The 57,671-nt window shown below is 30.5% G+C and carries 47 protein-coding genes and 1 other RNA gene (2 of these 48 running past the window's edge); 8 read left to right on the forward strand and 40 right to left on the reverse strand.

Translation table 11 applies throughout. The annotated features are described in order from the left end of the window. Positions 1–597, forward strand: the final stretch of a protein-coding gene (locus tag C4N20_RS02195) for a transglycosylase SLT domain-containing protein (RefSeq protein WP_005981320.1). 1,251 nt of this gene lie to the left of the window's left edge; the window shows 597 of its 1,848 coding nt (coding positions 1,252–1,848); the start codon falls outside the window, past its left edge; the stop codon is at positions 595–597. Between the two features lie 10 nt (positions 598–607). Then, complete coding sequence (recJ, locus tag C4N20_RS02200) at positions 608–3,190, forward strand: single-stranded-DNA-specific exonuclease RecJ (RefSeq protein ID WP_005981318.1); 2,583 nt, start codon at positions 608–610, stop codon at positions 3,188–3,190. 79 nt (positions 3,191–3,269) lie between these two features. Here the strand turns inward: recJ and C4N20_RS02205 are convergent, their stop codons facing one another. From C4N20_RS02205 to C4N20_RS02225, 5 genes are all read right to left on the reverse strand, one after another. Further along, positions 3,270–3,938, reverse strand: coding sequence for an outer membrane beta-barrel protein (locus C4N20_RS02205; protein WP_005981316.1), 669 nt, complete (start codon positions 3,936–3,938; stop codon positions 3,270–3,272). A 479-nt stretch (positions 3,939–4,417) separates the two neighbouring features. After that, positions 4,418–4,663 (reverse strand): hypothetical protein, encoded by a 246-nt coding sequence (locus C4N20_RS02210; RefSeq protein WP_005981314.1) that lies wholly within the window; start codon positions 4,661–4,663, stop codon positions 4,418–4,420. Between the two features lie 24 nt (positions 4,664–4,687). After that, positions 4,688–5,629, reverse strand: coding sequence for an NrtA/SsuA/CpmA family ABC transporter substrate-binding protein (locus tag C4N20_RS02215; protein ID WP_005981312.1), 942 nt, complete (start codon positions 5,627–5,629; stop codon positions 4,688–4,690). 13 nt (positions 5,630–5,642) lie between these two features. Further along, entirely contained in the window at positions 5,643–6,362 is a 720-nt protein-coding gene (locus tag C4N20_RS02220) for an ABC transporter ATP-binding protein (protein ID WP_005981310.1), read from the reverse strand. Then, complete coding sequence (locus C4N20_RS02225; protein WP_005981308.1) at positions 6,346–7,116, reverse strand: ABC transporter permease; 771 nt, start codon at positions 7,114–7,116, stop codon at positions 6,346–6,348. Before C4N20_RS02225 ends, C4N20_RS02220 begins: the two co-directional genes overlap by 17 nt. Before the next feature lie 266 nt (positions 7,117–7,382). Here C4N20_RS02225 and C4N20_RS02230 point away from each other — a divergent pair, with 266 nt between their 5' ends. Next, positions 7,383–8,759: an MATE family efflux transporter gene (locus tag C4N20_RS02230; protein ID WP_005981306.1), complete on the forward strand. Its 1,377-nt coding sequence runs from the start codon at positions 7,383–7,385 to the stop codon at positions 8,757–8,759. Between the two features lie 341 nt (positions 8,760–9,100). Here C4N20_RS02230 and hslU read toward each other — a convergent pair whose 3' ends face one another. From hslU to C4N20_RS02320, 18 genes are all read right to left on the reverse strand, one after another. Continuing rightward, positions 9,101–10,417 (reverse strand): ATP-dependent protease ATPase subunit HslU, encoded by a 1,317-nt coding sequence (gene hslU, locus C4N20_RS02235; RefSeq protein WP_005981304.1) that lies wholly within the window; start codon positions 10,415–10,417, stop codon positions 9,101–9,103. Between the two features lie 82 nt (positions 10,418–10,499). After that, complete coding sequence (locus tag C4N20_RS02240; RefSeq protein WP_005981302.1) at positions 10,500–11,300, reverse strand: response regulator transcription factor; 801 nt, start codon at positions 11,298–11,300, stop codon at positions 10,500–10,502. Positions 11,301–11,304: 4 nt separating this feature from the next. Then, positions 11,305–13,002: a sensor histidine kinase gene (locus C4N20_RS02245; protein WP_005981300.1), complete on the reverse strand. Its 1,698-nt coding sequence runs from the start codon at positions 13,000–13,002 to the stop codon at positions 11,305–11,307. 61 nt (positions 13,003–13,063) lie between these two features. Then, positions 13,064–14,719, reverse strand: a complete 1,656-nt coding sequence (locus tag C4N20_RS02250; protein ID WP_005981298.1) for an ABC transporter permease — start codon at positions 14,717–14,719, stop codon at positions 13,064–13,066. Next, on the reverse strand, positions 14,709–15,830 hold the full coding sequence (locus C4N20_RS02255) for an ABC transporter ATP-binding protein (RefSeq protein WP_106878541.1): 1,122 nt from the start codon (positions 15,828–15,830) through the stop codon (positions 14,709–14,711). The genes C4N20_RS02250 and C4N20_RS02255 overlap by 11 nt, the downstream gene beginning before the upstream one ends. A gap of 130 nt (positions 15,831–15,960) precedes the next feature. Beyond that, positions 15,961–16,983 carry an ABC transporter substrate-binding protein gene (locus tag C4N20_RS02260; RefSeq protein WP_005981293.1) on the reverse strand — a complete coding sequence of 341 codons (1,023 nt, stop codon included), beginning with the start codon at positions 16,981–16,983 and terminating at the stop codon, positions 15,961–15,963. 269 nt (positions 16,984–17,252) lie between these two features. After that, positions 17,253–17,843: an XTP/dITP diphosphatase gene (locus C4N20_RS02265; protein WP_005981291.1), complete on the reverse strand. Its 591-nt coding sequence runs from the start codon at positions 17,841–17,843 to the stop codon at positions 17,253–17,255. Positions 17,844–17,848: 5 nt separating this feature from the next. Next, the gene (gene rph / locus C4N20_RS02270) at positions 17,849–18,613 is read right to left on the reverse strand and encodes a ribonuclease PH (protein ID WP_005981289.1); all 765 of its coding nucleotides are present in this window, start codon (positions 18,611–18,613) and stop codon (positions 17,849–17,851) included. Positions 18,614–18,646: 33 nt separating this feature from the next. After that, complete coding sequence (locus C4N20_RS02275) at positions 18,647–20,428, reverse strand: ABC transporter ATP-binding protein (protein WP_005981287.1); 1,782 nt, start codon at positions 20,426–20,428, stop codon at positions 18,647–18,649. Next, complete coding sequence (lpxB, locus tag C4N20_RS02280) at positions 20,425–21,498, reverse strand: lipid-A-disaccharide synthase (RefSeq protein WP_005981285.1); 1,074 nt, start codon at positions 21,496–21,498, stop codon at positions 20,425–20,427. The genes C4N20_RS02275 and lpxB overlap by 4 nt, the downstream gene beginning before the upstream one ends. A gap of 12 nt (positions 21,499–21,510) precedes the next feature. Next, entirely contained in the window at positions 21,511–22,314 is an 804-nt protein-coding gene (locus C4N20_RS02285; RefSeq protein ID WP_005981283.1) for an LpxI family protein, read from the reverse strand. Continuing rightward, on the reverse strand, positions 22,314–23,087 hold the full coding sequence (gene lpxA, locus C4N20_RS02290) for an acyl-ACP--UDP-N-acetylglucosamine O-acyltransferase (protein ID WP_005981281.1): 774 nt from the start codon (positions 23,085–23,087) through the stop codon (positions 22,314–22,316). Before lpxA ends, C4N20_RS02285 begins: the two co-directional genes overlap by 1 nt. 18 nt (positions 23,088–23,105) lie before the next feature. Continuing rightward, complete coding sequence (gene fabZ, locus C4N20_RS02295; RefSeq protein ID WP_005981279.1) at positions 23,106–23,531, reverse strand: 3-hydroxyacyl-ACP dehydratase FabZ; 426 nt, start codon at positions 23,529–23,531, stop codon at positions 23,106–23,108. Positions 23,532–23,561: 30 nt separating this feature from the next. After that, on the reverse strand, positions 23,562–24,386 hold the full coding sequence (gene lpxC, locus C4N20_RS02300; RefSeq protein WP_005981277.1) for a UDP-3-O-acyl-N-acetylglucosamine deacetylase: 825 nt from the start codon (positions 24,384–24,386) through the stop codon (positions 23,562–23,564). A gap of 13 nt (positions 24,387–24,399) precedes the next feature. Further along, on the reverse strand, positions 24,400–26,577 hold the full coding sequence (locus C4N20_RS02305) for an ATP-dependent helicase (RefSeq protein ID WP_005981276.1): 2,178 nt from the start codon (positions 26,575–26,577) through the stop codon (positions 24,400–24,402). Between the two features lie 177 nt (positions 26,578–26,754). Continuing rightward, positions 26,755–26,854, reverse strand: an RNA gene (ffs, locus tag C4N20_RS02310) — signal recognition particle sRNA small type. 59 nt (positions 26,855–26,913) lie between these two features. Continuing rightward, positions 26,914–28,626, reverse strand: a complete 1,713-nt coding sequence (locus C4N20_RS02315) for a hypothetical protein (protein WP_005981274.1) — start codon at positions 28,624–28,626, stop codon at positions 26,914–26,916. Positions 28,627–28,638: 12 nt separating this feature from the next. Then, positions 28,639–29,409, reverse strand: a complete 771-nt coding sequence (locus C4N20_RS02320; RefSeq protein ID WP_005981273.1) for a YlmH family RNA-binding protein — start codon at positions 29,407–29,409, stop codon at positions 28,639–28,641. A gap of 212 nt (positions 29,410–29,621) precedes the next feature. Here C4N20_RS02320 and pssA point away from each other — a divergent pair, with 212 nt between their 5' ends. Next, on the forward strand, positions 29,622–30,422 hold the full coding sequence (gene pssA / locus C4N20_RS02325) for a CDP-diacylglycerol--serine O-phosphatidyltransferase (RefSeq protein WP_005981271.1): 801 nt from the start codon (positions 29,622–29,624) through the stop codon (positions 30,420–30,422). A 138-nt stretch (positions 30,423–30,560) separates the two neighbouring features. Continuing rightward, complete coding sequence (rpoN, locus tag C4N20_RS02330; RefSeq protein WP_005981270.1) at positions 30,561–31,799, forward strand: RNA polymerase factor sigma-54; 1,239 nt, start codon at positions 30,561–30,563, stop codon at positions 31,797–31,799. A gap of 53 nt (positions 31,800–31,852) precedes the next feature. Here the strand turns inward: rpoN and C4N20_RS02335 are convergent, their stop codons facing one another. The 17 genes from C4N20_RS02335 to C4N20_RS02415 form a co-directional block, all read right to left on the reverse strand. Then, positions 31,853–32,119: an HU family DNA-binding protein gene (locus tag C4N20_RS02335; protein ID WP_005981268.1), complete on the reverse strand. Its 267-nt coding sequence runs from the start codon at positions 32,117–32,119 to the stop codon at positions 31,853–31,855. Then, positions 32,112–32,402, reverse strand: coding sequence for an HU family DNA-binding protein (locus C4N20_RS02340; RefSeq protein ID WP_005981267.1), 291 nt, complete (start codon positions 32,400–32,402; stop codon positions 32,112–32,114). The genes C4N20_RS02335 and C4N20_RS02340 overlap by 8 nt, the downstream gene beginning before the upstream one ends. A gap of 118 nt (positions 32,403–32,520) precedes the next feature. After that, on the reverse strand, positions 32,521–35,670 hold the full coding sequence (locus C4N20_RS02345) for an autotransporter family protein (protein ID WP_005981266.1): 3,150 nt from the start codon (positions 35,668–35,670) through the stop codon (positions 32,521–32,523). Positions 35,671–36,064: 394 nt separating this feature from the next. Then, positions 36,065–36,304 carry a helix-turn-helix domain-containing protein gene (locus C4N20_RS02350; protein WP_106878542.1) on the reverse strand — a complete coding sequence of 80 codons (240 nt, stop codon included), beginning with the start codon at positions 36,302–36,304 and terminating at the stop codon, positions 36,065–36,067. 22 nt (positions 36,305–36,326) lie between these two features. Continuing rightward, positions 36,327–37,133: an ATP-binding protein gene (locus tag C4N20_RS02355; RefSeq protein ID WP_106878543.1), complete on the reverse strand. Its 807-nt coding sequence runs from the start codon at positions 37,131–37,133 to the stop codon at positions 36,327–36,329. Next, the gene (locus C4N20_RS02360; protein ID WP_106878544.1) at positions 37,120–37,950 is read right to left on the reverse strand and encodes a hypothetical protein; all 831 of its coding nucleotides are present in this window, start codon (positions 37,948–37,950) and stop codon (positions 37,120–37,122) included. Before C4N20_RS02360 ends, C4N20_RS02355 begins: the two co-directional genes overlap by 14 nt. Positions 37,951–38,416: 466 nt before the next feature. Continuing rightward, on the reverse strand, positions 38,417–38,716 hold the full coding sequence (locus tag C4N20_RS02365; protein ID WP_005981264.1) for an AtuA-related protein: 300 nt from the start codon (positions 38,714–38,716) through the stop codon (positions 38,417–38,419). Between the two features lies 1 nt (position 38,717). Then, on the reverse strand, positions 38,718–40,070 hold the full coding sequence (locus C4N20_RS02370) for an acyclic terpene utilization AtuA family protein (RefSeq protein ID WP_005981263.1): 1,353 nt from the start codon (positions 40,068–40,070) through the stop codon (positions 38,718–38,720). Positions 40,071–40,090: 20 nt separating this feature from the next. Further along, positions 40,091–41,371, reverse strand: coding sequence for a CitMHS family transporter (locus C4N20_RS02375; protein WP_005981261.1), 1,281 nt, complete (start codon positions 41,369–41,371; stop codon positions 40,091–40,093). 297 nt (positions 41,372–41,668) lie between these two features. Then, the gene (locus C4N20_RS02380; protein WP_005981259.1) at positions 41,669–43,009 is read right to left on the reverse strand and encodes a sigma-54 interaction domain-containing protein; all 1,341 of its coding nucleotides are present in this window, start codon (positions 43,007–43,009) and stop codon (positions 41,669–41,671) included. Position 43,010: 1 nt separating this feature from the next. After that, positions 43,011–43,808 (reverse strand): 5'-nucleotidase, lipoprotein e(P4) family, encoded by a 798-nt coding sequence (locus C4N20_RS02385; protein WP_005981257.1) that lies wholly within the window; start codon positions 43,806–43,808, stop codon positions 43,011–43,013. A gap of 149 nt (positions 43,809–43,957) precedes the next feature. Beyond that, positions 43,958–45,583 carry a Na/Pi cotransporter family protein gene (locus C4N20_RS02390; RefSeq protein ID WP_005981255.1) on the reverse strand — a complete coding sequence of 542 codons (1,626 nt, stop codon included), beginning with the start codon at positions 45,581–45,583 and terminating at the stop codon, positions 43,958–43,960. Between the two features lie 252 nt (positions 45,584–45,835). Then, on the reverse strand, positions 45,836–46,402 hold the full coding sequence (locus tag C4N20_RS02395) for a retron system putative HNH endonuclease (RefSeq protein WP_005981254.1): 567 nt from the start codon (positions 46,400–46,402) through the stop codon (positions 45,836–45,838). A gap of 2 nt (positions 46,403–46,404) precedes the next feature. Next, on the reverse strand, positions 46,405–47,577 hold the full coding sequence (locus tag C4N20_RS02400; protein WP_005981252.1) for an AAA family ATPase: 1,173 nt from the start codon (positions 47,575–47,577) through the stop codon (positions 46,405–46,407). 67 nt (positions 47,578–47,644) lie between these two features. Beyond that, a complete protein-coding gene (locus C4N20_RS02405) occupies positions 47,645–47,914 on the reverse strand; it encodes a type II toxin-antitoxin system RelE family toxin (protein ID WP_005981250.1) in 270 nt (89 codons plus the stop codon). Beyond that, a complete protein-coding gene (locus tag C4N20_RS02410) occupies positions 47,901–48,173 on the reverse strand; it encodes a hypothetical protein (RefSeq protein WP_005981248.1) in 273 nt (90 codons plus the stop codon). Before C4N20_RS02410 ends, C4N20_RS02405 begins: the two co-directional genes overlap by 14 nt. A 107-nt stretch (positions 48,174–48,280) precedes the next feature. Then, positions 48,281–50,263, reverse strand: a complete 1,983-nt coding sequence (locus tag C4N20_RS02415) for an alpha/beta hydrolase family protein (protein ID WP_005981246.1) — start codon at positions 50,261–50,263, stop codon at positions 48,281–48,283. A 387-nt stretch (positions 50,264–50,650) separates the two neighbouring features. Here C4N20_RS02415 and smc point away from each other — a divergent pair, with 387 nt between their 5' ends. The 3 genes from smc to C4N20_RS02430 all read left to right on the forward strand — a co-directional run. Then, positions 50,651–54,169 carry a chromosome segregation protein SMC gene (gene smc, locus C4N20_RS02420; RefSeq protein WP_005981244.1) on the forward strand — a complete coding sequence of 1,173 codons (3,519 nt, stop codon included), beginning with the start codon at positions 50,651–50,653 and terminating at the stop codon, positions 54,167–54,169. 211 nt (positions 54,170–54,380) lie between these two features. After that, a complete protein-coding gene (locus C4N20_RS02425) occupies positions 54,381–55,826 on the forward strand; it encodes an HD domain-containing protein (protein WP_005981242.1) in 1,446 nt (481 codons plus the stop codon). A gap of 766 nt (positions 55,827–56,592) precedes the next feature. Continuing rightward, a protein-coding gene (locus C4N20_RS02430) for a redoxin domain-containing protein (RefSeq protein ID WP_005981239.1) crosses the window boundary here: on the forward strand, positions 56,593–57,671 show its 5' portion. 166 nt of this gene lie beyond the right edge of the window; the window shows 1,079 of its 1,245 coding nt (coding positions 1–1,079); it begins with the start codon at positions 56,593–56,595; the stop codon falls past the right edge of the window.

Consider the following 57,671-nt stretch of genomic DNA (forward strand, 5'->3'; position numbering starts at 1 on the left):
GAGCTTATAAAAATCGAGATAGAAAACAGCAGCTTTGTCAATACACGTTCTATCCAGAATGGTTATGCAATAACTACAATTCTTGAAAAAGGAGAGTTTTATGATCTTGCTTATAGAAATTCTTCTACATACAGAAAAAATTTCTTTGTATATAAAGACTTGATAAAATACAACTATCCTTTATACTATCAAAGTGCAGTAGACATGAATTCAAAAAAATATGATGTTCCTCAAGAACTTATTTACTCTGCAATACTTATTTCCAGTAAATTTAATAAAAGACTTTTGTCTGAAAATTCTAAAATAGGTCTTATGCAGGTACCTTATAATTCTACTGAGGATATTATGCCTCTTTTTGATCCAAATACAAATATAGCAGTAGGGACAGAAAAAATAAAATCTCTTCTTGATACTTATGGAGGAAATAAACTTAAAGCACTTATAGCATATGTCTATGGAGAAGAGCTGGTAAATAAAATTCAATTTGATTATGATGGTGATTTGAACTTAGAATTAGTTGCTGATCCAGAAGAAAGATACGATTTACAAAATTTAATTCTTACATATATGTTCTATAAGAAATTATACAACTTTTAAAGGAGCAAAAATGAGAAATACAAGATGGGTTTATAAAGATAATTCTTTGAAAAATAATAAAGATATTCAAACTCTTAATTTAGATAAGGATATTCTTAACCTTTTATATAATAGAAATATCACAGAAAAAGAGGAGATAAAAAATTTCCTTGATGTAAATATAAAAAATATAGCCGATCCATTTTCTTTAAAGGATGTGGATAAAGCAGTTAAAAGACTCACTCAGGCAAAAGAAAACAATGAAACTGTCTGGGTCTATGGAGATTATGATGTTGATGGAATCACATCTGTCTCACTATGTTATTTAGCCCTAAGCGAATTAGGAATCAATGTAAAATACTATATTCCTTTGAGAGATGAGGGATATGGACTTAACATGGAAGCGATAGATCATATAAAAAGTGAAGGAGGAACCCTTATCATAACTGTCGACTGTGGTATCTCCTCACATAAAGAAATAGCCCATGCTGCATCCTTAGGTATAGATATGATAGTCACTGACCACCACGAGATAAATAATGGTAATCCAGAGGCTCTGGCAGTGATTAATCCTAAAAGAGAAGACAATGATTATGAGTTTAAATATTTGGCTGGGGTAGGAACCGCTTTTATGATGATCTCTGCTTTCTTTAAAACTCTTGGAAAAGAAGAGGAAGTCTACAAATATCTCGACATAGTTGCAATAGGTACTGTAGCTGATATTGTTCCCCTTCTTAAAGAAAATAGAATATTTGTAAAAGAAGGACTGGAGCATCTTAAAAGAAGCAGATGGCTTGGACTGAATATGCTGATTAAAAAAATCTTTGAAGATCATGATATAAGAAAATTCAATACCTATGATATAGGATTTATAATAGCTCCCATATTTAATGCTGTAGGAAGACTGGAAGATGCTAAAAAAGCTGTTGAACTTTTTATAGAAAAAGACCACAGAGTATGTTCTGCATCAATAAAAGATCTTTTAGAAAAAAACAGTGAAAGAAAAGAGATCCAAGAGGAGATATTTCAGAAAGCTATAGAGAAAGTTGAAAATGAAAAACTTTATGAAAATAGTGTCCTCATAGTGGGAGAAGAGGGATTTCACCATGGAGTCATCGGTATAGTTGCCTCTAAAATTCTGGACAGATATTATAAGCCTACTATAATTATGGAAATAAAACCTGATGAAGGAATTGCCACTGCTTCATGCAGAAGTATAGAGGGATTTAATATAATAGAAGCCATTAATAATTTTTCTGACCTTCTTATCAAATATGGAGGGCATAGTGGAGCTGCTGGTTTTTCAATTAAAATAGAGAATATTGAAGAATTCAGCAGAAAACTTAATGAATATGCTGAAAACGCCATGGAAGACAGTACCCTTATAAAGCCGGTTAAAGTGGACAAACCTCTTCCTTTTTATAAAATATCATATGATTTCCTAGATAAGATCTCACTTCTTGAACCATTTGGTTTTGGAAATCCCTCTCCTTTATTCTCACTGGATAACTGCCAGTTTGATGGATTGAGACTTATAGGTAAAGATAAAAAACATCTTATGATGAATATTATAAAAAATGGAAATGAAATAAGAAACTGTGTGTGGTTCAACAGTGATGATGTCTTTGAAGACCTTGTTAATTTAAGAAATATAGATATTGCCTTTAAGCTGAAACTGGAAACATACAAAGACAGATATCAATATAAAATGTATGTTGAAGATATAAGAGAGACTATTCATACTTCAAATGAAGTAGAAAATATTTTTGATCTTTATGATATACAGTTTCCTATAGAGACTGTCATTTATACCAGAAGAAAAATGGAGTCTCCAAAAATAAGGCTCACTTTTTCTGATCAGGGAATAACAGTGGCTAATGATCGTACATATCTTGGAACTTTAGACAGCCAGACTGAGTTTATATTAAGCTCGCTAAAAGAGATGTATAATGTTGAATTTTCTGCTGCTGTGAAAGATGTTATTATGAAAGATGAAAACTATAATGTTCATATTCTTATTGATAAAGACTATACTTTTTCATCTTATGCTATTAAGCAGAGCGAACTATTTAAGGATATAAAGAACTTCCTTATAAAAGATTTTAATTATAACTGTATTCAGAAAAAAACTCTTGCTTCTGTTTTTAAAGATAAAAATAATACAATAACAATCATGGAAAGAGGAAGAGGAATTGAAACTATAATTCAGACTATCGGACTTTATTACAAAAATATAAATGAAAAAGCTCTCCTTGTAACAAAAGAAAATATATCTAAAAAAACTATTTCAAGCATAGGAATAGGAGATAAATTTGTTGAAGGGTATGATTTCTATATTTTCCTTAACCCTGAAAAATCAGAAATAGAAAAATATAAAGATAAAAAAATTCTTATAATAACAGAATATAAATCTTTTAATATAGATGGATTCAGCAATATTGTTGATGATTACGACATTCCACAAAATATAAGATTTGTATCTGAAGAGGAGCTTAAAGATAAAAATATAATTTTCAGTAAAAAGCTTCCTTTAGATAAAAAAATTCAGGTTATTAAAAATTTAAAAACTTACTTAGAGGTGTATTCAACAAAGGATATACTTCCATATCTCTAAAATAAAACTTTTCAATTTATTTTCACTATAGAAAAAGAGCAGTATATTTCACCTGCTCTTTTTTGTTATTGCTTTTTAATTAGAAATTAAATTTGTATCCAACAGAAAGTGTTACTCTTGAATAGTCTAAATCTTTTTTAATTCTATCCCCTTCATCACTAATTTTTATTTCAGCTCTATTTACTTTATACATTAAATCTACTACAAAATTATTATATTCTGCTCCTGCACCTATTCCATAGTACAATCCATTTTCAACTTTTGTAGAACATTTTGTTGATCCTTCTCCTAATACTGATATTTTTACATCTCCTTTATCACTATTAAACGAGTATCCTAAATCAGCTTTAATATATGGTTTAATATTTCCTTCTACAGGAAAGTTATACTTTGCAACTGCATATAAAGGAACTGATTTAAAACCTTTAATTTCAGTTTTTAGATCATATAAATCTCCTGTATTATCTAGTATCCAATCTCCAGTTGTATTTTTTTTAGGATCTCCATGATCCTGATAAGATAATCCAAGTCCTAATTCTAAGTTAGGATAAACTTCTCTCATTACTTCTACTGTTAATTCGTAACCAAAGTCATCCCCTTTGTCTTTGTTTAACTTTTCCCCTTCATATTTTACCTCATCAAATCTTTGAAATACATCTGCTCCTGCTTTCAGATACACATTTGTCCCTTCAGCTGCTAAACTTACACATGATAATGCTGCTAGTCCTAATAATACTTTTTTCATCATAAATATCTCTCCTTCATTTATATTTTATTGAAATATAGCTTGGTTATATAATGTTCAGTTTACCCACAAAAACTTAACTATTAGTAAGTGTTCTCTTTTGTATATAAAAGCGAAGTTTTTATTATTCTATTTAGAGTTTAAAATTTAATTTTTAAGATATTTTTGAAAAAAATTAAGAGAAGATTTGTTAAATTTAGATTGCTTAATTTAAAATTTTGTGTTATAACTTAATTGTTGGAATATAGGAGGTTTTAGTTTATTTTTCTTTATATTTCTGTTCGCTTTTATATACAAACGAGAACTCCTATCTATTCTTTAATTTTTATGGTACTATTAGACTTCCTTTGATCAATTATTTCAAAGGAATTTTTATTTTCCATAAAAATATAAAATTTCCCTTTATTTTATTGAGAAACTATTTTATACACTAAACAAAAAAGAGGATGCAATAATGTATCACACCCTCTTCTTAAACTTAACTATGCTCTTTTCTTTCTTAAAATATCAAAGAAATTATTTCTCATAGCATCTCTTGTTTTCTTTATTGAATCTTTATGATAATGTTCTTTGTATTTCTTTAATTCCCTCATTATTTCAATATACTTGTCTAATGACATTACAATAGTTTTAGAAGAATCTTCCTCTATAATCACATCTTCATAACGAGCTCTCTCTAAATTCTTCTTAAAATTTTTTTCAAATTCCCCTTTTTTAAGTATCAACACACCCAACCACCACCCTTTTCTGTATTATTTTCTTATGATAGCATTGATATCTATTTTCTTTTCTTGAAGACCATTTTCAATTAAGAAATCTTGAGTTTTTACTAAGTCTTCTATATCTGAAGGTTTAATTTCAGTATCAAAATCATATAATGGATAAAGCTCCATTACTTCCTCTTTAGAAAGCCCTGTATCTTCTGCTGTTATTTTCAAAGTAGTTTCAAAATCATCTTTTATAAATTTAACAGCCTCTTCATTTACTTTAAGGAATCTGTCTACAAGCTGTGAATTTTCTTTAAGGAATTTTCCGCTTACAGCTGTAACAACTATTCCCTCTACAAGACCTTCTCCAGTGGTCACTACACTAGCACCATTTTTTATGGCTTTTAATGCAACTGGTCCTGCTAAAAGTGCTGCATCTACATTTCCGCTTTCAAGTGCTGCCATAGCTTCTGGCAATCCCATATTTATAAATTCTATGTCATCAACTTTCAAATTTCCTTTTCCAAGGTAAGTTAAAAGAAGCTGATGAAGTATAGTTCCTTTTGGTCCAGCTACTTTTTTTCCAACTAAATCTTTAGATTCTTTTATATCAGCTGATTTAGATATAAGCATAAATCCTTTTGGTGATCTGCTGTAGATATTAGTTATTTTCAAATCTACTCCATTAGAAGCTGCTATGATAGCTGATGTTCCTCCAAGAGCATGAAGAAAATCCAATTCTCCTGCTGCCAGAGCCTGTGTCTGTTCTGGCCCTGTTGTAAGTTCATGGAATTTTACTGATATTCCATCCTTTGAAAATTCTTTTCCAAACATATCTCTATTTTTTTCTAAAATAGATGGTATATTTAAAGGAGCTTTTACATAAGTTATATTTATCTCCTTTAGTGCAGTGGTTTTTTCTTTTCCGCATCCAGCAACAAGAAGCATAACTCCCATTGCAGCTGCTGCAACAATCTTTTTCAACATCTTTTCCCTCCGTTTAATTATTTATTTTTTTCAAAATTTCTTTCTTTAAATTAATAAGCTCCATATCTGCTACATCTCTTGGAAATTCTTTTGCTATATCATAGCTGTATATCTTTCCTTCATTTATAACTATTATTTTATGAGCAAGCATCAAGGCCTCATCTATATTATGAGTGACAAAAACTATCCCTGTTTCAGTCTTTTCATATACATTTATTATTTCTCTCTGAAGCTGTTCTCTTGTAAAATAATCTAAAGCTGAAAAAGGCTCATCCATTAAAAGGGTATCAGGCTGATATGACAAAGCTCTCGCTATAGCTACTCTTTGAGCCATTCCTCCAGATAATTGTGATGGATAAGCATCTTTAAATTCCTCTAAAGATATCATTTTTAAATATTTATCTGTATCTGTTTTATTTCCATGTATTTCTATATTTTCCTTTACTGTAAGCCAGGGCATTAAACGACTTTCCTGAAATACCATTCCAATTTTAGCCTTTACCTTTTCTCCGCTCTTATTGTAAAAATCTATATTCCCATATGTTATCTCTTCCAAACCGGCTATCATTCTCAAAAGTGTAGTTTTTCCACAGCCGCTTTTTCCAAGTACAATAGTTATTTTATTATTATCTATTTCTAAATTCATGTTTTCGAATATTGTTTTTTTATTTCCAGTTATCTCAAATATTTTTTTAAGATTTAAGAGTCTATATACATTATTCAACGTAATCACCTTGTTTCCTCTTTATATAAGCAGAAACAGCCTTAGAAAATATATTATCTGTTATTATTCCTAAAGTTCCTATGACTATTATCCCCAGCATAACTATATCTGACCTTGATATCTGTTGTGCATCTAATATGAGATATCCTATTCCTGAAGAAGCTGCTATAAGTTCAGCTCCAATTATAGCTCTCCAGCTGTATCCTATTCCTAATTTTAATCCTATCAAAATATCTGGAACAGAGTTAGGAAGTATTATTTTTAAAAATATATCCTTTTGAGACATATCAAAAACTTTTCCCACTTCAATATATTTCTTATCGCAACCCTCTACTCCTTTTAATACATTTAAAAATACCGGAAAAAATGATGCCAATACTATAATTACTATCTTAGAAGTTTCCCCTATCCCAAACCAAAGAATTATCATCGGTATCAGTGCAAGAGGAGGAGTATGACGAAAAAATTCAAAAATTGATTTAAAATAAGCATATATATTTGTAAAAGCACCAAAAAATATTCCTAAGGGGACTGCCAAAAAAACAGTAATAGAAAAACCTATAAATATACGTCTTAAACTTATACCTATGTGTCTTATCAACTTTCCATTTTCCACCAGTTTCACAAAGGAAGTGACTATTTTTGATGGAGCTGGAATTATATAGCTATTCCACAGGTTGTAATGTGACCCTACTGTCCAGACAATCAGAATAACTGCAATTAAATACATACCTTTTAGTTTTTCTCTTTTCAACCTATCCACTTCACCTTATTTTAATTTTAATATCAACTCAAGTTTAACATAAATCCAGCAAAAATGTAATACCTAAAAATCATTCTCATGAACTAAAAAAAATTTATAACTTTTGTTCTTTTTACAGGAAAAATATGTTACAATAAAAAGTAAAGATCCTTGACATGAGGAATATATTTTATTAAAAAATTTACAGATAAATTCATTTTTATTCTGTAAATTTTTGTTTTTTATAATCTTCACCAAAAGTGATTATACTAAGGAGGAATGGCATTATGAAAATGAGTCTCTTATCATCAAATGTTCAAAAGAGGCGTGACATGATTCTCAACGGGAATATTCTTAACACTCTGCTTTTTCTATCTCTTCCAACTATTTTAATGGGTATGGTTTCATCACTTATTCCATTATCAGATGGATTATTTCTAAACCATACATCAGGATATCTTATTGCTGCGGCAGTTGGTTTTGGGCAGCCGATAATAAATATACTTAATGCTCTGTCTTTGGGATTAGGTGTGGCTTCTATGGCTATTGTAGGACAAATCAATGGAACTGGCGACTTGGAAAAGGTAAAAAAGGTCTCTACTCAAATTATGGTCTTTGCATTTTTTATAGGTATTCTAGTTGCTCCTACTTCTATCATTTTTGCATCTATTGTTTCTCAAACCATAAGTCCTGATATAGCTCATCAGGTTTTTCTTTATCTAAGTCTTTATTCAACAGTTATTCCTTTATTATTTATGGCTGCAATATACAATGCAATAAAAAATGCAACTGGACAGCCTGAGGCAACTCTTATCAGAATAATAATCTTATTACTATTGAAAATAATATTCAATACTTTGTTTCTTGCAATTTTTCATCTTGGAATAATTGGAGCTGTTATGGCTTCTCTTTGTTCATATGTAATTATAGCCATCTGGATGTTCTATGATTTATTCATAAAGAAAAGTGAAACACAGCTTGTTCTTAAGGGATATTATCCTGACTTTGCTCTGTTGAAAAAAGTTTTAGTTTTAGCACTTCCTTCCATGATAACTTATTCCTTGATAAACTTTGGATTCTTCCTTATCAATATGGAAGTTGAAAAGTATGGAGCAATTGTTCTTACAGCTCAAACTATTGCAAGTAATATCAATACTATGTGCTTTACTCTTCCATCATCTATTGGTACTACTGTAACAACAATGGTCAGTATGAATATTGGAGCTGGAAAGCCTGAAAATGCTGAAAAGTCTTTTAAATATGGTTCGTTGGTAAGTTTAGTTATCTCTTTTGTTCTTATTATAATATTCCTTCCAAGCAGTAATTTCCTTGTAAGATTATTCCAGAATCACGAAGAGATAGTAAAATTAGCTTCACATTCATTAAAAATATATACTTTCTCCATTATAGGTTTTGGTTTATTTATGGTAGCTCAAGGTGCTTTCATTGGACTTGGAAGAACAAGACTTCCTTTGCTTATGGGACTTTTGAGAGTATGGCTGATAAGATATATCTTTATCATCATAACAAAAAAATGGCTTGGAGTGGACTCTGTATTCTGGGGTAACCTTGTATCTAACTGGGTCGCTGGATTCCTGTTCTACTATATAGTTACAAAAACTCCATGGGTGTCTGTAATAAAGAAAGATAAAAATTCAATATAATAAAAAAGAGGATACAATTTAGAGCTCAAATAAATTTTAGAAATTTTTTATTAAAATGAAATGAATAAAAAAGTTAAATTAAGTTTTAGAAGTTTGGAAATTAGAGAGATTTGTGTAATTAATGATGTGAATAAAACGTGAAAAACAGTATGTTTGAGTGAAACGAGTTTACTGTTTTTAGTTTTAGGAACAAAATTAATAACAAATCTTTCTACTGGAAAACTTCTAAAATTATATTTCTACTTAATAATTATCTTTCTCTAATATCTAAAATTTATGTTTCTCTTTTATTATCCTCTTTTTTTATTTTAAGAATATATTTTCTTGATTTTTTCTTTCTTTTAAAGAATATATTTATCTAAATTCTCTTCTTCATTTTCCTTTTTAAATACCTTCTTAACAAAGTTAGCGTCTATACTCACTTTTTTCTTCTTTTCATATGGTGCTTCGTACATTACCTCTCTCAATAGTTCTTCCACTACTGCTGAAAGTCTTCTTGCTCCTATATTTTCTACCTTTTCATTTGCTGCTGCTGTTATATCTGCTATCTTTTCTATAGCTCCCTTTGTAAAAGTAAGCTCTACATTGTCAGTAGCCAGCATTGCTGTATATTGATCAAGAAGATTATACTCAACCTCTGTAAGTATTTTTACAAAATCTTCTTTTTCCAGATTTTTTAATTTTACTCTTATTGGAAATCTACCTTGTAGTTCAGGCATCAAATCTGATGGAGAACTCTGAGTAAATGCCCCTGCTGCAATAAAAAGGATATGATCTGTCTTTACAGGTCCAAATTTTGTCATAACTGTGCTTCCCTCTACTATTGGAAGGATATCTCTCTGCACTCCCTGTCTTGACACTTCGCCTTTTCCTACACCATCTCTTTCAGCTATTTTATCTATTTCGTCAATAAAAATAATTCCGTTATTTTCTACATTATCTATAACTTCTTCGTTAAGAGAATCTAAATCCAGCTTCTTTTCAACTTCTTCATCCATCATTATTCCAATGGCATTTTTCACAGTAGTTATCATCTTTTTACTTTTTCCAGATACCCCTGCCATTACCTGATCTAAAATACTTCCAATGCCAGAAGTATCATCGCTTCCAGATACAACTTCAATTATTGGAAGATCTAAATCTCTTTTAGTTCTTTCTATTTCAACTTCTGTATCATCATATTTTCCCTCATCAATATCCTGCATGATTTGGGCTTTCTCTTCATCATTTAGAGAATCATAAGGCTTTACAAGTTTAGCAGCTTTTTCCAATGCTGTTTCATATGCTTCCTCTCTCAATTCATTAAACTTTTGCTCTTTCATTTTTCTATAAGTAAGAGAAGTCAAATCTTTTATTATGCTTTCTACATCTTTTCCTACATATCCCACTTCAGTATATTTAGTGGCTTCTACCTTTAAAAATGGAGCATCAGCTATTTTAGCTATTCTTCTTGCTATCTCTGTTTTCCCAACTCCTGTTGGTCCTATCAGAATTATATTTTTAGGAGTAATCTCTCTTCTTAACTCTTCATCTTCTATACTTTTTCTTCTATCTCTGTTTCTTAAAGAAATAGCAACATTTTTCTTAGCTTCATCTTGTGATATTATATATTTATTAAGTTCTTCTACTATCCTCTTGGGAGTAAGTCCTCTGTTCATTATCTCTCCTTTTAGCTTTCTTTTTATGTTTTTACACTAAGCTTATTATATCACAAAGTTATAAAAGAAAAAACTTCAATTATTATTTAAGTACTATGATATTCTGTTTAACAAAATCCCCTGGAGCTGTATCCAGATATTTTTTAAAAACATTACAAAAATGCTTGTAATCTGTAAATCCCACCATATCAGATACCTCATATATTTTATACTCTTTAGTCAATAAAAGCCTTAAAGATTTCTGTACTCTGTATTTATTTAAGATATCCAGAAATGTTTCCCCTGTTACATCTTTTATTTTTCTGCTTAGATAGCTCACACTTATGTCTAATTCATCAGCTATGTCCTTTATATTCAGTTTTTCTGAATAGCAATTCAATATTTTTTCCAGAGTTTTTTCTACATATCTATTTTTATCACTGTCTTTTCCTAGGTATATCCTCGGAGAAAAGAACTCTATATCTTCCTTAGTCTTTGTTATATTTTCTACATTTCTCAATGTATTTTCTTTCTCTATTTTTTCCTTTACTTTCTTTACTGCCTTTTCTAAAAGATCCTCATCTATTGGTTTAAGAATGTAATCTGCTACTCCTAACTTTATTCCCTCCTGAGCATATTTAAATTCTCCATAACTGGTTAATATTATTTTTTCAAATTTCAGCCCTGCTTCTTCAGCAGTTTTCAGCATTTCAAGTCCGTCCATTACCGGCATTCTTATATCTGTTATTACAAGGTCGGGAGAAAATTCCTCTATAAGCTTCAGTCCCTCTTTTCCATTTATTCCCTCTCCAATTATTTTACAACCCATAGAGAGCCAGTCTATTGTATTTATCATTCCTTTTCTTATGATGTATTCATCTTCCACCACTAACACTTTTATCATATCTTTACCCCTCTGTTTTTATGGAAAATACTAATTTTACAACAGTTCCCCATCTTTCAGAACTTTGTACTTTTATTCCATAATTGTCTCCATATATAAGCTGTATTCTTCTGTGAACATTGTATATTCCTATATGATTCCCAATATTGAGTTCTCTGTCTTTAAGTCTTTTTCTCAATTCATGGAGCTTTTCTTTTTCTATTCCATTTCCATTATCATATATAGTTATTACTAATTTATCTTTCTGTTTTTTAGTTTTTATAAGTATCATCAATTTATTTATTTGAGTATACCCATGTTTAATAGAATTTTCTATTATTGGCTGAAGCACCAGCTTAGGAACAAGAAAATTCCTTGTTTCCTTATCCACATCTATATGGTAATCAAAATTTTCTCCAAATCTGAATCTCTGTATATCCAGATAATTTTCAGCATATTGCAGTTCTCTTTCAAGAGTTACTTCTGAAGATTTATTTTCTATACTGAATCTCAAGAGTGATGATATATTTAATATTATTTTATTTGCCATGGAAGTATCAGTTTTAATTGTATATTTCAGCATCTCCAATGTATTAAAAAGAAAATGAGGATTAAATTGACTTTCAAGCTGCTTTATTTCTAAAAGTACTCCATGTTTTACCTCTTCTTTATTTTGTTCAATGAGGAATTTTATATTTTCCAGCATTTTATTATATGAGTCTGCTATTATTCTAAACTCATCATTTGTTTCTACATAGAGTGTACTGCTTAAATCCCCAGTTTTTATATTTTCTATAGCTTCTACTATTTTTTCTACAGCTGCTGTTTTTTTACTTGCTATCACTTTAGCTGCTTTGTGCATTGCTACCATTATGATTATAAAAACAATACACAGATAAACTACTCCATTTACAAAACTATCTGTTAGATGATTCATTCTTGAAATAGTATAAAGTATTAAATTTGAATAATATACAGGACTTTTAGTCACATAAAATCTTTCTTTATTTATGCTTACATAATGGTCATCTGCTCTAAGTTTTTTTACTACTTTTCCAAATTTATCTTTAAATATATCATTAGTAGTAAATGCTATATTATTAGTCTTGTCAGTAATTATTGTATTGTAAGAGCTTCCTTCTCCTACGAATTCTCTCAAATCTTCATTCAATATATTAAAAACTATATATCCTATAAGTCTTCCATGTTTTTTTACAGCTCTTCCCACTGAAAAAACACTTATACTGTTGTTTTTAAAATGCAGTTTATTTATATAAATTATTGTATTATTTATATTATCCTGCATTCTCATAAAAAATCCCCAGCTGTATCCATTGTCGCTTCCTATAAACTGAGCATTATTCATAAGAACATGGAGAGTTTCATCATAGATGATAAAATTCCCTCTCAAAGTTGTAGAATTTATAGATTTATATATTTTTTCATATGCATCTTTATTGGCTTTTTTATTGAGCATAGCATCAATAATAACTTCATCATTATATAAATTTTCTACCTCATTAAAATATTCTCTTACCACATTATCAAGATTTCTTGTCATTACTTGGCTGTTATATTGATTATCTTTTCTTATGGCTCCAAATTCAAAAAAATATATAAGTCCATAACCTACAAAAGATAAAAAAATTATGGGAATTAATGAATATAAAATCAGTACTTTTCTCATCTGTTCTTTAAAACTTACAAATTTACTGTCTTTCATATACATCATCCCATAATTTCAATTTTTTAGTATATTATACCTTATTTCTAATTTTTGTACATCAAATATTTACATCTCTTCCACCAGTAGCTTTAAAGAATATCAATAGAGATATTACAGTTGTTACAGTCAAAATAGTAGACAGAGCTGCTGCTGTTCCATAGCTGGCTCTTATCACCTCAGTATATATTGTTACTGACATGGTTCTTGTAGTTCCTGTGTATAATATAACTGAAGAACTCAACTCATTGATAACTGTTATCCAGCTCAAAATAGCTCCTGATAAAACTCCCGGAAGCATCATAACTGCTGTAACTTTAAAGAATGTCTTCACCGGAGAACATCCTAAACTGATAGATGCCTCTTCCAGACTTGGACTTATCTGATACAAAATAGCAGCTGAAGAACGAAGTGTATAAGGCATTCTTCTTATAACAAAAGATATTACAAGTATAGCAGCTGTACCACTTAATAAAAGAGGTTTGCTGTTAAATGCTAAAAGAAGAGTTATACCTATTACTGACCCAGGAATTATATATGGAAACATAGTTATAGTATCGATTACTCCTGTAAGGAAATTTTTCTTTCTAGTTGAAATGTAAGCTATAAACATTCCCATGAATATAATTATAACTATAGCTATAAGTCCATACATATAAGTATTTAAAATAGCATTTCCCATTCTTGAAAAAACTGCTTGATAGCTTTCAAATGAAAATTCTCTGACAAACATAGATCCTCTTGTTTTTAAGAAAGAAGTATATATAACTGTTATCTGAGGGATAATTGATAAAAATACTACAGCATAAATAAAAGCATGCATAAGTTTTCCTTTTGCCCCTTTAAGTTCAACTGGCTGAACTGGTCTTATTGAACTCATAACAAATGATTTCTTATTTACTATATACTTTTGACCTAAGAAAAGAGCTATAGTTATTACTATCATTATTGTAGCCATGGCAGCAGCAAAGTTTGCACTTCCTCCCATTTCTCCAACAAATTCTGAATATATCAATACAGGCATTACATTGTACCCTTCACCAATCAGCATAGGAGTACCAAAGTCTGCCATTGCATTCATAAATACCAGAAGTGCTCCTGACATAAGTGTAGGCAGTATCAAAGGCATTATTATTGTATATACCTTTTTAAAAGTACTGCATCCTAAGCTTTCCGCTGCTTCACTTAAAGCCACATCTATTTTTTTCAAGGCTCCTGATACATATAGGAAAATAAATGGATACAGCTTTAAAGTAAATACCAGCAATATTCCTGAAAATCCGTAGATAGTCGGAAGATTTATATGAAGCACCTCTCTAAAAAAAGTAGTTACCACACCACTTCTTCCACATAAAAGAACCCATGAATATGCTCCGATAAATGGAGGTGAAAGCATTGAAATAATAATAAGAACTTCTACCAATGCTTTAAATTTAACTTTATAAAATGTCATGAAATATGCCATTGGAACTCCAATTACAATAGCAAGAACAGTAACACATGAAGTAACCTGAAAACTATGAATAAGTCCCTGATAATAATATTTTCTGCTGAAGAATCTATGAAAATTTGTCATACTCCAGCTTCCAGTCAGAGGATCTTTGAAACTGCTGAGTAAAAGAGAAAATAATGGATAGATTAAAAACAATGCAAATATAAGAGTTATAACTAAAGTTACAACTGTCCAGAAGTCCCATTTTATTTTTTTAGTCAGCATATGGATCTACTCCTTTTATCAGACTTTTCTTCCCATCTTTTGTGAATATATTTATTTTCTTTGCATTTGGTTTTAATACTATCTTTTCTCCTACTTGATATATATGAAGAGCGTGTCCTACATCTTGAGAAAATTCAAGAGCTGGCATACCACTTACTATTTCTTCTGCTTTAGCATCTATTTCATAGTTAGTATACTTTCCTAAGAACATACTTGTCTTTATAGTAGTTTCAATTCCCTCATCAGATATAGAAAACTCTTCTGGACGAACTGCAATAACTATTTCCTGTCCCTCTTTAACTTCATCTGATAAATTATCCATCTTTACTTTATAACCATTTTTAAATACTACAGATTTTTCTTCTCCATCTATTTTGATATTTCCTTTAAAAAGATTTGAATGCCCTATGAAAGTAGAAACAAACTGATTAGCAGGTCTTGCATAGATATCATGAGGCTGACCTATCTGCTGAATTTCTCCTTTATTTATTACTGCTATTCTGTCAGATACAGAAAGTGCTTCTTCCTGATCGTGAGTTACATATACAGTAGTTATTCCAACTTTTTTCTGGATATCTCTTATTGCTGAACGCATTTCTACTCTCAATTTAGCATCAAGGTTAGACAGAGGTTCGTCCATCAAAAGTACATTTGGGTGAATTACTATGGCTCTAGCTAGAGCTACCCTCTGCTGTTGTCCTCCTGAAAGTCTCTCAGGTAATCTCTCTTGATATTCAGTTATTTTTACTACATCAAGGATATCATCTGTTTTTTCTTTCATTTCTGCTTTATTTACTTTTCTAAGTTTTAAACCATACTCTACGTTTTCTCTTACAGTCATATGAGGAAAAATAGCATAACTTTGGAATACCATTCCAATATTTCTTTTATGAGCAGGCATATCATTAATAACCTTGTCATCAAAGCAGATTTCTCCACCCTCTATACTATTGAATCCTGCTATCATTCTAAGCAGAGTGGTTTTTCCACATCCTGAAGGTCCTAATAATGTAAAAAATTCTCCATTTTTTATATTGACAGACATTCCCGGAATTATTACATTATCTCCAAATTTCTTTACAACATTATTTACTTTTATAGCTACACTCATCTTACACCTCTTTTTATTTTTTCCAATTATAACAATAAGGCTGCTTCAAAAGCTTAATATTTAGACTTTTGAACAACCTCATTGTCAGGAGTTTATTTACTTAAAAACCAAGTTTTACTTTAAGCCTTTTTTATTTAGTATAGATATCTTTAAATTTATCTAACCATACAGGTTTTTGATCTTTTACTACATTGATGTCATCTTCTATAACATAGATGTCTTCAAGTCTTTTTAATCCTTTTCCTGGTTCAACATCTTTTCTTACACTTCTTCTGTTTAATTGAGATGAAACCATAGTTTGAGCTTCTTTACCAGTTGCAAATTCTACGAATTTTTTAGCGTTTTCCATATTTTTACAATTTTTGATTATATAAACACCATCTGGTTTTACTATAACTCCCTCTTTCATGTATACTACTTCTACAGCTGCTCCAGAGTTCACATATTTTACTGCTCCCTCTTCAAAAGTAAGTCCAACTGTATATTCTCCATCTGCTACACCTTTATATACTGCTGATGATCCAGAAAGAAGAGTATAGTTTAAGTTTTCCATAAATTTCTCTACATATCCCCAACCATTGTCAGGATTTCCTTTTCCCATTGCATAAAGCATATTTACTAAATGCTCAAATGAAGATGATGATTTAGCAGGATCTGAAAAAGCTATTTTACCTTTTAATGCTGGATTCAATAGATCTTCATATCCATTTATTTTTATATCTCCAATAAGGTTTTTGTTAATCATGATAACACTTGGAACTGCTGAGAATCTTGTCATATTTCCTTCAACATTTTTATATGCATCATAGAAAGCGTCTTCATTAGTTGTAGTATAATTTTCTAAATAATCTTTGATAGGGTCAACAACTGTTATTGTTCCTCCCCATAAAATATCTGCTAGAGGATTATCTTTTTCAGATTCTACTCTTTTCATTAATTCTCCAGTTCCAGCAGCTATAACCTCTACTGATATACCAGTTTTTGTTTCAAATTCATTAACTAAAGGATTGATGAATTCTAATGGATGTGGACAATATATTGTAAGATTTCCTGCTCCTTTAGCTTCTGCTTTCTTTTCTTCTTTTTTATCACCACAGCTTATAAATAAAACAGATAATATTAAACTAAAAATAACCCAAAATCTTTTCTTCATATGTTTTTCCTCCCTAATTATTTTATCTACTATAATCCAATGATATTACATTTAAAGAAAAGTAACAATCCCTAAAACTATTTTTTTATACTTAAAAATGAACTTTTTTGAATTTATATGTTTTTTTTATAGATTTTTCATGTTTATATCAAACAAAAAGATAAAATTTCAAAAAAATAGAGACTGATCTGCAAGCAGAAATTTAAACTTTAGAATCTTATCTTCTAAAATCAATCTGCTTTTTAATCAGTCTCTTTAGTATTGCATTTTTAATCTTTTAATATACTTTCCAATTCAGCTTCCAATTTCTTCAAAGCATTGGCTCTGTGACTTATTAGATTTTTTACATCTGGCATCTCTGCAAGTGTCTTTCCATATTCAGCTACAAAGAAATGAGGATCATATCCAAATCCTTTATCTCCTCTTGGTTCATCTATTATCTCCCCAGGTACTTCTCCTCTAAAAGAGTAACTTCTTCCATCTGGCTTCCCTAAAGTAACTACACTTACGAAATGAGCTTTTCTATTTTCTTTTCCTTGTAGTTCTTTAATAAGTTTTTTATTGTTGGAATCATCAGTTGCATGTTCTCCAGAATATCTGGCAGAATATACTCCCGGAGCTCCTCCTAAAGCATCTACACACAGTCCTGAATCATCAGCTATTGTTATCATTCCTGTATATTTTGCTATCTCTAAAGCTTTTTTAGCAGAGTTAGCTTCAAATGTGTCTCCATCTTCCACTACTTCTGGTATATCTATTCCATCTTTAATAGAAAGTATCTCTATATTTTTTACATTTTTAAAAATAGCTGTTATCTCTTCTATTTTATGTTTATTTCCTGTTGCTAGAAATATTTTCATAATATCTATTCTCCTATTACTTCATTTTGAAGTCTGATTATCTCTTTTATTCCAACTTCTGCTAAATCAATCAGTTCATTGAGCTCTTTTCTAGTATAAGTAGCCTCTTCTCCTGTTCCCTGTACCTCTACAAATTCTCCCTTGCCATTCATTACTACATTCATATCTACTTCAGCAGCAGAATCTTCAGTATACATTAAGTCAAGCATAGGAGTCCCTCTTACAATTCCAACACTGATAGCAGCTACATTAGATACTATTGGATTTACATTTAAAACTCTATCTTTCATAAGTTTTTTTACAGCTAAAGCAAGAGCTATAAATCCTCCTGATATAGAAGTAGTTCTAGTTCCACCATCAGCCTGAATAACATCACAGTCAATAGTTATAGTTCTTTCTCCTAATTTTTCCAGATCTACAGCTGTTCTCAAAGCTCTTCCTATAAGTCTTTGTATCTCCATAGTTCTTCCAGAAAGCTTCCCTTTTGCAGATTCTCTCTGATTTCTCTCTCCAGTAGCTCTTGGTATCATAGAATATTCAGCTGTAAGCCATCCTTTTCCCTGCCCTCTCATGAAAGGGGGTACTTTTTCACTTACAGAAGCTGTACATATTACCTTAGTATTTCCAAACTCTATTAAAACCGATCCCTCTGCATAAAGGTTGAAATCTTTTGTTATTTTTATCTCTCTAAGGCTGTCTACTTTTCTTCCATCTTCTCTTAATTTCAGAGTTCTCAAATCTTCTTCTATTATCATTTCTTTAACTTCCATTATTATATTTCTCCTCTTGGTCTGTCCCTTTATTTATACAAATGCTTCTTCTTTCTTCTCTTCTTTCTTTCCAAATTGTATTTCATAGAAATGTTTATACAATCCTTTAAATTCAAGCAGTTCCTGATGAGTACCTATTTCCTTTATCTCTCCATTTTCCATTACTACTATCTTATCTGCATTTATTATTGTTGATAATCTATGAGCAATTACAAAAGTTGTTCTATTGACCATAAGCTTATCTAAAGCATCCTGTACCAGTCTTTCTGATTCAGTATCCAAAGCAGATGTAGCTTCATCCAGTATCATTATTTCTGGATTTTGTATAAGAGCTCTGGCAATAGCTATTCTCTGTTTCTGTCCTCCAGAAAGAAGTACTCCTCTTTCTCCTACTTCTGTTTCAAACTTATTTGGAAGTTCCATTATAAAGTCATAAGCATTTGCCATTTTAGCTGCATTCATGATTTCATCTTCTGTCACTCCATTTTTTCCAAAAGCTATATTTTGTGAAATAGAGCCGCTGAAAAGAAAACTTTCCTGAGGAACTATTCCTATATAATCTCTATATTTTTTCAATGAAATATTCTTTATATCTATACCATTTACTTTTATAGCGCCCTCTGTAGTTTCATAAAATCTAGGTATAAGATTTACAAGGGTAGTTTTTCCACTTCCACTTTTTCCTACAAGAGCTATAACCTCTCCAGCTTTTACATCTAGATTTATATTTTTAAGTATCAATTCTGGAGAATCATCATAATGAAATGATAAATTTTCAAATTTGATATCCTTTATTTCTGTTGTAAGTTCTTTTTCTTCTCCATAGTAGTCCTGTTCCAAAGGAACATCTAATATCTCTATTACCCTGTCTGCTGACGGCAAAGCTTCCTGAAGATCATTATTTTTGCTTATAAGTCTTTTTAGAGGCTGGCTCATCAATCCCAGAGCTGTAACAAAGGAAATAAGATCTCCTGCTGTCATATTTTTTAAGACAATTATCTGATATCCTCCATATGCTGCTACTAGAAGTACCATTACAGTTGTGATTACCTCATTAATAGGAGAAACTTTTGCCTTTATCTTTGTACTTTTATATGATTTTTCAAATTCATCCTTACTGATAACTTTATATTTTTCAATCATATCATCACTATTATTAAAAGCTTTTATTACAAAAATACCAGAAAGAGTTTCCTGAATAAATGCTGTAACTGCTCCTGAAGTATCCTGTCTGATTCTACCAGATTTTCTTATCTTCTTAGTATATTTCTTCACTGTCCCTATAATAAGAGGCATTACTATTAAAGATATAAGAGCTAGAATATAGTCTACTTGAAACATTCTGAAAGTAAGAGCTGCCACTGTAAGAAATTCCTTAAACATATCAAATATGATAAATCCTATTCTTCCTAAAGTAGCAGAGTCTCCAGAAAGTCTCGCCATTACATCTCCCAATTTATTTCTTTTGAAGTATGTCATTGGAAGTTTTTGAAGATGTGAATATACATCTATTTTTATATCTCTTTTTATCGTCTCAGTTACATAGTTAGATGAAATAGAAGAAAAATATCCAGTTACTACTTTAAGTATAGTAGAAACAAATATTCCACCTATTACCAATGCCATCATTCTTGCATTTTTATTTACCAGTACATCATCTATAAGGTATTTACTCAACCACGCTGGAACTGCTCCCATAGCTGAACTAACAGCTGATGTAAATACTACTGCTGTCATTACCCATTTATATTTAAAACTATATTTTAAAAATGTATTTAAAGATTTATTTTTAAATATACTCAATTTTTCTATCATTGTTCTCCTCTAATCAGAAAATTTCCATAGCTCTTTACAACATCTTTTCCTGATAGTTTTTTTCTTACTTCAGCTATGTCTTCAGCTATTTTTTCTTTGGAATTTTCAAAGTAATCAAGATATTTTTCTATCTCTTCTGGATTGCATTTTTCCTGCAATAGTTCTGGATATACTTCCCTGTTGAGAGTAAGATTAGGCAAAGAAACAAATCCTACTTTCAAAATATGCCTTGCTATAAAAGCATTTATAAAATTTGTCCTATAAACAACAATAACAGGAATTCCCATTAAAGCAAGCTCCAGTGTTACTGTCCCAGAAGCTGCAACAGCTGTCTTAGATTCTTTTACACATTCAGCCAGACTTTTATCTGATACTATCTTTAAATTTTTATATTTATTCAAGTCTTCATCTATCCATTTCAGATGGTCGCTGCTGGAAAGCTTCAAAAGAAATGTTTCATCTTTTTTCTTTTCCACTACTTTCAGCATTATAGGAATAAGTGTCCTTATTTCCTGTTTTCTGCTTCCTGGAAGAAGAAGTATATTATTTCCAGTTCTCTCAATTACTGAATACTTATCTACAAATGGATTGCCAAAGTATACAGCATCTACTCCATGTTTCTTGTAGAAATCTACTTCCCATGGAAAAATAACCATTATGTGATCTGCTTTTACCAGCTTTGTTATTCTTTTTTCTCCCCATATCCAAAGTTTTGGGGGTATGTAATAAAAAACCTCTACTTCTAGCGCCTCTTTTTTCAAAAGTTCCAGAAACTTAAGGTTAAATCCTCCATAGTCCACAAGAATCACTTTGTCTATTTTTTCTTTCTTTATAAAATCAATATATTCATTTGCTTTCTTTTTTAAGAAACTATACTTTTTGAATACTTCAGTAAATCCCATTATCGCAAGCTCTTCTATGTCTTGTATTACTTCTACTCCTTGAGCTCTGCTATGATTTCCTGCTGCTCCATAAAATTTCAGATCTTTATTCTGTTCAAGCATAGCTTTTACTAAATATGAAAGATGTAAATCTCCTGAAACTTCTCCTGTGGATACAAAAAATTTCATAAAAATCTCCTTTTAAGCTTTTATTCCCATAATAAAAAGAGAGTTCTCTTCAGCAAGCTTTACAGCTTCATCTCTGTTAAGAAAAAGCATTTTTCCTGCTTCTCCAACAATTCCCTTTGCTCCTATCTCTATTGCTCTCTTTATAGTTTCTATTCCCACTGCTGGTATATCTACTCTCATATCCTGCTGGGGTCTTGACATCTTTACGATTATTGTTCCTGTTCCAGCCAGTTCTCCAGCTCTTTTTATGGTTTTATCTGTTCCTTCTATTCCTTCCAATGCCACAACAGAAGAATCTTTACATACAACAGTCTGTCCAGCATCCACTTCACTCAGAGCTTTTGCCGCTTCCATTCCGATTTTTATAGTTTTCATATCTTCTTCTGAAGGTTTCAGCTGTGTATAGCAATTCTCTTGAAACATAAAATTTTTCAAAAGATAGTTCTGTGGCAGAACTTTTATTCCGTTTAATCTAAAAAATGCAATAATTGCAAAAAGGAGAGTTTCATCTTTTTTGTCTGGTAACCTTTTAAGAAGCTCCTCTCCATATTTGTCTAATTTCATCTCTTTAAAAATAATTTCTTTTTCAACTTTACCTAGCATAATGATCTCTCTTATATCATTCAAGAGAAAATGTTTCACTATAGCTCCTACTTCACCTATGTTAAAAGCTTTAAAGTTGCTGCAACTTTTGATTTCAGGTTCAATAGTTTCAAAAAGACCTATGGGAAAAACATTGATCTTCTGCTTTTCAGCTTCCTGTAGGAAATAAAGGGGCAGTTTTCCATTACCAACTATTATCCCTAATTTATCCATTATCTAGTTATCCCCCTATTACTGTTATTTATGAAGTCCAGCAAGTATTTTATATTATCATCTTCACCATATTCTTCCTCTACCTGCTTAACAGCTTCTTTTAAAGGAAGACCATTTCTAAATATGATTCTGTAGGCTTTCTTCAGATTTGACAATGTCTCATCAGAAAAACCTCTTCTTCTAAGTCCAATACTATTTAATCCTCTTACTTCAGCTTTATTCCCTTCAGCAAGTACGAAAGGACAAATATCCTGATTTACAGCACTTGCCCCTCCTATCATAGAATAAGAACCTATTCTACAGAACTGGTGGATAGGAGTAAGTCCTCCTATTATTGCAAAACTGTCAACTACCACATGCCCTGCCAGCGTGACATTATTTGCAAGTATACATCCATCTCCAACGATAACATCATGAGCAACATGAACATAGGCCATAAGGAGATTGCCGTTTCCTATTCTTGTTTCCCATCTGTCATCTGTTCCTCTGTGAATAGTAACAAATTCTCTTATTGAGTTTTTGTTTCCTATAATAGTTTTTGTGGGTTCATTTTTATATTTTAAATCTTGAGAAGCTTTTCCAATAGAAACAAATGAGTAAATAGTATTGTCTTCCCCTATTTCTGTAATTCCTTCTACAACTACATGAGATTGTATAACTGTATTTTTTCCTATCTTTACATCTTTTCCTATTACACAGTAAGGTCCTATCTTTACTCCATCTTCTATAATTGCTCCTTCTTCAATTATAGCAGTGCTATGAATATCTACCAAAATGAATTCCCCCTAATCTTATTTGTCTGTTATACAGAATGTAAATGTAGCTTCGCATGCTAAAACTCCATCTACTTTTGCTACTCCATGAGCTTTTACAAAGTTTCTTTTAATTTTTTCTACTTCTACTTCATAAATAACTTGATCACCAGGTTTTATTGGGCTTTTAAATTTAGCACTTTCAACACCTACAAAGTAAGGGACTTTTCCTTCCACTCCATCCATTACTAAAACTCCTAAACATTGTGCCATTCCTTCTACTATAAGTACTCCCGGCATAATTGGATGTCCTGGAAAATGTCCGTTAAAAAATTCTTCATTAATAGTAACATTTTTCAACCCTTTTATTTTTTGTTCCTCTTTGTTCACTTCAAGAATTCTGTCTACAAGTAAGAATGGGTATCTGTGTGGAATTCTTTTCATGATTTCTAAAGTATCTAACATATTTTTTTTCCTCCTAAGATCTAAATAAAATTATAAGTTTTTCAGTAATTTTGCAAATTCTATATCTAAAGCATGTCCTGCCTTTACTGCTATTATATGACCTTTTATTGGTCTGTTCAATATTTTTAAGTCCCCTATGATATCAAGCATTTTATGTCTTACAAACTCATCTTCATATCTAAGTCCCTCTGGATTCATTACACCATCTTTTTCTATAACTATGGCATTTTCAAGAGTTCCTCCTAAAGCAAGGTTATTCTTTTTAAGATATTCTATCTCATAATCAAATCCAAAAGTTCTTGCTGGAGCTATCTCTTTTTTGTAATTTTCAAGATTTATCTCAAATTCTGCCAGCTGTGATTTTAAGAAGCTGTGCTCAAATCTGATGGCATATGTTATTTTATATCCATCATATGGAAGAGCTACTATATTTTTATCATTTACTGTAAGATATATCGGCTTAGTTATAACTATCGGTTCTACTTCTGCATCTAATTCTTTTATTCCAGCATTTTCAAAAAGATCTATAAAACTTCCTGCACTTCCATCACAGATAGGAAGCTCATTTCCGTCAAGCTCTATTACAAGGTCTGTTATCTCTGCTGCATATAGTGCTGATAAAAAATGTTCTATTGTATGTACCTTTGCTTCAAACTCATTTTTTAAATTAGTTCCACGTGTGAGGTCAAAAGTATTTTCTATATCTAATTTTATTTCATTTTTTCCATCTTCAAGATCAACTCTTCTGAAAATTATTCCATTGTTTCCCGGAATCAGCTTCATATCAATATTTTCTCCCTTATGGAGTCCAATACCTGAATAGACAATCTCTTTTGCCAATGTTTTCCTTTTCATCTTCCCTCCTCATTTAGTTTTTTGTTAAAAACTTATCTGCAACTGCCATTGCAATTTCTCTTTTTCCATCTACAAAGTCTATTTCAACTTTTTTATCTGATACTCCTCTTACTACTCCCAATCCAAATTTCTTATGCATTACCTTTTCTCCGACAGAGTAAGGATATTCCTTGTATGTCTTATTCAGGTCTTCCATTGTTATCATTTTTTTGAATTGATGTTTTACTGGAGTTTTTGTAGGATTGATCGCTTCTCTTTTAAATTGAGATTCTATATTGCTTTCAAGAAGATTCTCAGGAAGTTCACTTATGAATCTTGATTTAGTTCTGAAGCTTTCCTCTCCATACATAAATCTGCTTGCAGCATAAGAAATATATAATTTATCCTCTGCTCTTGTTATTGCTACATAGCACAGTCTTCTTTCCTCTTCAAGTTCTCTTGGTTCAAAATCAGCTTTTTTTCCTGGGAATACTTCATCCTCTGTTCCAACTAAAAATACTGTTGGGAACTCAAGTCCTTTAGAGTTATGAATAGTCATAAGTTTTACATAATCTTTCTCTTCCTCTAAATTATCTGTAGCACTTACCAATGATATATTCTCTAAATATTCTCTTAAAGTAAGAGTTTCTATTATTTTTTCCATCTCTGTAATAGAGTTTCTCAACTCTTCTATATTGCTTATTCTGTTTTCACTGTCTTCATAGTTTGATTCCAGATAATCAAAGTATTTTATACTTTTTATCACTTTATCAAAAAGTTCCGAAACAGGTTCAGATTCACTCATTTCAATGAGTTCCATCATCATTTTATGAAATTCTTCCAGCACTATTTTCATATTAGCTGTAAGGGTATCTATCTCATTTGCTCTTCCTAATGCTTCAAAAAGAGTAAGTCCATTTACAGAAGCAAATTCATTTATCTTCTCTAAACTTTTATCTCCTATTTTTCTCTTAGGAACATTAAGTATTCTGCTCAAATTAAGACTGTCTTTAGGATTATTGATAACAGCCAGATAAGCAACTATGTCTTTAATCTCTGCTCTTTGATAGAACTGCATTCCACCAAATATTTTATATGGTATATTGAATCTCAAAAAACCTTCCTCAAAAAGTCTCGATTGAGCATTTGTTCTGTAAAGGATAGTAAAATCTCTGTATTTTTTTCCTTGATTTTTTCCTTTAATTATCTCTTCAATTATAATATTTACTTCCTGTCTTCCATCATTACATTGAAGAAGAGTAATTTTTTCACCAGTAGTTTTCTTAGTCCAAAGCTTTTTATCCCTTGCACTTGAGTTGTTGCTGATTACAGCATTGGCTGCATCCAGTATCACTGAAGTAGAACGATAGTTTTCTTCAAGCTTTACAACCTCTGCATTTGGATAATCTTTTTCAAAATCAAGGATATTTTGAATGTTGGCTCCTCTAAATCCATATATACTTTGGTTTTCATCTCCAACTACACATAGATTCCCATATTTACCAGCTATTTTATTAATTATCTTATATTGGATATTATTGGTATCTTGATATTCATCAACCATTATATATCTGAATTTATCCTGAACTTTATTTAAAATATCAGGTATTTCCAAAAGTTTTGCTGTATTGATCAAGATATCTGAAAAGTCCATTCCATTATTCTTTTTAAGAGTTAGATTATATCTTCTGTATATTTCAGCTACTACTACAGCATTCATATTATATTTATTTTCTGATTTTTCATAGTCGTCAGCTGATACTTCTTCCTCTTTCAATTTTGAAATAAGAGAAACCACCATACCTTCTGTAAGGTTTTTATCTTTTACTGTAAGCTCCTTCATAATCCCTTTTACTACTCTTTTTTGATCATCAGCATCATAAATAGTAAAATTAGCTCCATAACCAAGTCTGTCCCCATATGTTCTCAAAAGTCTTACTCCAAATGAGTGGAATGTAGAAACCATAGTTCTCTTTCCATCTTCTCCTATGAGATCTTCTACTCTCTCTTTCATTTCCTTAGCCGCTTTATTTGTAAATGTCACAGCTAATATCTTATATGGAGATATCCCTAATTCCTGAATCATGTGGGCTATTCTATAAGTTATTGTTCTTGTTTTTCCAGAACCTGCTCCTGCAAGTATAAGCAGTGCCCCTTCTATTTTCTCAGCAGCTTTTCTCTGTCTGTCATTTAATTTTTCTAATATGCTCATCTATTTTCTCCACTCCTTCTAAAAGTTAATTATACCATAAAACACCTGCTCTTATCAATTAGAAGTCATCAATACTCTATAATATTCAATATCTTTTATTTATAGTTATCATTTAGTTTATAAAAAAAGGAAGAAGCTCTGCTTCTTCCTATGTAAGCTTTTTAAGTGCCGTGAAAACTGAAAGAAGTTTTAACTCATACCCGCAATAAATACCTTAGTGCTGCTTCCTTCCAGACCTGACACGGTTCGATAATATTGCGCCATGAGATTCCTCAGACAATTTCCACGACGATTAATTATATCAAGTTTTTATAATTCAGTCAACAATTTTATTCCTTAAAATCTTTTAAACAATTCATTCAATATATCTTTTTTATTTTTTGACTTTAAAAAATTTATCTGTTCCTCAATTTTGCTGAGCTCATTCATTTGAATTTCCAGACCATCCTCTGATTTTTTTCTTATCTCTTCCTCTTTTGCTTTTAAAATTTCTTCATATTTAGCAATTTCTTTCTCACTATTTTTCTTCATATCTTCAATTATTTTTTTCTTCCAGTATCCATCTTTATTATTCAATACCTTCAATATTTTTTCAGAAAGATTACTTTTTACAGTTACTCTTCTAGTGTTGGAATTATAATTGTAGCTGATATCTCCATCTTTCACATCACTAAGCAGAGGAATTATCATATCTTTAAGCAAAGGTACTTTTATATTTAAAGAATCTGTTATTTTCTGTCCATTAAGGTCCAGATTACGCATATTCAGCTTACCCTTTATAACTATATCATTTTTTGAAAGAACAGTTTTTTGAGAAAGTCCTGCTGATCCTCCAAGTATATAATCATTAAATTCTTTTAATTCTTCAAGGTCAACCTTTGAAATATCAATATTTATGTACCCTTCTAAAGTATTCACATTAAAATATCCATCCATTTTTCCATGGCTGTCTTTTTTATCTCCATTTAAGAAAAATGTTACATTATCTTCATTTCTTGAAAGTCTGCTTGAAATATTATTTAACTCTCCATTTAAAGCAAATCCATATAGGGTAGATGTAAGATCAATTTTTTCAACATATACTTCCCATTTATCTGTTTGCCCCATATCTTCATTTTTTCTAAGTTCAATTTCTTTTAAAACATCTCTATATTTTACTACTATCTCATATATTTTCTTTTCATATACTTCATTAAGATATATATTTACAAGAGAATCCAGATCTTTTATTGCTATTTCTCCATTTTGTACAAAAGCTTCTACACTTTTCTCTACAGAGAATTTTAATTCAGGAGAATTTTTCATATCCTCCAAATCTAATCTTATCTGCTCTTTTTCATCTTTTAGCTGATCATTTAACACTTTTGCAGAGTCTATTATATTTTTTACTTCCCTATCCATTTTAAATATATCCAATGGATTTTTAAGACTTGTTACTTTTTTCAAATCTTCTCTTATACTTTTAAATTCCTTACCCTTTTCTATCTCTTTTATTCTAGTTTCCCAGTAATTTCTTTTCTCTTCCAGAAGTTTATTATTTCTTTCATATTCACTTTTAAGAATATTTTCAAGATTTAAATCATTTATTTTCATATTATCTAAATATGAATTTTCTATTTCTGTTACTAGAACTTCCTTATTTTTCTCTTCATCATCTGGTACAAGAACTTGTGAAGCATCTAATGGTGTTTTCTCTTTTATTCCAATAGCTCCATCTGTCTTTCTATCTGTAAGAAAATCTACATTTATTATATGTGCTTCACTTATCAAAACTTTTTTATCTGAAATATAGATATCGTAATCAGCATTAAACTCCTTTACTGTTACAAAATTTTTCATACTATTTCTCTGACTTGTTGCTTCTATATCCCTAACTACTATTCTCTTATTAAAAGGAGAGAACTCAACTTTTCCTATATCCACCTTGCCTTTATTTATTTCTGTAAGTTTTTTCTCAAGAATATTTTTTACTATGATGTTTCTGGCAGCATATACTCCAACTACTATTAGAATGATTACTGCTAATAAATACATAATTATTTTTTTCATTTTTTCAACTCCTTAGCTGAATTTTTTTATCAGTACCCTTATTTTTCCTTTTTTACTCTCACCTAAAACAGAATCAATCAAAAACTTTCCTTTTCTCCTTATAGAGATAATATCTTTTTCCTTTACCAATCTACTCTTATCTTTATCAGTATTGTAGTTCAATGCTACATCTCCAGATTCTAAAGCTTCTATTGCATTGTTTCTGGAAAAATTTCCTAAAGCTGCTGTTACTACATCCAGCCTTAAAGAGGCTATACTTTCTACCAACTCCTTGAATTCTGTTTCTGGAATATCCCCAGAGGTTATCTCTTCAGCTTCTACAGGAATTTTACCTATCATCTTAAGGTTTTCCTTTAAAAACATAAATAATTCTTCATTTATTATACCATAACATATCCCCTCTTTTACAATCAAATCTCCTAATATTTCTCTTTTCAATCCCAAAGACATGATACTTCCAAGATAATGTTTATGTTCCAGCTCTTTAAACTTAGAACCATTAGCTATTTTAAAATATTTAACTGGAAAATTCAGCATCTCCAGATCAAAATTTTTAGGATATACACCTATCATCTTCTTTTCACAACTGTCATTAATACCCATAAAAGAAAATTTTACTCCTATATTTAGATTCTCCAATCTGCTCCAGAAATTAGGAGGATAAAAGTATCTGCTGTATACTGGGTAGTCTATTTCTTCACAAAGCTCTATATCATCGCATATTGCCCCAACTAAAAATTCATCTGTATCAGGAAATGCTGATTGAAATTTTTTTCTGTCCAAAGTTTTTCTCCTTTTTATAATTTTATCTACTATATGATTTTATCTGATTTTATTCAGAAAGGGAATACCTAAAAAAAGTTTTTTATTCAGTGTACAAAGCAAAGGATATTCTACTACTTCAGATGCTTGTATTCAACATTAGATTGAAAATTTGTTTTTTTTATGCTAAAATTAAATGAATATTTTTCAACATTAAGGAGATGAAAATTAAAATGGTAAAAAGAAAGTATATAGCACCTAACGCAATCACTGCTGCTGGTTTATTTCTAGGTTATTTAAGTATCACAGCATCAATTAAAGGTGAATTTATACGTGCTATAGTCTTTATTATATTGGCTATGGTTTGTGATGGATTAGACGGAAAAACAGCAAGAAAATTAGATGCTTTTAGTGAATTTGGTAAGGAATTTGATTCCTTTTGTGATGCAGTTTCCTTCGGTCTTGCTCCAAGTCTTTTAGTTTATTCTATATTGACTCAAAAAATTGCAGCCAGCCCATTTATAGTTCCAGTTTCATTTTTATATGCTCTATGTGGAGTAATGAGACTTGTAAAATTCAACATTATCACAGTAGCTTCAAGTGAAAAAGGTGATTTCAGCGGAATGCCTATTCCAAGTGCAGCTTCTATGGTTTGTTCTTATTTTCTTTTCTGTTATATGGTAAACAAACATTTAGGTATCGACCTGTTTAATATAGATGCTCTTATGGCTATTACTGTAATTGCTGCTGTACTTATGGTTAGTACTATGAAATTTAAAACTCCAGACAAAGCTTTTCCTTTTATTCCAAAGAAATTTGCTGGTGCTTTCATAATTTTGGTAGTTGTTACACTTCCTATAAGCTTATTCATAGTAACTTATGCTTATGTTCTTATTAATATCATGTCTCACGTTACAAAGAGATTCTTTGGATCAGAAAATCCAGCTGATGACAATGATGAAATAGAAGAGATAATAGAAGTTATGGAAGAAGAGGATCCTGAAGAAAAAGATTCAGAAGAGGAAAATAAATAAAAGTATATTTAAAAATATAAAGAATGGGCAGATTGATAATATCAAATCTGTCCTTTTTGTTTAGAATTAAATATATTTCTTATTTTTTCAAATATATGGTATCATATACACAAGGCTAAAAAAAAGAGGTGGTTTATTTTGGATTTTACATTAAAGTTAAAACAGGAAATGAAGCTTTCTTTAACACAGGAAATGAAAATTTCTATGAATATACTTCAAATGTCTTCATCTAATTTAAAAGATTTTATTGAGAAGGAAGCAATGAAAAATCCAATGCTGGAAGTTACATACTCTGCTCCTTCATCTAAATATAGTTCTGATGAAGAAACTCCCTCTCCTTTTGACTTTATCATTGAAGAAAAAACTTTGATTGATTTCTTAGAGGAACAACTTGGATACTTAAAAATTTCACCTAAAATAAAGTCTATATGTGAATATGTAATAAATAATTTAGATGACAGAGGCTATCTTTCTATGTCTAAACTAGAGATAAAAAAGGTTTTGAAAGCTTCTACAGCTCAAATGAAAGAAGCTATGGACATCATCTATTCTTTAGAACCGACTGGTATTGGAGCTGAAAATCTAAAGGAAAATCTAAAAATACAGCTTATGGCAAAAAATATTACAGATGAAAAGCTTTTTTACCTTATAGATGATTTTCTGGAAGAACTTGGAGACAGAAATTACTCCCTTATAAGTGAAAAATTAAATATCTCTGTTGAACAAATAGAAGACTATCTTGATATTATCAAGACATTAGAGCCTATTCCTGCCAGAGGATACTTTGTTGGGAATAAGACAAACTATGTTGTCCCAGAAGCTAAAATAGAAATAGTTGATGATGAATTAGTAGTTATATTAAATGAAGAGGCTATCCCCAAAATTAAAATAAGCAGCTCATATGAATCTACAAATTCATTAGCTGATAAAAATAATATGTATACAGCTATAAACCTGATTAAAAGTATTGAGAAAAGATATATCACTCTTGAAAGAGTTTTAAATCAGCTTATAATAAAGCAGAAGGATTTCTTTTTTAAAGGAAAGGATTTTCTACAGACTTTGACTCTGAAAGATATTGCAAAGGAATTAAATCTTCATGAGTCTACTATTTCCAGAACTGTAAGAGATAAATTTATAGAAACTCCTCAGGGAATGATTGCTATAAAATCTTTATTTTTACTAAATTCAGAGTGTCTTGAAATAAAAAAGACTATTGAGGACCTTGTAAAATCAGAAGATAAAACTTCTCCTCTCTCAGATGAAAAAATATCTCTGTATTTTAAAAATAATGGCTGTAATGTAGCTAGAAGAACAATAGCTAAGTATAGAGAAGAACTTGGAATCGCTTCTACCAGAGAAAGAAAGAGAAAATAACAAAAGAACTATCTGTTTATGACGGATAGTTCTTTTTAGTATTATCTCTTCAATTATTTCATTTTTTTAGATGCTCTGAATTTTATTATTTTCTTGGGATAAATCGTCATCTGCTCTTTTGTTACAGGATTAGCTACTACTCTTGGCTTTCTTGTGAGTATTTCAAATATTCCTCTTCTTGGAAATTTTACCTCTCTATCTAAGACTATTGCTTCTTTCACTGTTTCAAGAAATTCTTCTATCTCATCTTCTGATTTGATTATTGATAGTCTATCTGGGCTCATTTCACTGTATAGCTTTGCCATTTCTCTTCTATTCATCTGTATCACCATTAGCTATTTCTATGAGGCTCTTTCCTGCTCTGAATTTTACTACCTCTTTAGGCTTGGTATAACCTGCTTCCTCCCACATTGGCACCAGTATTTTTCTGACTTTTCTCTCTCTTTTTTCAAATACTCCCCAGTTTTTGAATATTACTTTTTTATCTTCATCTAAAGCTTTCAGCAGTACATTCCAGAATAAATCTATCTTTTCTCTGACTTCTTTATGGCTTTTAGAATTATTTCTCTTCTTGTAAAATCTTATAAACTCCCCTTCTGTCATATTTTCCCCTTTAAGTATTATATTTTTTAAGCGAAAGACTGGCTACTTTTAACCAGTCCTTCTTTTTTAATTTAGAATAATTTCTTAGTAATTAAGCAGTCAAAAATTTTAATTGCTGTTAAAACTTGTAACCTAGTCCTGCTCCAACTATCCATTCACCTTTAGTTTTGTTTTTAGCAGAACCGTTATGAGAATCTCTTTCTACAGAATAAGTTCCCTTTACATCAAAGATTACTCCGTTTTCCAGTTCAAGAGCATATTTAGCATTTAATCCTATGCTGTGTTCATTCTTATGAGCTACTAAGATATCAAAGTCTGATCCACCTTTAAATCTTCCTGTGATGTGCTCCTCATCAGCTCCATCAAGTATCTTAGTATAACTTACACCAGCAGTTAAAGTACTCTTACCTTTTTCATGTGGAATAACTTTCTTCAAGTCTACTCCTACTTTTCCCACAGTGTAGTCAAATGATTTTGAATCTGTCTCAATAGCTAAAGTTTTATTTCCCTCATTAGCTCCATCTTGGTCTACATATGTGTATGATAGAGTTGCGTATGGTTCTAGGAATAAGTTGTCTCCTACTTGATGTGAGTATCTTCCATTTAAGTAAATGTCATAAGCTATATCTGAATATTTATCATTGTAGGCATTTCCTAATGTTCTTCTGTCTGCATCATATTCTGAATATTGTACTCCTGCTCCTGCTTTTAATGTTAGGTTTCCTCTGTAGTTTTCAGCAAATGCACCAAGATATCCGCTGTTTCCTTTTACTTTAGATGTAGACATTTCAGCTTCACTTTTATTTCCTCCAAGTGTTAGACCTAGAGAAAGATTTTCTGAATATCCATATTTAGCCAGCATGTATGCTCCAGTAAGTTTCATATCTGCGCTCGTCTCTGCTGTTCCTCCATCTATTTCATGATAATTCTGTCCATAGTATGTATCTTTAGTTCCTCCATCAGCGTGAGTTAACCCACCCATTATCAGCCATTTATCTTGATTTGGTCTGAATTCATTTTCTGTTACTATATCTCTGAACATTCCCATTGATTTTCTTGATAACTCTGAACTATATGAGTAAGGAGTTCCTGTGTATATATCATTTAAGTAGCTTAAAAGAATTTTTAACTGGTCTTCTTCAGAAGAACTATTGTAGTCGTAATTTTTCCCAAGGAAAGTCATACCTAATATATCTCTTAACCCATCAAGATTTTTTTCATCTGTACTATTGTAAATACTCTTATATATCTTATTTAAAGAATTGTATTTATTTACTTTAGGATTTACAATTCCATCTAAATCTGAACCTGCTCCTAAATATATGTAATCTTCATACTTATCAAGGTCTACCTTATCTATAATAGAATTTGTCTTGATTTTCATATTATTAAGTTTTATATTCTCCATATCAACTAATATTTCTTTTCCTATCCCATTTGTTATGAAATTCAAAGTTCCTGATTCTTCTGGAGAGATTCCCTCTATTGTCATTCTATCAGTTCCTGAAAAAGCATGAGTTGCTATAGGTATTGAAGTCGATGAAACAATAGCTGCTGGTGATAAATCTCCATCTTTCTTTAATCTAAGGCTTAGCACTCCTGTTTTCTCCACTGTAACTACATTTGTTCCTGTTACTTTCATATCTTCAAAGAATGTTACATTATTGTCTATACTTATATCAGTAAAACCAGATATATCATGAAGCATATTCATACTTCCATCAGCTTTTCCATAAAGATTAAGAATATTATTTCCATTAGATTCCATCTTTCCATTGACTATTGCATTTCCCTCTAAAGTAACAGCATTGTTGTTACCTGTTATCATTATAGCTGTATCGGCACTATTTATAATAGAATCTCCTTTTAAAGTAAGAGTACTTCCATCTTCAGTTATACTTATTGCTGTACTACCATCTGCAACTCCTCCATTTACTACTGTATTATCAAGAGTAAGTATTGACATTCCTTGATCCATTACAACTGCTGTCTCATAAGCATTAACTCTACTGTTATTTAATTTATTGTTCTCTCCAGAAACTTTTAAAGTATTCTCTATTCCGTTTAAAACATATTGTTTGTCTGAAGAAAAATCACTTATTTCACTGCCAACAATATCATCAGCATCAGAATATAGCTTTCCCTCTTCCAAAGTTAAACTTTTAGTTCCTCCTATATTATCCTTATTGTCATTTTTAGCTTTAGCATTTATTACTGTATATTCCCCCTCTGTAGAAATTGTTCCAAATTTTGAAAAATCATCATCAGTAGCTGAATAAGTTCCACTTACATCTTTAAAAGCAAGTCCATAGTTTTTGGGATTAGTAACTGTTCCATCTATTACTTTATCTCCACTAGTTACAAGAAGTCCATAGTTATATAGATCTTTTAATGTTCCAGACTTAATATTTATAGCATTAGTTGAACCATATATAATTCCTGCATTTGTTATATTTGAATGGTTCGAAGATGACTTATCATATAGACGTATTCCATAACTATAACTAGAAGAACCATTACTAGTTATTGCCCCATTATTTGTTAGATTACCATTTAAGTTTGAAGAAGTTACACATATTCCATAACTAAGACCAACATTACTACCAGAAGTAGTTATTTTTCCATTATTTGTTAGATTTCCATCTAAGTCTGAAGTTACATATATTCCATAACCATTACCACCAGAAGAAGTACTATAAGCAGTTATTTCTCCATTATTTGTTAGATTTCCATCGAAGCCTGAAGTTATATATATTCCATAACCAGAATTACTATAAGCAGTTATTTCTCCATTATTTGTTAGTTCTCCTGCTAAGTTTACCACACTTATTCCATAACCATAAATACTCTTATATTGAGGATTACTAATTATAGTTATCACATTTTCTATCACTCCGTTATTTACTAGGTTTATTTCTGGAGCAGTCACTTTTAGTGTAGCTTCATAAACACCAGAAGTAGGATTCTCAACTGTACTTTCTCCAGAAATTACAGAATTATTTGTATATGTATTTGTACCAGCATTCCAGTTATTATCAGGATATGGATCCCCTTCAAGTCCCGGTGTAAATGAAGTTTCAGCTTTATCTTTAAATTGTATATTACCACTAGTATCTTTTGTTATTTCTAATTCTGTTGCTTTTGGATCTTCTGTTGCCCCCATTACAACTGTACAAGAGAGAAGCATTCCCACTACTGCTCCTACTGTAATATTTCTTCCCCTTTTTTTGTTGCCGCTTTTTACAGCCTTCATAATCTTTTCTATCATCTTTCCCTCCCCAAAATATTCATTCATAATTTTACTAAATATAGCTCTCAGTGTAGAAATATCCTTGATTCATATGTTTTAACTTTATAAACTTTAGAGCACTTTTCTACTGTTCGCATTTATATACTTTTGCGAACAGTAGTCTGTTTATTAATTTTAGAGAATATTATTTAAATTAAGATATTGACTTTTTTATCGAAATAATGTATCATCTACAATGTAAGTATATGGCAACAAATTATGAGTTAAAGAAAATTTTGGTACAACAAAAATAAAAGTGTTCGCATTTGTATATAAAAGAGAACTCTTTTAAACTGTCTTTAAATTTGAAAGTCTCCAGTAAATCTATACTGAGGATTTTTTTTATTTTATTCTTTTTTTTGTAGATTTAAATTTATTCCAGTAAAAAAATCAAGCTCCTTGTGTAGATTAAAATACTTGTTCCCATTTTTCTGTGGAGAATGTCTCCCTCTTCTACTTTGTTGTAAATAGTATTTTTATGCTTTTTAAAATACTTTGCCACTTCGTTTATTGTTGCCCATTCTCCCAGCTCTTTTACTATTTCATCTGCTAAAGTTTTATTCATTGGGGATAGATTTCCAAGTTTTTTAAAAATATATTCTTCTCTCTCCATACATCAGTCTCCCTTTTTAGTTTTAATACATAAATTCAAAAAACTTCTGCTTTGTCATCCCTCTTTTGCTCTTCCCTGTTACCTGTACAGGAAAGCACATGTCAATTATCCTGTCTCTTATTCTGTTCTGTCCATGACTTGAAAACTTCTCGCTTATCTCGCACTTTTCCTCATCTTTGCTGAAATTCAAATTTGTAGATATTATCAAAGGTTTTTCACTTCTGTATCTTGCGTCTATGAGATTATATATTTTTTCTCCTCTCCACCCAGTTTGATTTTTATCCAGCCCCTTTTCTCCACCAAAATCATCTATCATCAGAAGATCGCATTTTTCCACCTGCTCCAGAATATCTCTTTCAGCTGCTCCCCACTCTATTGTGAGCTTATTAAGATACAGCCCCAGATTCATTACCAGTACTGTCTTTCCTCTCTCCATGAGGTAGTTTGCTATACAGGCAGTGGTGAAAGTCTTTCCTGTTCCCACCCCACCATAGAACAGCAGTCCTTCCTGCTTCTCTTTTTTCATAAAGCTTTTTACATACTGCTGTGCCAGCTGCATTTGTTCGCATTTTATATCAGCATTTTCAAATCTGCTGTTTTGAAATCTCTTGTCTATTACAGAGATATCCTTGCATTTCTGCATTTTTTTCTCTATATTTTCTCTGGTTCTTTTTCTTTCCAACTCTTCCAGTTCTCTTTCTTTTTTCTTTTCCAGACAGTCGCATGTTGGAAGATACTCTAAATTTTTTCTAAAAGTTTCAGAAAGGTTTTTAAGATAATCACTCTCATTCTTCACATATTCTTTTCCGCAGTATTCACACTTCTTCATCTTCAATTCCATCCTCTTTTGCTATTTTATTTAAAAGCTCCTTGATAAAGTTCCCTGTAGAATCCTCATATACCGGTCTCACGAATTTTTTCTTAGATTCCTTTTTCTCTTTGCTCTTTTGTTCTTTGTCCTTAAAGTTTCCATTCAAGGCTTTCTTTAGGTTCTCTATCTTGAATATGCTGTTGATGCTCATATTGTTTTTAACAAACTCTGACTTTGACATTAGTGTCAGTGCTTCAAAAAGTTTTACAGCGCCAAGTTCTCTCCACACTCCCAAGAGTACATAGTTGTCTGGGCGATAGTTATACTCTGGAAGTCCCAGCTCCTTATATTTTTTTAATATGTCCTGTATCTCCATAGGTGCATCGCTAAGTTTTTCTTTTTCCTCTTCCCCTGTGTGTGTATTATTTATATCTTTTACTCTTTTAATATCTTCTAAATAAGAACTATCTTCTGATGGCTCTAAAAATTCAGTAATGGTTTTATCAGGAATGATATTTTCAGGAGTGAATATTAATCTTTTCCCTTTAAACTTTCCCTTGCTTCTTTCCTCCACCAGCTGTATCACTTTTAACTTTTCAAATATTTTTAATCCTTTAGGAATCCAATCCTTGCTTAAACTACTATATTTGGCTATTGTTTGAGTGTAGTATTTGATATCTCTCCCATTAAAATCACTGTAGATTTCAGTAAGAGTTAAATACAGATTTCTAAGCTTGTCATGTTCCTTTCCCTCATACTGACATCTCAATAATCGCAGTATCTTTTTTTCCTGCCAGCAGAATGGTTGATTCTTTGTGTTTCTTTTGTTCTCCATTGTTCACTCCTTTAATTTCATAGTAATATATACTAACTTATTTATATCTAATACCTTTTTTTTAATATTTTTTAAAGCTATTTAAAATTTTTATAAATATAACGATTCATATACTAGCATAACATTCTATTTTTGTATATCAAAAAAATAAAATCTGGAATAAAGACACAAATAAAAAAATTCTTAAAATTCTTCTAACATCGCTCTTAATCAATTTATTCTTTTAGTGTTTTTCAAGGCATTTTTTTAATAAAATTTTTTTATTTTTTTCATTTCAAAAAGTTCATCATTTTTATCACAATTTCAAGAAATAAACTACCAAAACAAAAAATCACCCACAAGGTAAAATTACCTCACGGGTGATGATTTTTTTATTTACATGGATTTACTCTATATTATTTTGAAAAAAAAGAGCGCAGTTTACACTGCACTCTTTTTTTACCCCTGTGTTTTTATATAGCTTGTTTTAGATTTCCATCTCTAGCAGAGCTGAAGATAAACTTTTACCATGTTTATCCAAAGCTAGTGATCTTGTTACTCCCCCGCCTAAAGCTTCGTCCATGACAAAGTTTAAAGCCCCCAAATTTGGTATTTCATATCTAACTACTTCTCCATGTACAATATCTTTAAAATATTCTTTTACTTTCTCAGCAGTTACTTTTTCACGAATTAATTCATAATCTTTTTCATCATAAACTATAAGAGAAATATTTGAAATATTTCCTTTATCCCCTGTTCTTGAATGAGCTATATCTAATAATTTCATTTTAAACCTCCTCATACATAACTTCGACTTTGATATCTTCTCTAGGAACAAATATAGAACATATTGAAACTACTTCACTTACGCTCTTAGTTACTCCTCCACCACCAGATGGTCCATTAGTATAAAGAGTTTCTACTTCATTTACTATTTTAGTTGCTTCTGCTTTATTTGTTGTTCTTCCTGCTACTCTCAATCTTACTTCACCTAAAGTAGATGGATCACATAATTTTCTTCCAATAGCATCTCCATAAAGAGAATTAACTCCTAAAAGATCTATTTTCAATTCTTCAAATTTTACCCCTGTATACTCTAATCTTTTCTTAACTACTTCTCCTGCAAGAGCTGCTTTGGCATAGGCAGTTGAACCTCCAAAACTAATTCCAGCATCTCCTATAAAGCAGTCTCTGTATCCTATACTTACTTTTAAAGTTTTTGGTTTTTCTTTTCCTGTTGCTCCAGTTAATAATACTTTATCTTCTCCAATTTCTTTCAATGAAATAGTTGTAAAATCTGCTACTCCATCAGGAGTTAAGTAATTTGCTGGGTCATGAATTTCGTATATAAGCTGCTCTTTACATGTATGAGTAGTTACAAGTCCACCAGTTGTTTCAGTTTTTGTAATTACTACTTCCCCGTTTTCACTTACTTCAGCAATTGGGAAACCTACATTCCATAAATCTTTTACTTCGTTATATCCAGGTACTGCAAAATATCCTCCGCATACCTGAGCTCCACATTCAAGAAGATGTCCTATCATGATACCTTTTCCAATTAAATCAGCATCATTTACATCCCAGCCAAATTCATAAATCAATGGAGCCATAAATATTGCTGGGTCTGCACAACGACCTGTAACCACTATATCTGCTCCGTTTTTCAATGCTTCTACTATTCCATCAGCACCTAAATATACATTTGCAGATATTAATTTATCTTCTATATTTTTTAAAGGCATACCTAATTCCAATATATCACGATCAAGATATTTTCCAAGATGTTCAGATATATCATCACCAAGCACTGCTGCTAATTTAAGATTTTTTATTCCCATAGATTCTGCCATTGATTTAATTTTTTTGATGGCACTTAATGGGTTAGCTGCTCCCATGTTAGTTATTACTTTTATTTTTTTCTCTGAGCATATAGGAAGTATTTTTTCAAATCTATATTCAAGCAGACCATTATATCCCTTATTTGGATCTTTTAATTTTTCCTGTTGAGCTATTGCTATTGTTCTTTCTGCAAGACACTCAAAAACTATGTAGTCGATATTTCCATTGAGCATTAAATCTACAGCTGGCTCTATTCTGTCTCCAGCATAACCTGCTCCTGAACCTATTCTTACTTTTTTCATTTTAACCTCCTGAAAATTAATTATCTATATAAAGCACCTGTTACTATTGCTACTATAAGCATCACTATTGTAGTTAAAAACGCATATGGTATTGTTTTTTTCTGATGTTCTCCAAGTTCTACCCCTGTCAATCCAACTAAAAGGAAAGTTGAAGCTGTAAGTGGACTTACTGGGAATCCAGTTGTCATTTGTCCTAATATAGCTGCTCTACCAACTGCTATTGCTGAACTTCCAAATTCCTGAGCTGTAGTTGCAAGAACCGGCATTACTCCAAAGTAGAATGAATCTGGGTCAAATAGCAAACTTGCCGGCATACTTATTACTCCTGTAATAACTGCCATATAGCTTCCTAACGATTGAGGAATTGTTTTTACTATAACTGTAGACATCTCTGTTATCATTCCTGATTTTTGCATGATTCCAATAAATGCACCTGCTGCAAATAATATACTTGCCATCATAAGAGCTGCTTTTGCATGAGCATCCACTCTTTCTTTCTGCTCTTTTACAGAAGGGAAGTTTATTACTATTGATATACAGAAAGCAATCATAAATACTACTGTTGGTGATAACTTTCCTGATACAAGAACTACTATTGCTACTATTATTGTTAAAATATTTACAATAAAGTTTCTGCTCTCTTTCTTTTCTCCTAGATTATTTGTATCAATGTTTATATCTTCTATATTTCCAATTCTAATCTTTTCATCTCTTCCTAATTTAAAAGCTACAAAAAGAACAAATAATATTCCTGCTAAAACAGGTATAAGTAAAGGATTAAAAAGTTCTGTTACTGGTATTTTTAAAGAAGTTGCTGCTCTGATAGTAGGTCCTCCCCATGGAAGAATATTCATTACCCCTGCCCCTAAAGCTACTATTGTAGCAAGAGTAGTTTTTCTCATTCCCAAAGCTTCATATAAAGGAAGCATTGCTGGAACTGTTACTAGAAATGTTACTGCTCCTGATCCATCAAGATGTACTATCATAGCTAATATTGCTGTTCCTATTGCTATCTTTATTGGATCTTTACCAACAATTTTTAGTATCTGATCAATTATCGGCTGGAAAGTTCCTGCATCTGTAAGGATACCGAAGAATAAAATCGCAAAGATAAACATAGTTCCAGTTGGAGCTATTGATTTTACCCCATCATTAATGTATTTTCCAATATTTAACCCATGTCCTCCTATAAGTGCTGTTATTACTGGCACAGATATAAGTGCTACTAATGGAGACATTTTCTTCAACATAATTACTGCCAATAGTACAATGATTGTTATAAATCCTAAAGCCGCTACCATATTTTCCTCCCTTGTTTTATTTAATATTTATTTTCATCTGACATTTCTTTTGATAAAATATAAAGCAAATCTTATGCCATAGTAAATATTTTTTTACTTTCCCCAATTTATCAGGGATCACAAAATTTTTACTAAATTTTACGATAAAAAATTTCTAATTTTTTAGAAATAAAAATCTGAGTGAATAATTTTATTTCACTCAGATCGATAATTTTACATTTATATGATTCTTCAATATAACTTTCTAATTTTTTAGAAACAACTAATGTTCCGTTTCTAATTTTTTAGAAAAAAATACTATCTTTCAAGTTTATTATATAATGTAGCCAGAGAGATATTCAAAGCTTTAGCTGCTTTTTTCTTTCCTTCTACACTGTCGCCATATATTTCTATTACTTTTTTCAAGTAGTTCTGTTCTGCTTCTCTTACTATTTCACTAAGAGGAAGAATATTTTCATTCTCATTTATATTATTCTTCATATTTATTGGAAGATGCTCAGCTTTAATTTCATTTCCTTCAGCCATGCTAAATGTAAATTCAATAATATTTTTTAATTCCCTGATATTTCCCGGCCAATCATATTCTTTCAGTACTTTTAAAGCATTTCCATTTAGCCTTACTTCCTTTCTGTACTTCATTGAAAGATCACTAAGAAATTTTTCTGCTATTGCCTTTATATCGTTTTTTTTCTCTCTCAATGGCGGGATAGACATAGGCATTATTGCAATTCTATAATAGAGGTCTCTTCTAAAAGTATTCTCTTCTATCATTTGCTCCAGATTTTTATTAGTAGCACAAATAAGCCTCACATCTATTGGTATTTCTTTAGAGCCACCAATTTTTCTTATGCTTTTTTCCTGAAGTACTCTAAGAAGTTTACCCTGCAAACCATATTCAAGCTCCCCTATCTCATCTAAAAACAGAGTTCCTCCCTGAGCAAGCTGGAATAATCCAGTCTTTCCATTTTTCTTTGCTCCTGTAAAAGATCCCTCTTCATAACCGAAAAGCTCACTCTCTATTAGGTTTTTCTCAAATGAAGCACAGTTTACTGGAATAAATGGAAAATCTTTTCTTGCACTGAAATTATGTATAGCACTTGCATAAAGTTCTTTTCCTGTTCCGCTTTCTCCTGTTATCAGCACGTTAGAATCAGCCAGAGCTATCCTTTTCGCAAACTCTTTTACTTCTATACTTTTTTCATCTACAGTTATAATATCATCAAAGCTGTACTTTCCATTTCCTAATGTTTTTACATGTTCCTTTAGATTTTGAATTATTATTTTTGAAAGATTAAGTTTTTCTGTAAGCTTATAAATATCTATCAATTCATTAAGAAGGGATATTCCTCCTATGACTTTTCCGTCTTCATAGATAGGGACCATATTTACAAGATATTCTACATCTCCCATCTTTCTATGAGCTCCCAGTTCCATTTTTTCATCTTTTACAACATCAGTAAGACGGCTTCCAGGACGAACTTCAGAAAGATATCTCCCTATTATATTTTTCTCTTCTACTTTTGTTATTCTTGTATATGCAGGGTTTATATATCTCACTACCCCTTCTTTATCTACTATTAGTATTCCGTCATAAAGTGAATCAAATATAAGTTTTGCATGTCCTGTTATTTTTATCATATTATTCTCCATTCCACATTTTCAAACTTTCATGTCTCAATTTAAGTTTTTCCTCTGGAGTTTTTTTCCAATAATCATTACACAAGCCTCCCTCCCAGTCTCCATACATTGGGTTAGGAAGAACTATATATTTAACTCCATATTTATCTTTATTTTTATCCACATGTTTTATTCTTTCATCATTATCTTTTTTCCTAACTTCAGAATCGAAATCATCTAGATTATCTCCAAGAAGCATTACTATTTCATACCCATTTTTTTCTATCTGATCTCTTCTTTCTGCTTTATCTGAGGTATCTTTTTCCAATAAAAGTGTTTCCTCAGTAACTTCTGGAAATCCTAAAGCTATTAGATTTTCCTTTATAGCATCGAATTCCTTGTGAGAACGATTAGATATATAAAACATTTTCCCACCATTTTCATTTACATATTTTGAAAATTCTACAGCTCCAGGGATAGCTTCTGCTTCTCTAGCTTGAGCCCATTTGTGCCATGCATCTGAACTGTATGTCACTCCATTTTCTATCTGCCATCCTGCCATTTTTCCATTATCTATCAATGTTTCATCAAGATCAGAAACCACTGCCTTTTTCTTTCCATCTTTTGTTTTTGTATTATCAAAAGATAATTTTGCTGTATTAAAAGTCTGATATACTAATGCTCTGTATTCTCCTGATTTCTGCATCCAAAGAGTAGCAAGCACCATTTGGTCAGTAAGCTTTCCATTCATATTATCTTTTAATTCTTTTCCAAATAAAAGACTTGTAATTATAAATAGACCCAAAATTATTTTTTTCAATTTTATGCCCCCATTTTTATATATTTTCTATATCAATTATACTATAAGAATCTATTATTTCAAGAATACATTTTTTTATTCCTAATAAAAAAGAATGACTGAAAGCTAAATTTTACTTTAAGTCATTCTGTATATCAAAATTTATTTTTCTAAATACTATATACTTCTATTATATTAAAAATATGATCTCTTACTCTTCTGTAATGATTTAAAATATCCATATAACTTGTAGTAAGCATAGCTATTGGATTTTCCTGTCCACCATCTTGAAGATGTACCTGCTTTGCTTTCCTGTATTTTTCAGTTATTTTGTTAGCTTTAGTTATTGCTTTCATAAGTATATCTCTATTTTTTAAAGCATAAGCTGTATTTACATTTCTAAACAGTTCTCTTGTATCTTCATTAAATTCCTTCAATGTACTTTTTTCTTCATCAGTAAGACTTATAGAATTATCCTGAAGCTTTTTAAGGGAATTAGTTACTCTCATTAGATAATCACTGATAGTTTCATATTCATCACATACTTCAAGATTGTTTCTTGTATCCATTTTCATTTTGTCCGTTATATTCTTATTCAATATAACAAAGTTGGCATCTGTTATTTCTTTCTGGAAGAGATCTAAATCATCTTCTATTTTTCTCATCTGAGCAACTTTTTCTTCTGTGATAAATTCATTGTTTACATAAATATTGTCCAGCGTCCCAAACATCTCTTCAATATATTTCCCCATTGTAAGTATCTCTGTTTTTGTCTGTCCCACTACAACACTTGGGGTTTTAAGCATAAGAAAATCAATCTTAGTAACTCTATCATCTTTCTTCCCATCATCTTTTACTATTTTAGTTAAAAGATCAGCCATAACTCCTATAAAAGGTGTAAAGATCAACACATTTACCACATTAAACATTGTATGAGCTGTAGCTATTGCCATAGTCATATTAGTCTCTGGACTTCCAAAATTTGAAAGAAATTTCAGATAATATGGAAATACTGCTGTTACCCATATAACTCCCAGTGTATTTATGATAGTGTGAGCATAGGCAGCTCTTTTAGCATTTACATTTGCATTTAATGTAGCAAGTATAGCAGTAATAGTTGTTCCTACATTTTCTCCAAGTACCAGAGCAACTGCTGTTGGATAATCAATAAGCCCCTGAACTGCAAGAGTTATTGTGATTCCCAGTGTAGCAGATGATGACTGAACAATAGCTGTAATCAGTGCTCCAATAGCTGCAACTTTTACTACTCCAAAATATGTATCAGCAGAAAACATATGAAACATACTTACAAATTCCGGCATACTTCTTACAGGCTTCAATCCATTACTCATTAATTGAAGTCCCAAGAAAATCATTCCAAGTCCCATAAAAGTAAGAGCCTTAGTTTTTGCTCTATCTCCTTTTAAGAACATATACAATATAGCCCCTGCTCCAACAATCGGCAGACCATATTTTCCTATATTAAGTACAAGTATCCATCCTGTTATTGTTGTCCCTATGTTTGCTCCAAATATTACTCCTAGAGCTTGTTTCAATGTTAATAATGAAGCATTTACGAATCCAATTGTCATAACAGTACTCACTGATGAGGACTGAACAAGCATAGTTACTCCCATTCCCATAAGTATTGCCATAACTCTGTTTGTTGTCAGCAGTGCAAGTATTTTCTTTAATCTCTGCCCTGCTAATTTCTGCATTCCTGATGACATATTGTCCATTCCATAAAGAAATATTCCCAGTCCTCCAAGAACATTAAAAATGATATCTAAATACATTCTTCCTCCTAAGTTTTAATAAACATCTTCAACTGAAAAATATATTATCATTCTAATGTTATTCTATTGTTAATTCTATGTAAAAATTGTGTAAAAAAATCATATTTAAGTTCAAAGTACTATTTTTACTAGCTTTGAAAAGAATATTTTTATTTAAATTTCTATATTTTTTTATATTCCAGTGTAAAAAATATGTGAAAATAAAAAAACAGACGATAGAGTTTTGTTTTCTATCTTCTGCTTTTCAATAAATTAATTAAAATTTTCTTTTAAATATTCTTTTAAACTTGGAAATTTATCAATATAATCTAAACACTCCATATTTTTTAAATTTTGTTCAATAAATGTTTTTCTGATCTCACATAATCTTTTATCATTTAAATTCAATACTTTAATTGTATAATCAGCTTTTTCAACTTTTAATCTTTCTTTTTCTTTTGGAATAATTTTTCCTGTTTTTATATCATAAGTAAAATATTCTTCTGGATCTTCCACTGTAGGATCAATAAATTTTTCTGACCATTGATTTGCCTTAAATTGCCCACAAGTTTTTGGACTTTTACAACCTGTCAGGTAATTAGAATATTCATGCATTAATTCAGGAAATTTTTCTTTAGGTTTTATATGTTCAACTTGACTTTCTTCTACATTTATTTTTAATTCACAGTAAGGACAATAATAATTTTGCTCATATTCAAGCATATAGTTTTTCAATTCTCTCTTTATTTTGTAATCATAAACACGCCAATTATAAAGTCCTTTTTTAGTTTTAAACTTTTTAAAAAATCCAGGCTCTTCTTTTTTATTAATCTTAAACATATTTATTCCTTTCTTCTTTTTCTTTGAATATCCATATCTATAAGGAATAAATCTTTGTCTGTTTCACCTAAAATAGATTTTAATTCAGAATATTTTTCTTTAAAATTATTTGTTTCATATTGATTTTCATCAACCAATTTTCTAACTTCATTTAATAAATCAAAAACTTTAGGATTTCTTGTAGTTTCTAACCCCATGATATCTTCTAATATTCTATCTACAGGCTGTCCATAAGATGTGTATAGTTCTTCTCCTGTTGTTGAAATAACTTCTCCATTTTCATTTTTAGAAAGTAATATTATATTCTCTCTTGGAACACTTCCTAATATATGAGGAGAATGAGTTGCAACTATGATTTGATTGTTTTTTCCTATTCTTTGATATATTTCTATAATTCTTTGCTGCCATTTTGGATGTAAAGAAAGCTCTGGCTCATCAATTAAAATAATGGAGTTTTCAGGTTCTAGCATTTTTATAGCTAAAGTTCTTAGAAATAATTGTTTTTCCCCTGATGAAAGTTGATTTATATCAAATTCATCTCCTGATGAATTAGTAAATACAGGCATACTTTTTTCATCTTTTGATAATCCTGTTAATTTAACATCTAGTTCAAGAATCTCAAATATTCCATTAATTTCTGAATTTACTTTTTCTTTAACTTCTTTCATAGTTAAATTCTCTTCTGTATTTGCCAGATATGTGATTCTGCTGGCAATGTATGAAGGAATATCCTCTATCATTTTTGAATTAACAATATTAAAAAATTCATAATCTCTATGTAAAGTAGTAGTTTTTGTTTTTACTTCATTAAAATTTATTTCAGTAGGAATATATATTAACTTAGGAATTACTTTTATATTTTCTACAATGTTTTGATATCTCTTAAAATCATTTTCTTTATAATACATTAAATAATTTAAACTACTAAGCAAAGACTCCTTTATTTTTTGTTCATCATTTTCTAAAAACAATTCTGCTTTTATTCCTATACCATATCTTCTTATACCCATTTCATTTTTAAAATAATCCCAAATACTTTCCAAGAGTGTTGTTTTTCCACTTCCATTACTTCCAGCTATAACAACAGTATTTAAAATTTCATTCTCTTTTTCAAAATTAATTTTTATATTTTTTAATGCTTTATTATTTTCTATTTCAATACTTTTTATTTTCATATTTTTCCTTTCAACCCTAAATTAAAATATATGAATCCCTATATTTTTTATTTTCATATCCATAATTTTATTTATAAATATCTCCACGACTATCTATATCACATACAATAATTATTATTTCGTCCTGTCTTACTTCAAATATAGCTCTATATTTTCCTATTCTTAATCTAAAGAAATTTTCTTCTTCACATATATATTTCTTTATATCATATCTTTTTATATTTTCAAAATCTTCAGAAATTTCTATGAAGGCTTTTAGAAATTTTATTCCTTCAGCTTTATGCTTTCTTATAAATTTTTCAGCATCTTTTTTATATTTTATTTTATAAAAGCTCATTCAAATTAATTTCCTTTCCTTCATCATCATTATCTATTTTTTCCATCATTTTTTCAAATTCTTTCTGTTCTTCTAAACTTACCTTTTCACAATGAAGAGATAAAAATTCTGCTAAATCTTTTTTTTCAGCTTCCTTGATATAGAAAAGAGCTCCCATTCTTAATACTTCTGAAAAACTTTTCCCTATTTTTTTACAGAAGTCTAAGATTATTTCATTTTCTTCTTCTGTGATAGTAATATTTTTTCTTAATGTACTCATAAAAACCTCCTTTCATCCATATACACATTATACACACTATACACATTGAAGTCAAATTTTTTATTTACAAAAAAAGAAGAGTGATAACACTCTTCTCCATAATCTTTTTAATCTTTTAAGTATTTTTCAAACCAGTTAGTCATTTCTTCAAGTCTTCTTACTCTATGTTTTGGTTTTCCACTTCTTGATAGTTCATGGTTTTCTCCTCTGAACATACAAAGTCTAGCTTCTACACCATGGTATTTTAAAGCTGTAAACATTTGAATTCCTTCAGCAAGCCAGCATCTATAGTCCTCTTCTGAATGGATAAATAGTGTAGGTGTTTTAGCTTTATCTGCATATTTCATTGGTGAATGCCACCATAATTTTTCCTGATTAATCCAAGGAGTTGAAGCATTCTGATCAGCATTGAAATAGTATCCAATATCTGTAGTTCCAAATTTAGATATCCAGTTAGCTATACTTCTTTGAGAAGCAGCACATCTGAATCTGTCAGTATGTCCAATTATCCAGTTAGTCATAAATCCACCATATGACCCACCAGTTACTCCTACTCTGTCAGCTTTGATTGGATATTTTTCCAATACTACATCTGTAAATTTCATTAAATCATCATAGTCAATAGTTCCATATTTTCCTCTGATATCAGCAAAGGCATTTCCTCTACCATCTCCACCACGAGGATTACAGAAGAATACAAAGTATCCCATGTTTGCCCAAACCTGCATTTCATGGTAGAATACTTCTCCAAATACAGTTTTTGGTCCTCCGTGAATATCAAGAATAGCTGGGTAAGTTTTTGTTTCATCATAGTCTACAGGTTTTAATACCCACCCTTCTATTTCTATTCCATCATTTACAAAATTACATTTTTCAGGGATAGAAAGTTTTTTATCTGTATATACATTTTCATTAAATGAAGTAAGCTGAGTTTCTTCTCCATCTTTTAAGCTGTATATTTCTTGAAGTTTGATTCCTCTAAGTCCGACAAAAAGAATTTCATCTCCATGTACATCATATACATCTACTGATCCGTTAGCTTTAGTCAGCACTGTTTCATTTCCAGCAAGGTCTATAGTATTCAAGAAAGAATCTTTAAACACAGTAGTTGGGAAGTATAGTTTTCCATTAACTACTCTGTAAGCTTTTCCTCCTCCATATCTACAGTCTGAACCAACAGTATTTATCATCCATGTATCATGTTTTTTCAGCAATTCAACTTTTCCATTTTTGATAACATAGAAACTTGGATTTTGGTTCATACCATATTCTTTACAGTCATTTAAGGCACATATAACAGCATCTTCTAAGAATTCAGCATAGCTTACTCTAAAGTTTGCATCTATTGGAAGAAGTGTTTCTGTTTTTTTAGAAGCTATATCATAACAGAAAATTCCTTCTCTCTGCTCCAATTTTCCTTCAAATACATTTCCAACATAAAGTACTTTTCCATCTTTGTATGAGAAATAAGTCACAACAGTATGTTCGCAAGTCAATGGTGTAACTTCATTAGATACTCTGTTGTATAGATAAAGTCTGTTTCTTTTTTGGTTAGTGAACCCTCCACCATTGCTCCAGAATGGAATTTCATCAAGAACTTCATAGTCTTTTTCCTCTTTTAATTTTGCAATAGCTTTAGTTCTCTCTTCTCCAGTCATTTCATTTAAGTTAATTCCATAGTTATCATATTTAGCTGTAAGAACAAAGTTATCTTTGTCTATCATTTTTATAGCAGTAACCATAAGAGGAATCTGCATATATTTGTCAGCTTCTCCTCCATTGATATCTATTGAATAATAAGCAGTCCATTTTTCCCCTTGACTTACTTTTTCTTTCAGTTTAGCATCTCTTGTAGCTGGAAAAATAATTGTTGAATTATCTATCCATAAAAATGATCTTTCCTCATTTAAAGATGTCAATTTTGAATATTTTTTAGTTTTATTATTTAGAAGCCAGATATTAGATTGATAATTGTTATCATCATAATTTGTAGTATTTACTACAAAACCTGCATTTTCTCCATTTGGTGAAAATTCAAGATTAGAAAGATATTTGTAGTCTAAAAAATCTTTTAACTTTAGGTTTTCCATTTGTGTGCCTCCATGATTTTAATTGTTTAGTGTCTGAATTATCTCATATTATATATTAGATTCAAGGACTTTACAATTGATTATTTATATTTTTTTATTTGCATAAATTCTATTTTTGACAACACTCTTTTCATTTTAAAAAAAGAATTGCTTATTTTTACAATGAACAACTCCTTTTGTTTTTCTATTGTTTTCAGGCAGAATAAAAATAAATTCAAAATAGCAAGATAATAGTTTTAATGATATACTTTATATGAAAAGAAAATATATTTTAAAGTCAGCAATAAAATTTTGAGCTGAAATAAATAAATTTATTCTTTATTTTAGAATAATAATATATAATCTATTTAGAAGTTTTAGAAAAAATCATACTTAGTAGGAGATAATATGTATTTAAAAGCTGTTGAGATATTTGGATTCAAATCTTTCGGAGAGAGAGTATATATAGAATTCAACAGAGGGATTACATCTATTGTAGGTCCTAATGGAAGTGGAAAATCAAATATTCTGGATGCAGTCCTATGGGTGCTTGGAGAGCAGTCCTATAAAAATATCAGAGCCAAGGAAAGTTCTGATGTCATTTTTTCTGGTGGAAAAGACAAAAAACCGATGAATTCAGCAGAAGTCTCATTATATATAGACAATACTGATTCTTTTCTCCCATTAGAAAATGAAGAAATAAAAGTAACTAGAAAACTTTATGCCACTGGTGATAATGAATACTATATAAATGATGTAAAAACAAGATTAAAAGATATAGGAAATCTGTTTCTTGATACTGGAGTAGGAAAAAGTGCCTATTCAGTTATTGGACAGGGAAAAGTAGAGCGTATTATAGGCTCATCTTCAAAAGAGATAAAGGGAATCATTGAAGAAGCTGCTGGAATAAAAAAGTTTCAGATCAAAAAAAATGAAGCTGTAAAAAACCTCAGCAATGTAGAACTTGAATTAGAAAAGATAGATTTAGTTTTAAGAGAAGTAAAAGAAAACAGAGACAGAGTGGAAAAGCAGGCTGGAAAAGCTCAGGAATACCTCAATCTCAAAGATGAAAGAGATAAGCTGGCAAAAGGTATATACCTCAGTGAATTTAATGAGAAGCAGGCTCAGATAGATGATGGAGATGCAGTAAAGGAAAAACTTACATCTGAAGCTGTGGAACTGGAAAGAGAATTTAACTCTATTGAAAATAGACTTGATGAAATAGACAGAGAAAAGCTGGTACTGAAAAAAGAAATTGAAGAGTTAAGTGGAAAAAATCAGGAACTGAAAAGAGAGATTGAACTTAAAGAGAGAGAAAAAGTAAGAATAAGCGAGAGAGTAGAGGGATATAAAAGAGAGGTCAGCGACAGACATGAAAGAATGAAAAGCAGCGATCTCAAAATATCTGAAAAACTCAAATCTCTTGATATGCTTGTTGAAGAAAGAGAGACTTTAAAGGAAAAAATAGAAAAACTTTCAGAGGAAAATTTAAAATTTGAATCACAGCTGAAAGAACTGGAAAACACAAAAAAAGAATTTGATCTGGGAATGGAACTTAAAAAGAAAAAAGTTATGGAGCTGGAACTGGAAAAGTTAAAGCTTTTAAACGAAATAGAAAGTTCAAGCAGAAGAGTAAAAGGAAGCAACACTAAAATTGCAAATCTTAGAGAAGAGCTTTCATCCTATGATATAAAATTGAACTCTGCTGTAACTGAACTGGGAAAAGCTGAAATTTCAAAAATTGAAAAAGAGAAAAAACTTATTGAAATTGAAGAGAGAGGAACATTTCTGGAAGAAGAGATAAGTAAACTCAGTCAGAGAAGCAACAAACTTTCTGAAATTGTGAGAACTGCTGAATATGATGAAAAAAGACATTCAGCTAAACTTCAGGCTCTTGTGAGAATGGAAGAAAATAATGAAGGATTCTTCAAAGGAGTAAAGGAAGTCCTCAATAGTAAAATTATTGGAATAGAAGGTGTATTTATTTCTCTTGTAACCATTCCTGAGAAATTAGAAAAGGCAATTGAAGCTGGAATACCGGGAAATATACAGGATATTGTTGTTGATACTGGAGATACAGCTAAAAAAGCAATCAATTTCCTTAAAGAAAGAAAAGCTGGAAGAGCTTCATTTCTTGCTCTTGATACTATCAAAGTTCCTGCAAAAAGAGATATAAAAATAAATATCCCCGGAGTAATAGGAAGAGCTGCTGAACTGGTAACAGCTGATGAGAGATATAGGAGTGTTGTAGAATTTGTACTTGGAAATCTCCTTATAGTTGAAAATCTGGATACAGCGTTAAAAATAGTAAAAAATAATATGTTTATGGGAAATGTAGTAACTCTTTCTGGAGAACTTATGAGTTCAAGAGGAAGAATAACTGGAGGAGACTCTGGTAACTCTACAGCCAGTCAGATATTTGAAAGAAAGAAAGAGATAAGAACTCTCAAAGAAACTGTGGAAAAACTTACCAGCACTATAAAAAATGCTTCTGCTGAACAAAACGAAATAAGCAAAAATCTGGAAAATTTTGAAAATGAAATAGACAAAATAGATTCTTTGGAAGATGGAGTTAGAAAACAACTTAAACTTGCTGAAGAACTATATAATGATTACATTTTGAAAAAAGAAAGAATAGAAAAAGACAGAAGAGTTGTAAAAGTAGAACTAGAAGAGGAAGAAAAATACAGTCAGGAATTTGAAAAAAGAATAAACAGCTCTAAAGATGAAAGAGAAAGAGTTGATCAGGTTATTGCTGAAATCAAAGCTGATGAAGAGCATGAAACTGAAAGAATCAGAGAAATAAACAGTAACATTGAAAAGAAAAAAGAGGAGTTTTCAGATGTAAGAATTCTCTTTATGAATAGTCAGGACAGGCTTGGACAGCTGGACAGAGAAGAGGAAAGAGAAAAGAAAGAGTATGAATTCCTTGTAGATGAAAAAAGAAACATGGAGGAAAAGACTGCTTTTCTTGAAAATGAAATAATTTCTCTGGAAGAAAAAGAAAAGATATTAAAGTCAGAAATTGAAGAGAGAATAAATAAATATGAAAGTGAAAATACAGAAGTCCAAGAAAGAAAAGTAAAAAATGAAGCTCTTACAGAAGAGGAAAGAGCTCTCAACAAGAAAAGAAAAGAAACTGAAAGTTATCTGCTTCATAAGAGAGACAGCTTAAACAGAGTAGAAGAAAGTCTGGAAAGAACTAAGATTGATTTGGAAAGACTGAAAGATATTCTGAGTACTCTTGAAGAAGTAGAAGCTATAGAAGTTGAAGAAGAAAAACTAAAAGAGTTAAAAGACAGATTAAAAATTCTAGACAACAGATTAAAAAATTTCCAAGCAGTAAATCTGCTGGCAATAGAAGAATTTAAAGAATTGAATAATAAATACATTTTCCTTACTACTCAAAAGGACGACCTTGTTAAAGGGAAAGATGTACTGATGGAATTAATCAAAGAAATTGATGATACTATTCATGAAAAATTCTTTACTGCCTACAAAGAGATAGATGCTAACTTTAATCAAATGTGTATGGAAACTCTTAATAACTCTGAAGGTAAACTTCTTGTTATTAATCCTGAAAACTTTGATGAATGTGGTGTTGAAATATTTGTAAAATTCAAAAATAAAAAAAGACAGACACTGTCTCTTCTTTCAGGAGGAGAAAAATCTATGGTAGCTATAGCATTTATTATGTCTATCTTTATGTACAAGCCTAGTCCGTTTACATTCCTTGATGAAATAGAAGCGGCACTGGACGAAAAAAATACTAGAAAACTTATTGGAAAATTAAAAGAATTTACTGAAAAATCTCAGTTTATCCTTATCACTCATAATAAAGATACTATGAGAGAATCAGAATCTATATTTGGGGTAACTATGAATAAAGAGATAGGTATCTCTAAAATAGTTCCTGTTAAATTCTAAAGACAAAAAAATAGGACTCTCACAAAATGTGAAGTCCTATTTTTTTATCTATATATTAAAACATCTTGGGGAAAGATTTATAAGATAATAGTACCAAGCTTTTATGTCAGTTATGTTACAATCATATTAAAAAACTATTCAATAATAAATTAGCTTTTAAAGAAAAATAAAGCTATAATATAGTATAAAACATATGACAGAAAGGAGAATTATGGGAAAAAAAGTAATTAAAGATTTAATACACAGCTATATCACAATAGATATTGATGTTCAAAAAATTGTAGATACTCCATCTTTTCAGAGATTGAAAAGGATAAAACAGCTTACTTGCGAATATCTTTTCCCTTCTCTCAACCACACAAGATATGAGCACTCCCTCGGAGTAATGAAACTGGCTTGTGATTTTTTCGACTCTTTAAATAAAAATATGGATAATTTTGGAATCTCTAAAGAACAGATAGAAAATTATAGATTTCATATAAAATTTGCTGCTCTTCTGCATGATGTAGGACATGCTCCCCTTTCTCATCTGGGAGAATCTTTTTATGACAAGGAAGAAATTTACAAGTCATTAATTGAAAACCTTTCAAGTGAAAAAGAAGCTGACAAAATATTTAAAGATAAAAAGGGAAATATTGTAGGAAGCCCTCATGAATTAATGTCATGTCTATGTATTATAAGAAAATTGAGACCTGCTCTTACAGAAATGAATCCCAATATAAATATAGAATTAATTTGCAGAATAATAATAGGTAATCAGTATCATGATAAAAATTTATGGCTGGAAAATATTCTCATAGAAATAGTCAATTCTAAAACAATAGATGTAGATAAGCTTGATTATTTAATCAGAGACAATCATATGAGTGGATACATAGCTCCTAGAATTGATATTGAAAGACTTTTCTCATGTACTTTCATAGGTGAAGATAAAAAATTAAAATACAGTTCTAAAGCTATCCCTGCTATGCAGTCTGTTGTTGATTCAAGAGATTTGCTCTATCTTTGGGTATATAACCACCATATCTCTGTTTACACTGAATTTATCATAAGAGATATACTTGGTCATTTTATGAAGCTCTATGAGGAGCAAAATGGAAAATATCCTGAAGAGATGAATAAAAAAGAGTTCTTCTCTACTGAAGCAATAATAGATAATTTAGTAATAGATGATGATATCTACTCTCATTTAAGAAAAGCATACTTGGCTTCTCTCAAAGGAAAAACTGTTGAATACACTTCTGTTGTTATGAAGCAGCTAATGGAAAGAAAATTCTTAAAACCTCTATGGAAAACTATTTATGAATATGAATGTCTGGAAGATGAGCTGGAACTGGAAAAGTTGGTAACAGACAGATTAGATGCAATATTAAAAGATAATGAAAAAATAAAAAAAATAGTTGGAGAAATAGGAGAAGCTCTTAACCTAAAAAAAGGCGAAATATTTATAATAACAAGATACAATAAATTTTATCATGCAGTATCTGAAGCTAAAATATATGTATCTCTTAATGGAGAAGATAAACTTCTCTCAGATCTTCTCCCACAAAAAAGTTTCAAAAGATTCAGTAATATATCATTTTATATATTTGGTCCTGGAGAAAAGAAAGAAGAAATTAAAAAGTTATTTCTGAAAATAATAAAAAATGAATTGTAATTTAGACAAAAAAAATAGGGCTCTCACAAAATGTGAAGTCCTATTTTTTTATCTATATATTAAAACATCTTGGGGAAAGATTTATAAGATAATAGTACCAAGCTTTTATGTCAGTTATGTTACAAAGAAAAAAATAATAATTCATAATAAAATTTATTGTAAATTAACTCAAAATTCATCAACTATTAATTTTGCTAATCTGTGATTATACAGTATTCTTTTTAACATTTTGACTTTTTATAGATTTATGTTATAATTAAGTTGAAAGACCCTTTGGGGCACTTGTAAATTGAGATAAAAACGTGATGAGTTCGGCTCTCTCTTTTGAGGGAGCCTTTCTTATGCTTATGAGTAAGTCACGTTTCTCGTAGGTAGTAGATCTCAATTTACAAGGAGGTACTATATGTACATCTATATTCACACACTTTCAATTAATGGAGGAATAGCTATAGCTTTCTTCATTTTGCTTGGTGGTGGTATAAGAACAAATAGTAGCCTCAGCCCCTTAGGGGCTTTTTAATTTTTCTAAACTTTTATTTCTCCACTTTCTATTAAAAATATTTAATTTTTTCTTACAAAATATATACAATAAGATTTAATGGTTATTTTAACAATCAGCGACACTTTAAATCACATATTCCTTATATATTTACAAAATATTTTTTCATGTCTATAAAGGAATTGAGTAATTTTTCACTAAATGATTAAATATATTTAATATTTATAGGATATAATAAGTTCTATCTATACAACTAAGGAGGACCATATGTTTAATGATATACTTTTAACAGATAACATTAATTTTATTTTAGTTTTTTTAGGAGGAATATTTTCATTCTTTTCTCCCTGTATTATTCCACTTTTACCTGTTTATATGAGCTATCTCTCAGGAAATACTGCTGTGACAGATGAAAATGGAAATCTTTCTTATAATCAGAAAAAGGTATTCATTCACACTATTTTCTTTATTCTTGGTATATCAGCAGCTTTCTTTATTCTAGGGCTCTCTTTTTCTAAATTAGGAGGTTTCTTTAATTCCAATAGAGTTCTTTTCACTAGAATAAGTGGAGTACTTATTTTATTTCTAGGTCTATTCCAAATAGGTTTATTAAAAAATAATTTCATGGAAAGAGAACATAGAATAGGTTTTGACTCTAAAGAAATAAATCCACTAATTGCTTTTATTATAGGCTTTACTTTTAGCTTTGCATGGACACCATGCATAGGACCAGTGCTGTCTACTGTTCTTATTATGGCATCTGGAGCTAAAACTGCTTTTATGGGTAATATGCTCATATTAGTATACACTTTAGGATTTGTTATTCCATTTTTACTTCTAGGAGTATTTACAACAAAAATTTTAAACTTTTTAAAAGCAAAAAAATCTTTCTTAAAATACAGTATAAAAATCAGTGGAGCTATTTTAATAATAATTGGAATTATGACTTTAAGCGGATTTAATTTGAATATATTAGCTGCTGGACAGCAGCCACAAAATGCAAATGCAGACTATATTGCTAAAGCAGAAGAACCAGCCAAAGAAGCTAAGGAAGAAAAACTTCCAGCTTTTGATTTTGAGCTGAAAGATCAATATGGAAATACTCATAAACTTTCAGACTATAAGGGAAAAGTTGTTTTTCTTAATTTCTGGGCTACATGGTGCCCTCCTTGCAGAGAAGAAATGCCTCATATAGAAGAAATCTATAAGGAATATGGCTACAATAAAAATGATGTTGTTATATTAGGAGTTGCAAGTCCAGCAACTGCTGAAAATCCTTCACCCCAAGATGAATCAGAAGAAAAAATAAAAGCTTTTCTTACTAAAAATAATTATACATTTCCTGT

Source organism: Fusobacterium ulcerans, assembly GCF_003019675.1.
Classification (GTDB): domain Bacteria; phylum Fusobacteriota; class Fusobacteriia; order Fusobacteriales; family Fusobacteriaceae; genus Fusobacterium_A; species Fusobacterium_A ulcerans.

Excerpts from the sequence above, each read along its gene's own strand:
- recJ (WP_005981318.1), top strand. The coding sequence starts at position 608 with ATGAGAAATACAAGATGGGTTTATAAAGATAATTCTTTGAAAAATAAT.
- C4N20_RS02205 (WP_005981316.1), bottom strand. The coding sequence starts at position 3,938 with ATGATGAAAAAAGTATTATTAGGACTAGCAGCATTATCATGTGTAAGT.
- C4N20_RS02215 (WP_005981312.1), bottom strand. The coding sequence starts at position 5,629 with ATGTTGAAAAAGATTGTTGCAGCAGCTGCAATGGGAGTTATGCTTCTT.
- C4N20_RS02230 (WP_005981306.1), top strand. The coding sequence starts at position 7,383 with ATGAAAATGAGTCTCTTATCATCAAATGTTCAAAAGAGGCGTGACATG.
- hslU (WP_005981304.1), bottom strand. The coding sequence starts at position 10,417 with ATGAACAGAGGACTTACTCCCAAGAGGATAGTAGAAGAACTTAATAAA.
- C4N20_RS02240 (WP_005981302.1), bottom strand. The coding sequence starts at position 11,300 with ATGATAAAAGTGTTAGTGGTGGAAGATGAATACATCATAAGAAAAGGA.
- C4N20_RS02245 (WP_005981300.1), bottom strand. The coding sequence starts at position 13,002 with ATGAAAGACAGTAAATTTGTAAGTTTTAAAGAACAGATGAGAAAAGTA.
- C4N20_RS02250 (WP_005981298.1), bottom strand. The coding sequence starts at position 14,719 with ATGCTGACTAAAAAAATAAAATGGGACTTCTGGACAGTTGTAACTTTA.
- C4N20_RS02255 (WP_106878541.1), bottom strand. The coding sequence starts at position 15,830 with ATGAGTGTAGCTATAAAAGTAAATAATGTTGTAAAGAAATTTGGAGAT.
- C4N20_RS02260 (WP_005981293.1), bottom strand. The coding sequence starts at position 16,983 with ATGAAGAAAAGATTTTGGGTTATTTTTAGTTTAATATTATCTGTTTTA.
- C4N20_RS02265 (WP_005981291.1), bottom strand. The coding sequence starts at position 17,843 with ATGAAAATATTTCTAGCAACAGGAAATAAACATAAAATAGAAGAGATA.
- rph (WP_005981289.1), bottom strand. The coding sequence starts at position 18,613 with ATGGAAGTTAAAGAAATGATAATAGAAGAAGATTTGAGAACTCTGAAA.
- C4N20_RS02275 (WP_005981287.1), bottom strand. The coding sequence starts at position 20,428 with ATGATAGAAAAATTGAGTATATTTAAAAATAAATCTTTAAATACATTT.
- lpxB (WP_005981285.1), bottom strand. The coding sequence starts at position 21,498 with ATGAAATTTTTTGTATCCACAGGAGAAGTTTCAGGAGATTTACATCTT.
- C4N20_RS02285 (WP_005981283.1), bottom strand. The coding sequence starts at position 22,314 with ATGGATAAATTAGGGATAATAGTTGGTAATGGAAAACTGCCCCTTTAT.
- fabZ (WP_005981279.1), bottom strand. The coding sequence starts at position 23,531 with ATGTTAGATACTTTAGAAATCATGAAAAGAATTCCACACAGATACCCA.
- lpxC (WP_005981277.1), bottom strand. The coding sequence starts at position 24,386 with ATGAAAAGGAAAACATTGGCAAAAGAGATTGTCTATTCAGGTATTGGA.
- C4N20_RS02305 (WP_005981276.1), bottom strand. The coding sequence starts at position 26,577 with ATGAGCATATTAGAAAAATTAAATGACAGACAGAGAAAAGCTGCTGAG.
- C4N20_RS02315 (WP_005981274.1), bottom strand. The coding sequence starts at position 28,626 with ATGAAAAAAATAATTATGTATTTATTAGCAGTAATCATTCTAATAGTA.
- pssA (WP_005981271.1), top strand. The coding sequence starts at position 29,622 with ATGGTAAAAAGAAAGTATATAGCACCTAACGCAATCACTGCTGCTGGT.
- C4N20_RS02335 (WP_005981268.1), bottom strand. The coding sequence starts at position 32,119 with ATGAATAGAAGAGAAATGGCAAAGCTATACAGTGAAATGAGCCCAGAT.
- C4N20_RS02340 (WP_005981267.1), bottom strand. The coding sequence starts at position 32,402 with ATGACAGAAGGGGAGTTTATAAGATTTTACAAGAAGAGAAATAATTCT.
- C4N20_RS02345 (WP_005981266.1), bottom strand. The coding sequence starts at position 35,670 with ATGATAGAAAAGATTATGAAGGCTGTAAAAAGCGGCAACAAAAAAAGG.
- C4N20_RS02350 (WP_106878542.1), bottom strand. The coding sequence starts at position 36,304 with ATGGAGAGAGAAGAATATATTTTTAAAAAACTTGGAAATCTATCCCCA.
- C4N20_RS02355 (WP_106878543.1), bottom strand. The coding sequence starts at position 37,133 with ATGAAGAAGTGTGAATACTGCGGAAAAGAATATGTGAAGAATGAGAGT.
- C4N20_RS02360 (WP_106878544.1), bottom strand. The coding sequence starts at position 37,950 with ATGGAGAACAAAAGAAACACAAAGAATCAACCATTCTGCTGGCAGGAA.
- C4N20_RS02365 (WP_005981264.1), bottom strand. The coding sequence starts at position 38,716 with ATGAAATTATTAGATATAGCTCATTCAAGAACAGGGGATAAAGGAAAT.
- C4N20_RS02370 (WP_005981263.1), bottom strand. The coding sequence starts at position 40,070 with ATGAAAAAAGTAAGAATAGGTTCAGGAGCAGGTTATGCTGGAGACAGA.
- C4N20_RS02375 (WP_005981261.1), bottom strand. The coding sequence starts at position 41,371 with ATGGTAGCGGCTTTAGGATTTATAACAATCATTGTACTATTGGCAGTA.
- C4N20_RS02380 (WP_005981259.1), bottom strand. The coding sequence starts at position 43,009 with ATGATAAAAATAACAGGACATGCAAAACTTATATTTGATTCACTTTAT.
- C4N20_RS02390 (WP_005981255.1), bottom strand. The coding sequence starts at position 45,583 with ATGTATTTAGATATCATTTTTAATGTTCTTGGAGGACTGGGAATATTT.
- C4N20_RS02395 (WP_005981254.1), bottom strand. The coding sequence starts at position 46,402 with ATGTTTAAGATTAATAAAAAAGAAGAGCCTGGATTTTTTAAAAAGTTT.
- C4N20_RS02400 (WP_005981252.1), bottom strand. The coding sequence starts at position 47,577 with ATGAAAATAAAAAGTATTGAAATAGAAAATAATAAAGCATTAAAAAAT.
- C4N20_RS02405 (WP_005981250.1), bottom strand. The coding sequence starts at position 47,914 with ATGAGCTTTTATAAAATAAAATATAAAAAAGATGCTGAAAAATTTATA.
- C4N20_RS02410 (WP_005981248.1), bottom strand. The coding sequence starts at position 48,173 with ATGAGTACATTAAGAAAAAATATTACTATCACAGAAGAAGAAAATGAA.
- C4N20_RS02415 (WP_005981246.1), bottom strand. The coding sequence starts at position 50,263 with ATGGAAAACCTAAAGTTAAAAGATTTTTTAGACTACAAATATCTTTCT.
- smc (WP_005981244.1), top strand. The coding sequence starts at position 50,651 with ATGTATTTAAAAGCTGTTGAGATATTTGGATTCAAATCTTTCGGAGAG.
- C4N20_RS02425 (WP_005981242.1), top strand. The coding sequence starts at position 54,381 with ATGGGAAAAAAAGTAATTAAAGATTTAATACACAGCTATATCACAATA.